The 54,852-nt window shown below is 72.9% G+C and carries 54 protein-coding genes, 1 tRNA gene and 1 riboswitch (2 of these 56 only partly in view); of the genes, 41 read left to right on the forward strand and 14 right to left on the reverse strand.

Features of this window, described 5'->3' with window-relative positions:
* On the forward strand, positions 1-540 hold the 3' portion of the coding sequence (locus tag BDZ31_RS20305; protein WP_183344553.1) for an alcohol dehydrogenase catalytic domain-containing protein. The gene continues 501 nt to the left of window position 1, outside the view; only the last 540 of its 1,041 coding nucleotides appear in the window; its start codon lies beyond the left edge, outside the window; it ends in the stop codon at positions 538-540.
* Positions 541-562: 22 nt separating this feature from the next.
* Here BDZ31_RS20305 and BDZ31_RS20310 read toward each other — a convergent pair whose 3' ends face one another.
* Both BDZ31_RS20310 and BDZ31_RS20315 read right to left on the reverse strand, forming a co-directional pair.
* Entirely contained in the window at positions 563-2,536 is a 1,974-nt protein-coding gene (locus BDZ31_RS20310; protein ID WP_183344555.1) for an SDR family oxidoreductase, read from the reverse strand.
* A 147-nt stretch (positions 2,537-2,683) separates the two neighbouring features.
* On the reverse strand, positions 2,684-2,980 hold the full coding sequence (locus BDZ31_RS20315) for a hypothetical protein (RefSeq protein WP_183344557.1): 297 nt from the start codon (positions 2,978-2,980) through the stop codon (positions 2,684-2,686).
* Between the two features lie 91 nt (positions 2,981-3,071).
* On the opposite strand from BDZ31_RS20315, the gene BDZ31_RS20320 reads away from it, so the two are divergent.
* From BDZ31_RS20320 to pdxH, 14 genes are all read left to right on the forward strand, one after another.
* Complete coding sequence (locus BDZ31_RS20320; RefSeq protein ID WP_183344559.1) at positions 3,072-5,009, forward strand: ABC-F family ATP-binding cassette domain-containing protein; 1,938 nt, start codon at positions 3,072-3,074, stop codon at positions 5,007-5,009.
* A 110-nt stretch (positions 5,010-5,119) separates the two neighbouring features.
* The gene (locus BDZ31_RS20325) at positions 5,120-6,079 is read left to right on the forward strand and encodes a sugar phosphate isomerase/epimerase family protein (RefSeq protein ID WP_183344561.1); all 960 of its coding nucleotides are present in this window, start codon (positions 5,120-5,122) and stop codon (positions 6,077-6,079) included.
* Between the two features lie 16 nt (positions 6,080-6,095).
* The gene (gene phoU, locus BDZ31_RS20330; RefSeq protein WP_183344563.1) at positions 6,096-6,803 is read left to right on the forward strand and encodes a phosphate signaling complex protein PhoU; all 708 of its coding nucleotides are present in this window, start codon (positions 6,096-6,098) and stop codon (positions 6,801-6,803) included.
* A 113-nt stretch (positions 6,804-6,916) separates the two neighbouring features.
* Complete coding sequence (locus BDZ31_RS20335) at positions 6,917-7,768, forward strand: response regulator transcription factor (RefSeq protein WP_183344565.1); 852 nt, start codon at positions 6,917-6,919, stop codon at positions 7,766-7,768.
* Positions 7,769-7,776: 8 nt separating this feature from the next.
* Complete coding sequence (locus BDZ31_RS20340) at positions 7,777-8,130, forward strand: hypothetical protein (protein WP_183344567.1); 354 nt, start codon at positions 7,777-7,779, stop codon at positions 8,128-8,130.
* A 55-nt stretch (positions 8,131-8,185) separates the two neighbouring features.
* Positions 8,186-8,947: a DUF6597 domain-containing transcriptional factor gene (locus tag BDZ31_RS26110; protein ID WP_221243211.1), complete on the forward strand. Its 762-nt coding sequence runs from the start codon at positions 8,186-8,188 to the stop codon at positions 8,945-8,947.
* A gap of 223 nt (positions 8,948-9,170) precedes the next feature.
* Positions 9,171-9,509: a pilus assembly protein gene (locus BDZ31_RS20350; protein WP_183344569.1), complete on the forward strand. Its 339-nt coding sequence runs from the start codon at positions 9,171-9,173 to the stop codon at positions 9,507-9,509.
* A complete protein-coding gene (locus tag BDZ31_RS20355) occupies positions 9,506-9,940 on the forward strand; it encodes a pilus assembly protein (RefSeq protein WP_183344570.1) in 435 nt (144 codons plus the stop codon). The genes BDZ31_RS20350 and BDZ31_RS20355 overlap by 4 nt, the downstream gene beginning before the upstream one ends.
* Complete coding sequence (locus tag BDZ31_RS20360; protein WP_183344573.1) at positions 9,937-10,860, forward strand: hypothetical protein; 924 nt, start codon at positions 9,937-9,939, stop codon at positions 10,858-10,860. Before BDZ31_RS20355 ends, BDZ31_RS20360 begins: the two co-directional genes overlap by 4 nt.
* A gap of 119 nt (positions 10,861-10,979) precedes the next feature.
* Entirely contained in the window at positions 10,980-11,873 is an 894-nt protein-coding gene (locus BDZ31_RS20365; RefSeq protein WP_183344575.1) for a hypothetical protein, read from the forward strand.
* Positions 11,874-11,999: 126 nt separating this feature from the next.
* Complete coding sequence (locus BDZ31_RS20370) at positions 12,000-13,433, forward strand: transglycosylase SLT domain-containing protein (protein ID WP_183344577.1); 1,434 nt, start codon at positions 12,000-12,002, stop codon at positions 13,431-13,433.
* A gap of 139 nt (positions 13,434-13,572) precedes the next feature.
* A complete protein-coding gene (gene uvrC, locus BDZ31_RS20375; protein ID WP_183344579.1) occupies positions 13,573-15,516 on the forward strand; it encodes an excinuclease ABC subunit UvrC in 1,944 nt (647 codons plus the stop codon).
* A gap of 69 nt (positions 15,517-15,585) precedes the next feature.
* Positions 15,586-16,554 carry an RNase adapter RapZ gene (gene rapZ, locus BDZ31_RS20380; RefSeq protein ID WP_183344581.1) on the forward strand — a complete coding sequence of 323 codons (969 nt, stop codon included), beginning with the start codon at positions 15,586-15,588 and terminating at the stop codon, positions 16,552-16,554.
* A 60-nt stretch (positions 16,555-16,614) separates the two neighbouring features.
* The gene (gene pdxH, locus BDZ31_RS20385; RefSeq protein ID WP_183344583.1) at positions 16,615-17,223 is read left to right on the forward strand and encodes a pyridoxamine 5'-phosphate oxidase; all 609 of its coding nucleotides are present in this window, start codon (positions 16,615-16,617) and stop codon (positions 17,221-17,223) included.
* Positions 17,224-17,329: 106 nt separating this feature from the next.
* Here pdxH and BDZ31_RS20390 read toward each other — a convergent pair whose 3' ends face one another.
* The gene (locus BDZ31_RS20390; protein WP_183344585.1) at positions 17,330-17,992 is read right to left on the reverse strand and encodes a pyridoxamine 5'-phosphate oxidase family protein; all 663 of its coding nucleotides are present in this window, start codon (positions 17,990-17,992) and stop codon (positions 17,330-17,332) included.
* A 67-nt stretch (positions 17,993-18,059) separates the two neighbouring features.
* Between BDZ31_RS20390 and BDZ31_RS20395 the strand changes: the two genes are divergently transcribed.
* From BDZ31_RS20395 to tgt, 9 genes are all read left to right on the forward strand, one after another.
* Positions 18,060-19,718, forward strand: coding sequence for an aminotransferase-like domain-containing protein (locus BDZ31_RS20395; protein WP_221243212.1), 1,659 nt, complete (start codon positions 18,060-18,062; stop codon positions 19,716-19,718).
* Between the two features lie 80 nt (positions 19,719-19,798).
* Positions 19,799-20,803 carry a type I glyceraldehyde-3-phosphate dehydrogenase gene (gap, locus tag BDZ31_RS20400; RefSeq protein WP_183344589.1) on the forward strand — a complete coding sequence of 335 codons (1,005 nt, stop codon included), beginning with the start codon at positions 19,799-19,801 and terminating at the stop codon, positions 20,801-20,803.
* Positions 20,800-21,969, forward strand: coding sequence for a phosphoglycerate kinase (locus BDZ31_RS20405; protein WP_183344591.1), 1,170 nt, complete (start codon positions 20,800-20,802; stop codon positions 21,967-21,969). Before gap ends, BDZ31_RS20405 begins: the two co-directional genes overlap by 4 nt.
* Positions 21,966-22,730: a triose-phosphate isomerase gene (tpiA, locus tag BDZ31_RS20410; RefSeq protein ID WP_183344593.1), complete on the forward strand. Its 765-nt coding sequence runs from the start codon at positions 21,966-21,968 to the stop codon at positions 22,728-22,730. Before BDZ31_RS20405 ends, tpiA begins: the two co-directional genes overlap by 4 nt.
* 23 nt (positions 22,731-22,753) lie before the next feature.
* Positions 22,754-24,346: a 2,3-bisphosphoglycerate-independent phosphoglycerate mutase gene (gpmI, locus tag BDZ31_RS20415; protein ID WP_425492748.1), complete on the forward strand. Its 1,593-nt coding sequence runs from the start codon at positions 22,754-22,756 to the stop codon at positions 24,344-24,346.
* A 2-nt stretch (positions 24,347-24,348) separates the two neighbouring features.
* A complete protein-coding gene (locus tag BDZ31_RS20420) occupies positions 24,349-26,025 on the forward strand; it encodes a DEAD/DEAH box helicase (RefSeq protein WP_183344597.1) in 1,677 nt (558 codons plus the stop codon).
* A 142-nt stretch (positions 26,026-26,167) separates the two neighbouring features.
* Positions 26,168-26,647, forward strand: a complete 480-nt coding sequence (locus tag BDZ31_RS20425; protein WP_343075647.1) for a MarR family winged helix-turn-helix transcriptional regulator — start codon at positions 26,168-26,170, stop codon at positions 26,645-26,647.
* 179 nt (positions 26,648-26,826) lie between these two features.
* Entirely contained in the window at positions 26,827-27,333 is a 507-nt protein-coding gene (locus tag BDZ31_RS20430) for an Hsp20/alpha crystallin family protein (protein ID WP_183344602.1), read from the forward strand.
* Positions 27,334-27,882: 549 nt separating this feature from the next.
* The gene (tgt, locus tag BDZ31_RS20435) at positions 27,883-29,106 is read left to right on the forward strand and encodes a tRNA guanosine(34) transglycosylase Tgt (protein ID WP_183344604.1); all 1,224 of its coding nucleotides are present in this window, start codon (positions 27,883-27,885) and stop codon (positions 29,104-29,106) included.
* A gap of 9 nt (positions 29,107-29,115) precedes the next feature.
* Here tgt and BDZ31_RS20440 read toward each other — a convergent pair whose 3' ends face one another.
* The 4 genes from BDZ31_RS20440 to BDZ31_RS20455 all read right to left on the reverse strand — a co-directional run bounded on the left by BDZ31_RS20440 (position 29,116) and on the right by BDZ31_RS20455 (position 32,177).
* Positions 29,116-30,405 (reverse strand): protein kinase domain-containing protein, encoded by a 1,290-nt coding sequence (locus BDZ31_RS20440; RefSeq protein WP_183344606.1) that lies wholly within the window; start codon positions 30,403-30,405, stop codon positions 29,116-29,118.
* Positions 30,402-31,034, reverse strand: a complete 633-nt coding sequence (locus tag BDZ31_RS20445) for a hypothetical protein (RefSeq protein WP_183344608.1) — start codon at positions 31,032-31,034, stop codon at positions 30,402-30,404. The genes BDZ31_RS20440 and BDZ31_RS20445 overlap by 4 nt, the downstream gene beginning before the upstream one ends.
* Before the next feature lie 12 nt (positions 31,035-31,046).
* Positions 31,047-31,778 carry a metallophosphoesterase family protein gene (locus BDZ31_RS20450; RefSeq protein WP_183344610.1) on the reverse strand — a complete coding sequence of 244 codons (732 nt, stop codon included), beginning with the start codon at positions 31,776-31,778 and terminating at the stop codon, positions 31,047-31,049.
* A gap of 90 nt (positions 31,779-31,868) precedes the next feature.
* Positions 31,869-32,177, reverse strand: a complete 309-nt coding sequence (locus BDZ31_RS20455; RefSeq protein WP_183344612.1) for a DUF3467 domain-containing protein — start codon at positions 32,175-32,177, stop codon at positions 31,869-31,871.
* A 19-nt stretch (positions 32,178-32,196) separates the two neighbouring features.
* On the opposite strand from BDZ31_RS20455, the gene BDZ31_RS20460 reads away from it, so the two are divergent.
* Positions 32,197-32,601, forward strand: coding sequence for a 23S rRNA (pseudouridine(1915)-N(3))-methyltransferase RlmH (locus BDZ31_RS20460; RefSeq protein ID WP_183344614.1), 405 nt, complete (start codon positions 32,197-32,199; stop codon positions 32,599-32,601).
* Between the two features lie 83 nt (positions 32,602-32,684).
* A complete protein-coding gene (gene argS / locus BDZ31_RS20465) occupies positions 32,685-34,346 on the forward strand; it encodes an arginine--tRNA ligase (RefSeq protein WP_183344616.1) in 1,662 nt (553 codons plus the stop codon).
* 75 nt (positions 34,347-34,421) lie between these two features.
* Here argS and BDZ31_RS20470 read toward each other — a convergent pair whose 3' ends face one another.
* Genes BDZ31_RS20470 through BDZ31_RS20480 form a run of 3 tightly spaced genes read right to left on the reverse strand, consistent with a single transcriptional unit; the run spans position 34,422 to position 35,905 of the window.
* On the reverse strand, positions 34,422-34,919 hold the full coding sequence (locus tag BDZ31_RS20470; protein WP_183344618.1) for a cytochrome c-type biogenesis protein: 498 nt from the start codon (positions 34,917-34,919) through the stop codon (positions 34,422-34,424).
* Positions 34,916-35,464, reverse strand: coding sequence for a TlpA family protein disulfide reductase (locus BDZ31_RS20475; RefSeq protein ID WP_183344620.1), 549 nt, complete (start codon positions 35,462-35,464; stop codon positions 34,916-34,918). Before BDZ31_RS20475 ends, BDZ31_RS20470 begins: the two co-directional genes overlap by 4 nt.
* Positions 35,465-35,494: 30 nt before the next feature.
* Complete coding sequence (locus BDZ31_RS20480; RefSeq protein WP_183344622.1) at positions 35,495-35,905, reverse strand: hypothetical protein; 411 nt, start codon at positions 35,903-35,905, stop codon at positions 35,495-35,497.
* Between the two features lie 218 nt (positions 35,906-36,123).
* Here BDZ31_RS20480 and BDZ31_RS20485 point away from each other — a divergent pair.
* The 4 genes from BDZ31_RS20485 to BDZ31_RS20500 all read left to right on the forward strand — a co-directional run bounded on the left by BDZ31_RS20485 (position 36,124) and on the right by BDZ31_RS20500 (position 41,515).
* Positions 36,124-36,196: transfer RNA gene (locus tag BDZ31_RS20485), tRNA-Gly, on the forward strand.
* A 213-nt stretch (positions 36,197-36,409) separates the two neighbouring features.
* A complete protein-coding gene (locus BDZ31_RS20490; RefSeq protein ID WP_183344624.1) occupies positions 36,410-40,318 on the forward strand; it encodes an SIR2 family protein in 3,909 nt (1,302 codons plus the stop codon).
* Between the two features lie 538 nt (positions 40,319-40,856).
* A complete protein-coding gene (locus tag BDZ31_RS20495; protein ID WP_183344626.1) occupies positions 40,857-41,078 on the forward strand; it encodes a hypothetical protein in 222 nt (73 codons plus the stop codon).
* The gene (locus tag BDZ31_RS20500; protein WP_183344628.1) at positions 41,078-41,515 is read left to right on the forward strand and encodes a putative toxin-antitoxin system toxin component, PIN family; all 438 of its coding nucleotides are present in this window, start codon (positions 41,078-41,080) and stop codon (positions 41,513-41,515) included. Before BDZ31_RS20495 ends, BDZ31_RS20500 begins: the two co-directional genes overlap by 1 nt.
* A 299-nt stretch (positions 41,516-41,814) precedes the next feature.
* Here the strand turns inward: BDZ31_RS20500 and BDZ31_RS20505 are convergent, their stop codons facing one another.
* A complete protein-coding gene (locus tag BDZ31_RS20505; RefSeq protein ID WP_183344630.1) occupies positions 41,815-42,210 on the reverse strand; it encodes a BlaI/MecI/CopY family transcriptional regulator in 396 nt (131 codons plus the stop codon).
* A 22-nt stretch (positions 42,211-42,232) separates the two neighbouring features.
* Here BDZ31_RS20505 and BDZ31_RS20510 point away from each other — a divergent pair, with 22 nt between their 5' ends.
* Positions 42,233-42,700, forward strand: a complete 468-nt coding sequence (locus BDZ31_RS20510; protein WP_183344632.1) for a hypothetical protein — start codon at positions 42,233-42,235, stop codon at positions 42,698-42,700.
* A gap of 30 nt (positions 42,701-42,730) precedes the next feature.
* A riboswitch (cyclic di-AMP (ydaO/yuaA leader) is annotated at positions 42,731-42,888 on the forward strand.
* A 38-nt stretch (positions 42,889-42,926) separates the two neighbouring features.
* Complete coding sequence (locus tag BDZ31_RS20515; protein WP_183344634.1) at positions 42,927-43,682, forward strand: C40 family peptidase; 756 nt, start codon at positions 42,927-42,929, stop codon at positions 43,680-43,682.
* Positions 43,683-43,714: 32 nt separating this feature from the next.
* On the opposite strand, the gene BDZ31_RS20520 is transcribed toward BDZ31_RS20515, so the two are convergent.
* Positions 43,715-44,296 (reverse strand): TlpA family protein disulfide reductase, encoded by a 582-nt coding sequence (locus tag BDZ31_RS20520; RefSeq protein WP_183344636.1) that lies wholly within the window; start codon positions 44,294-44,296, stop codon positions 43,715-43,717.
* A gap of 30 nt (positions 44,297-44,326) precedes the next feature.
* On the opposite strand from BDZ31_RS20520, the gene BDZ31_RS25615 reads away from it, so the two are divergent.
* From BDZ31_RS25615 to BDZ31_RS20555, 8 genes are all read left to right on the forward strand, one after another.
* Positions 44,327-44,458, forward strand: a complete 132-nt coding sequence (locus BDZ31_RS25615) for a hypothetical protein (protein ID WP_281381773.1) — start codon at positions 44,327-44,329, stop codon at positions 44,456-44,458.
* A gap of 37 nt (positions 44,459-44,495) precedes the next feature.
* Positions 44,496-45,410: a M48 family metalloprotease gene (locus tag BDZ31_RS20525; protein WP_183344637.1), complete on the forward strand. Its 915-nt coding sequence runs from the start codon at positions 44,496-44,498 to the stop codon at positions 45,408-45,410.
* A 69-nt stretch (positions 45,411-45,479) separates the two neighbouring features.
* The gene (locus BDZ31_RS20530; RefSeq protein ID WP_183344638.1) at positions 45,480-46,277 is read left to right on the forward strand and encodes a DsbA family protein; all 798 of its coding nucleotides are present in this window, start codon (positions 45,480-45,482) and stop codon (positions 46,275-46,277) included.
* An 11-nt stretch (positions 46,278-46,288) separates the two neighbouring features.
* Positions 46,289-47,119: a cytochrome c biogenesis CcdA family protein gene (locus BDZ31_RS20535; RefSeq protein ID WP_183344639.1), complete on the forward strand. Its 831-nt coding sequence runs from the start codon at positions 46,289-46,291 to the stop codon at positions 47,117-47,119.
* A gap of 90 nt (positions 47,120-47,209) precedes the next feature.
* Complete coding sequence (locus BDZ31_RS20540) at positions 47,210-48,340, forward strand: FAD-dependent oxidoreductase (protein ID WP_183344640.1); 1,131 nt, start codon at positions 47,210-47,212, stop codon at positions 48,338-48,340.
* 7 nt (positions 48,341-48,347) lie between these two features.
* On the forward strand, positions 48,348-49,214 hold the full coding sequence (locus BDZ31_RS20545) for a LysR substrate-binding domain-containing protein (protein ID WP_183344641.1): 867 nt from the start codon (positions 48,348-48,350) through the stop codon (positions 49,212-49,214).
* Between the two features lie 252 nt (positions 49,215-49,466).
* Positions 49,467-50,669 carry an MFS transporter gene (locus BDZ31_RS20550; RefSeq protein WP_183344729.1) on the forward strand — a complete coding sequence of 401 codons (1,203 nt, stop codon included), beginning with the start codon at positions 49,467-49,469 and terminating at the stop codon, positions 50,667-50,669.
* Between the two features lie 24 nt (positions 50,670-50,693).
* Positions 50,694-50,954, forward strand: coding sequence for a type II toxin-antitoxin system Phd/YefM family antitoxin (locus BDZ31_RS20555; RefSeq protein WP_183344642.1), 261 nt, complete (start codon positions 50,694-50,696; stop codon positions 50,952-50,954).
* Positions 50,955-51,129: 175 nt separating this feature from the next.
* On the opposite strand, the gene BDZ31_RS20560 is transcribed toward BDZ31_RS20555, so the two are convergent.
* Complete coding sequence (locus BDZ31_RS20560) at positions 51,130-51,900, reverse strand: DUF2382 domain-containing protein (RefSeq protein ID WP_183344644.1); 771 nt, start codon at positions 51,898-51,900, stop codon at positions 51,130-51,132.
* 170 nt (positions 51,901-52,070) lie between these two features.
* On the opposite strand from BDZ31_RS20560, the gene BDZ31_RS20565 reads away from it, so the two are divergent.
* Positions 52,071-53,546: a SpoIIE family protein phosphatase gene (locus BDZ31_RS20565; RefSeq protein ID WP_183344646.1), complete on the forward strand. Its 1,476-nt coding sequence runs from the start codon at positions 52,071-52,073 to the stop codon at positions 53,544-53,546.
* On the opposite strand, the gene BDZ31_RS20570 is transcribed toward BDZ31_RS20565, so the two are convergent.
* A protein-coding gene (locus tag BDZ31_RS20570; protein ID WP_183344647.1) for an MFS transporter crosses the window boundary here: on the reverse strand, positions 53,543-54,852 show its 3' portion. 283 nt of this gene lie beyond the right edge of the window; only the last 1,310 of its 1,593 coding nucleotides appear in the window; its start codon lies beyond the right edge, outside the window; its stop codon occupies positions 53,543-53,545. The genes BDZ31_RS20565 and BDZ31_RS20570 overlap by 4 nt on opposite strands.

Genomic DNA, 54,852 nt, shown 5'->3' on the forward strand with positions numbered 1-54,852 from the left:
CCCGGCTCGCACGTCGTCGTGATCGGCGCCGGCGGGCTCGGCCACATCGGGATCCAGTGCCTGCGCGCGATGACCCCGGCCGAGGTGATCGTGCTCGACCCCTCCGAGCGGGCGCTCGCGCTGGCCTCGGAGCTGGGCGCCGACCACGCCGTGCCCGTCGACGGCTCGCACGTCGAGCGGGTGCGCGAGCTGACCGACGGCCGCGGCGCCGAGGCGGTGATCGACTTCGTCGGCGAGCACGGGATCATCCCCGACGGCGTCGCGATGCTGCGCGACGCCGGCTCGTACTTCGTCGTCGGCTACGGCGAGAACGTCGACGTGCCGACGATCGACATCATCTCGCGCGAGATCAGCTTCATCGGGAACCTCGTCGGCTCCTGGGACGACCTCGCCGAGCTGATGACGCTCACGCGGCAGGGGAAGGTGACGCTCCACACGACCGCCTACCCGCTCGACGCGGTCAACGACGCGATGGCCGACCTCGACGACGGCCGCGTCCAGGGCCGCGCGATCCTCGTGCCGGCCGGCGCCGGCGGCTGAGCGCCGCCGCCGGTCGCGCCGCTCACCAGTGCACGCCCTTCATCAGGTGGGCGAGCGCGACCTGCTCGGTCGAGGCGTGCTCGGCCGGGTCGACGGCGCCCTTCGCCGCGGCCGAGTCGGGGAAGACCTTGTAGGCCATGTGCAGGATCTGGTCGACCGCCTTCGGCGCGAGCGCGTAGGCGACCTCCCCGAAGGTTCCCAGGCGGGTGTTGATCTGCTTCGGCTTGGAGCGGATCGCCTCGCAGATCAGGTCGGCCGCCTCGTCGGGCGAGATCGTCGGAAACGAGTCGTAGATTCTCGTCGGCGCGATCATCGCCGTGCGCACGAGCGGCATGTGGATCGTCGTGAAGGAGACGTTGTCGCCGATCGTCTCCGACCCGACGACGCGCGTGAAGGCGTCGAGCGCCGCCTTGGAGGCGACGTAGGCGGAGAAGCGCGGCGGGTTGGTCTGCACGCCGATCGAGGAGACGTTGACGATGTGGCCGCTTCTGCGCTCCCGCATGTGCGGCAGCAACTGGATGATCAGCTTGATCGTGCCGAGGTAGTTGAGCTGGATCGTCCGCTCGAAGTCGTGGAAGCGGTCGTAGCTGAGCGCGATCGAGCGGCGGATCGAGCGGCCGGCGTTGTTGACGAGGATGTCGACCGCCGGATGGTCGGCGAAGATCCGTTCGGTCAGCTGCTCGATCGAGGCGGTGTCGGAGAGGTCGGCGGTGTAGACGTAGGCGGTCCCGCCGAGCGCCTCGATCTCGCGCTTGGTCTCCTCGAGCTTGTCGGCGCTGCGCGCGACCAGCAGCGGGATCCCGCCGGCGCGGGCGATCTTCAGCGCGGCGGCGCGGCCGATGCCGCTGGAGGCGCCGGTGATGATCGCCGTCTTGCCGTTGACGGCGCCCTCGAACGAGTGGTCTCTGAAGAGATCGGGGTCGAGGTTGCGCTCCCAGTAGTCCCACAGCTTCGTCGCGTACGACGACAGCGGCGGCACCTCGATCCCGGTGCCCTCCAGCGCCCGCTCGGTGTCGCGCGTGTCGAACTGGGCGGCGAGCGCGATGTGGTCGACGATCTCGTCGGGGATGCCGTAGTCGGCGAGCAGGCTTCTGCGCACGCCCCGCGCCGCCGGCAGCTTCATCAGCATCGACAGCGTCCCCTTCGGCAGCGCGGCCGTCAGCCGACGGTCGATCCGCAGCGCGAGCTGCGGGGCGTGCGCGGCGCGCGCGAACTCGTTCATCGCCTCGCCGGAGCGCTGCGGGCGCGGGTCGGCGAGGTGGAAGGCCTGACCGTCGAGTCCGGGCTGGTGGGCGATGTGGTCCATCGCCGCGGCGACGTAGTCGACCGGCACGAGGTTCGTGTAGCCGAGCTCGGGGCCGATCAGCGGGAACCACTGCGGCAGCAGGCTGCGCAGCTTCTGAATCGCCTTGAAGAAGTAGTAGGGCCCGTCGATCTTGTCCATCACGCCCGTCTGCGAGTGGCCGACGACGATCGCGGGGCGGTAGACGCGCCACGGACCGCTGGTCTGCGTCCGCGCGATCCGCTCCGACTCGAACTTCGTGCGGTGGTAGGGGTGGTCGAGCTTCTGCCCCTCGTCGAACATGTCCTCGCGGAAGAGGCCCTTGTAGCTGCCGGCCGCCGCTATCGAGGAGACGTGGTGGAAGGTCCCGGCGCCGATCGCGTTGGAGAGCTCGACGGCATGGCGCGTGCCCTCGACGTTGGCGACCCGGTTGGCCTCCTCGTCGGCGGTCATGTCGTAGATCGCGGCGAGGTGGAAGAAGTGGTCGACCTGCTGCTCGCGCAGCGCCTCGACCTCGCGCTCGCCGAGGCCCAGCAGCGGCAGCATCAGGTCGCCGACGACCGGCTTGACGCGCGGCTCCGCGCCCCAGCGGGCGTTCAGCGCGTCGACCGATCCGGCCCGCACCAGCACGTACACGTCGCCGTCGCGTTCGAGCAGGCGCTCGACGAGATGGCGGCCGATGAAACCGGTCGCGCCGGTCACGAAGTAGGTCATTCCGCTCCTCCCACGGTCTCCGGCCAACCCTATACCCGCGAATCGGGCGAGGGGGACGGAACCCGGTGGAACGAGAAACGCCCCGGCGGACCGGGGCGTCGATGGCGCTGCTGGAGGGCTGCCCGCCGGAGCGGGAGGGGGCTGGGGCTACCAGCCGCCCTTCCACTCGCCGTTCTTGGCGCGGGCCTTGACGGCCGCCTTGCGCGCGTCTCTGCGCTTGTCGAGCTTCCACTGGAGCATGCTGAGGACGAAGATCAGCAGCGGGAAGAAGGCGATGACGGCGAAGCCGAAGTTCGTGACGACTCTGTCGGTCGTCTCGCCGTAGGTGCCCTCGCCGGAGACACCGCCGTGGTCGATCCCCGCGAGCGCAACCGGAGCGCTCAGCAGGAGGACGAGGCTCGTCGCGACGAGCGTGGTGAGCAGGCGTGTGGTCTTGTGCCGCATGAGGGGGCGAACAATAACGAAAGGCAGGACGAAGGCGCCCCGCCCCGACGGCGCCGCTCGTCCGCTCGCGGACACCTACCATGGGACCGGTATGGCCGTCGTGATCGCATCCGACGTCGGCAAGGACGTCGCCGGCTCGCCGCTCGTCCGCGGCGTCTCCTTCAAGCTCGAGCGCAGAGACCGGATGACCCTGTCCGGCCGCAACGGCGCGGGCAAGACGACGCTGCTGCGGATGATCGCCGGCCAGGCGTCGATCGACGTCGGCGAGATGAGCTACCAGAAGGGCGCGAAGATCGCGCTCCACGACCAGCGCCCGCCGCGCGAGCAGCACGTGTCGCTGCGCGAGTACGTCCTCTCCGGCGCGAGCGAGATCGTCGCCGTCGAGGAGGAGCTCAAGCGCCTCGAGCAGCGGATGGCCGACGGCGACTACGAGGAGGCGACGCTCAACGCCTACGCTCGCGCCCAGGCACGGCTGGAGCACTTCGGCGGCTACCGCTGGCGCGACCGGGCCTCCTCGATGCTGCACGGCCTCGGCTTCAAGGACGCCGACCTCGACCGCGAGCTGTCGACCTTCTCCGGCGGCCAGCTGACGCGCGGCTCGCTGGCGCGGGCGCTCGCCGGCGCCCCCGACCTGCTGCTGCTGGACGAGCCGACCAACCACCTCGACATCGAGTCGCTGGAGTGGCTGGAGCAGTACCTCGTCACGATGGACGCGGCGATCGTGCTGGTCGCCCACGACCGCTGGTTCCTCGAGTCGGTCGGCACCGCCGTGCTGGAGCTGGAGGGCGGCCGCTCGCGCTTCTTCGCCGGCCCGTGGCACAAGTGGCGCCAGGAGCAGGCGGCGCGCGAGCTGGCGCTCGGCCGCGCGATCGACAAGCAGCAGGCCGAGATCGCCCGCCTGGAGAAGTTCGTCGAGCGCTTCCGCGCGAAGGCGACGAAGGCGAGACAGGCGCAGTCGCGCGTGAAGCGGCTGGAGAGAATCGAGCGGATCGAGCGCGACCCGCGCGACAGAGAGGGCCTGTCGTTCCAGTTCCAGAGATCGGAGCGGGCCGGCCGCGTCATCTTCGAGCTGGAGGACGGCCGCATCGAGGTCCCCGGCAAGGTGCTGCTGGAGAAGGCCGAGCTGTGGCTGGAGCGCGGCGAGCACGTCGCGCTCGTCGGGCCCAACGGCACCGGCAAGACGACGCTGATCGACACGCTCGCGGGCGAGCGACCGCTGTCCGCCGGCAAGCTCCGCACCGGCCACAACATCAGACTCGGCTACCTCTCCCAGCACGCCGAGAACCTCGGCACGGGCGGGACGGTGCTGGAGGCGGCGCAGCGCGCGACCAGACTGACGCCGAACAAGGCGCGCGCGCTGCTCGGCCGCTTCCTCTTCTCCGGCGAGGAGGCGCAGAAGCCGCTCGACGGCCTCTCCGGCGGCGAGCGCCAGCGGCTGTCGCTGGCGATCCTCGTCAACTCGGGCGCGAACGTGCTGATCCTCGACGAGCCGACCAACCACCTCGACGTCGAGAGCCGCGAGGCGCTCGAGGACGCGCTGCGGGCGTTCGACGGCTCGCTCCTGCTCGTCTCCCACGATCGCGCGCTGCTCGACGCGGTCGGCACGCGCACGATCGCGATCGAGGACGGCAGACTGAACTCCTACGAGGGCGGCTGGGCCGACTACCTGCGCGTGCGCGAGGAGCGCAGAGCGGCCGAGCTGGCGGCGAAGAACGGCAGACCGGCGGCATCCGGGAAGAAGGCCGCGGCGTCGAGGGGCTCCGGCTCGGGGAAGGGCGCCGGCAAGGGCAAGCCGCCGAAGGCGCTGCCGCAGCAGCCGGCCCGCTCCAAGAACCAGCAGCGCGAGGCGCAGAAGCTCGAGAAGGAGATCGAGAAGGCCGAGGCGGCGCTGGCGGCGCTCGAGGACGAGCTGGCCGATCCGTCGGCGTGGGCCGACCCGGACGCCTCGGCGAGATCGAGCGAGCGCCACGCGGCCGCAAGACGGGCGGTCGAGGAGCTGTACGCGCGCTACGAGCGCGTCGCCGGCTGACCCGCTCCGGGCAGCGGACGGGCCTTCGGGGCAGGCTCGTTCACCTCGCCGTCACACGTTCGTCACATCCGCGACACACCGGCGCGTCCTCGCGCCCGTACCGTCGCGCCATGAGCGACGTCGCGATCCAGCGCCACCGCGAGCGGGCCTCCGAGCCGCTCGGCGGCGTCGCCCGGCTCGGCGGCCGCCTCGGCCTCGACGTGCCGCGCGAGGGGTGGCCGACCGCGCCCGGGCTGAAGCGGCTGGAGGCGTGCGGCTACGGCTGGGTCCAGCTGCACGCGCCGCCGGTCGAGATGCTCGCCGACCCGGTCAGCGTCCGCCGGCATGCCGACTGCCTGCGGGCCGTCCTCGCGCCGACGAGCCTCCGCGTCGTCCTGCACGCGCCCGACGACCTGCGGCTCGGCATGCCGCCGCACGACCGCGCCTTCGAGGGGCTGCTCGACTGCGCCGTCCGGGTCGCGGCGAACATCGTCGTCTGCCACGCCGGCTGCTTCCCGCTCGCCGAGGGCGTCGCCGCCGACCGCGTCGAGGACCGCCGGCTGGCCGAGGAGCGGTCGCTGCGCCGCGCCGCCGCGCGCGCCGAGCGCGTCGGGGTCGCGATCGCCGTCGAGAACCTCGCTCCCGCGTATCCGGTCCCGCCGGCGCGGCGCGAGCTGGCGCACTCCGTCACCTGGGTGCACGAGCTGGTGCGGCGGCTCGACTCGCCGGCGGTCGGGCTCGCGCTCGACCTCGGCCACGCCCACCTGACCGCCCAGCTCGACGCGGAAGCGCGCGACCGGCGCGACGGCGGCTCGCTGACGGAGGCGGTCGCGGCGGCGCTCGACGAGGTCGTCCTCTTCCACGTGCACGACAACCTCGGCGCGCGCAGGGGGCCGGGGACGCCGCCCGGGATCGTGCCGCTGCGGCTCGACCTCCATCTGCCGCCCGGCCGCGGCACGCTGCCCTGGCGTGCGCTGGCGCCGCTGCTGCGCACGCACGACGCTCCGCTGCTGATGGAGATCGCGACCTCGCACCGACCCGACCCGCTGCGGCTCGCGACCGTCAGCGCGGAGCTGCTGACGCGCAGCTGAGGCCGAAAGGAGGACCATGGCCGTGTACATGGTCCAGCCACGGCAGGAGTACCTCGAGCAGCTCGCGCAGATCGAGCGGCAGACGTTGACCGGCCTCGACCTCGTCGTCGACGCGCTCGACCGCGCGCTGGTCGCGCTGCGCGAGCACGACGTCGAGCTGGCGAGCGCCGTCGTCGCCGACGACGACAGCATCGACACCCGCTACGTGGAGACCCACCAGGCGATCCTGTCGCTGCTGGCGCTGCAGGCGCCGGTCGCCGGCGACCTGCGCGTCGTCGCGGCGCTGCTGCACGTGATCCGGCACGTCGAGCGGATGGGCGACCAGTGCGTCACGGTCGCCAAGCTCGTGCCGCTCGACGACGTCGCGCCGGCCCGCGACGCGCAGCTGCTCGACCGGATCGCGCGGATGGGCGCGCTCGTGCGCGGCCAGGTGCTGCAGGCGCAGCGCGCGTTCGGTGAGCGCGACCACGCACTCGCCCAGGAGCTGGTGACGCTCGATCGCGAGGTCAACGCGCTCAACCGCGAGATCTTCACGCGCGCGGTCGAGATCGGAGACGACCCGGAGCGGCGGGAGTGGGCGATGCACATGGCGCTCGTCGCCCGCTGCCTGGAGCGGATCGGCGACAACGCGGTCGACGTCGGCGAGCAGACCGCCTTCGTCGTGACCGGCCGCTTCCGCGAGTTCTCCGACGCCTCGCAGGCGCCCGCCCCGCGCCCCGAGTGACGGGCCGCTCCGCCGCGCTGGCCGCGGGGCCTCGCGGCAGTTGTGAACGACCTGTTAACGCAGCCGGCGGGACGCTCCCGCCGTCGGCGGAGGGCTTTAGACTTCGACCCACCATGACGACGGCACACACCGCGGGTGCGACCTCCAATCACGACGAGTCGCACGCCTCGGGGTCGCGGACGGCCCCGCTCCGGCTGGCCATCATCGATGGCGACAGCGGTTTCCTCCAAGTGGTCGAGAAGCGCGTGCGGGCGCGCGGCTGGCAGCAGACGGTGCTCGGCGGCGCCGTGCCGGTCGAAGAGCTCGTCTCGATGCGGCTCGGCGCGCTCGTGATCGACCTCGCCGTGCTCGGCGCTCCGGGGTGGGCGTACCTCGAGCAGGTCTGCGCCGCGCTGCCGGCGCTGCCGGTGATCGTCTGCACCGGCCCCTCGACCGTCGCGCAGCGGGTTCGCGCGCTGCGGACCGGCGCCGACGACTGGCTCGGCAAGCCGTGCCACCCGGAGGAGCTGGTCGCCCGCATCGAGGCGATCGTGCGCCGCGGGCGGCTCGCCGCCCCGCCGGTCGAGCGCCCGGTCGTCGAGGCCGGCGAGATCGCGATCCGGCCCGACCAGTTCCAGGCGTTCGTCGGCACCCGCAGCCTCGACCTGACGCGGCGCGAGTTCGAGCTGATCCGCCTGCTCGCCGGCAACGCCGGCCAGGTGCTGGAGCGCGAGACGATCTACCAGCGCGTGTGGGGCTACGCGATGGCCCACGGCGACCGCTCCGTCGACGTCTTCGTGCGCAAGCTGCGCCAGAAGCTGGAGCGCGCCTCGCCGCAGTGGCGCTACATCCACACGCACTTCGGCGTCGGCTACCGCTTCGCGCCTGAGCCGATCGAGCAGCCCGACGCGATCGGCTCGACCGACGCGCCGGAGGAGACCGCCGGCGACGCGCTCGGCGACCTGCGCGAACGTGTGCTGCAATAGACGGTGAGATGAACCAGACCGTCCGCAACGTCGTCATCATCCTCGCGCTCGCCGCGGCGGTGGCGGTGGTCCCGGGCGGCAGCAACGCGAGCGACGCGATCCTGCAGACGCTCGTCGTGGTGATGCTCGGCGCGCTCGCCTATCTGGCGGTCCGCCTCTACCGCGAGCGGAAGAGCGACCTCTACGGCCTCGGCGACCGCAACCGCGCGATCCTCTACGGCTCTGCCGGAATGGGCACGATCGCGCTCGTCGGCACCGATCGGATGTGGGACACCGGGGCCGGTTCGATCGCGTGGCTGGCGCTGATCGCACTCGCCTGCTTCGGGGTCTATCACGTCTACCGCAGAGCTCGCGAGTACTGACGCCGGCACCGCGCCCGCCGCGGATCGCCAGCCCCCTGGCGGCGCGACTTCGGGCGTGCCGGTCTCGACCTATCGCGAGCTGCCGCCGCGACCGCAGCTCGCCGGGCTGCTGGCATGCACGTGGAGCCAGCACGTCAGCCGGCCGCACCGCCAGCGGATCGTGCCCGACGGCTGCGTCGACCTGATCTGGCTCGCCGACCGCGAGCTGGTCGTCGCGGGACCCGCGACCGGACCGGCACGCTCCGACCTGCCGGCCGGCTCGACGACCGTCGGCGTGCGCTGGCGGCCGGGGACGGGCGCGCCGGCGCTCGGACTGCCGCTCGACGCCCTGCTCGACGTGACGGTCCCGCTCTCGGAGCTGTGGGGCCGCGATGCCGCCGACGCGCTCGCCGAGCGCGTCGCGGGCGCCCCGCCCGGCGCGCGCGCCGAGCTGCTGCAGGACGTCGTCGCGGTGCGCGCGGCCGCCGGCGGGCCGGTCGACCGGCTCGTCACGGCCGCGTGCCGGGCCGCTGCCTGGGATGCGCTGGCCGGCCGGACGCTCGGCGTGCGCGCGCTCGCCGACGGGCTCGGCGTCAGCGAGCGCCAGCTGCTGCGCCGCTTCCGCACGGCCGTCGGGTACGGCCCGCGCACGCTCGCGCGCGTCCTGCGCTTCCAGCGCTTCCTCGCCGGCATCTGGGAGCCGTCCGGCGCGACCGCGGAGGGCGTCGAGCTGGGGCGGCTCGCGGCCGACGCGGGCTACGCCGACCAGTCGCACCTCGTGCGCGACTGCCGCCGGCTCGCCGGCGCCACCCCGTCGCAGCTGCTCGCGGGCGGCTGAGCGCGGGTTGGCGCGCGGCTGTGCGCGGGTTCACGTCCGGCGCGCGTCCGTCCCGCGCGGCTTGCCCGTCGTCGTCCCAGACGAGCGGCGCCGGCGGTGGCGCGGCACGCGGGCGCGGCGCCGGATGCTGCGGCCGTCGGCGGCGGAGTCGCCGCCGCGGCTGCGCAGATTCGTCGCGAACGCGTCTCGATCCGCGACAGCGGTCGGAGCGAAGGTGAGCCGCATGTCCGCTCTCAGCTCCGACGACGGTCAGGCGACCGTCGAGCTCATCGCCCTCCTCCCGCTCCTCTGCCTGCTCGCCGCCGCGCTGTGGCAGATCACGCTCGCCGGCGGGGCCGTCTGGTTCGCGAACGGCGCCGCACGGGCGGCCGCGCGGGCCGAGGCCGTCGGCGGCGACGCGAGCGCCGCCGCCCGCGGCGCGCTGCCGGCGCGCTTCGAGCGCGGCCTGCGCGTTCGCGCGCGCGACGGCGGCGTCGCTCTCGACGTCGCGGTCCCGGCGCTGCTGGGCGGCGGCACGCTCACGACGGTGACCGCCCGCGCCCGCTTCGAGGCGCAGCGATGACCGCGCGCACACGCGCGAGCGCCGCCGCCCAGGATTCGCGCTGGCGTGCAGCGCGGGTCGGCACGGTCGCCGCGCCGACACGGCGGTGGGCGGGCCGCCTCCGCGGCGACGCCGGCCAGTCGGTCGTCGAGCTCGTCGCGCTGCTGCCGCTGTATGCCGCCGTCGCGATCGGCATCCTGCAGGCGCTCGCCGCCGGCGCGGCGGGGGAGCTCGCCGGCCACGCGGCGCAGTCGGCCGCGGTCGCGCTCGCACAGGGGAGAGACGGGGCCGCGGCGGCGCGCGGCGCGCTGCCCGGCTGGGCGCGCGACCGAATCGAGGTGCGGGTGGCGAGAACGCGGGTGACGGTCGTCGTGACCCCGCCGTCGCTGCTCCCCGGCCTCGGCAAGCGGCTGCGCACGACGGCGAGCGCAGACGCGGGACCGGCGACATGAGCGTCTCGCTGCCGAGCTCAGGCCGGCTCCTCGCCGGCGCGTCGCTGACGCTGCCGGAGGAGCCGGCCGCGACGGTCGCGACGGTCTTCGCACCGACGGTCGCGATCCTCTGCGAGCCGACGCGCGATCGCGCGCTCGCCTCGGCCGTCGCGCTCGCACTCGCCGACGCCTGCGGGAGCCCGTGCGCGCTCGCGGCGGCGGCGGGACGCGGGACGGTCGCGGCGCTGCCGCTGACGCCGGCGGCGCGTCGCGGCGCCGCGCTGCTGCGCCGGCGCGGCTACGACGCCGCGGGCGTGGGCCGGCTGGCGTGGGTCGCGGATCTGCGCGTGTCACGACGCGCGGGGTCGGCGGGCGCGGGGCCCGACGACTGTGTCGACCCATGTGCGTCGGCGCGAGCGGTCGGGTCGGCGGGCGCGGGGCCCGACGACCCGCGTACGTCGGCGCGAACAGCGCGGTCGTCGAGCGCGGAGCGCGCCGGCTCGGCAGAGCTGCGCGCGTCCCTGCGGGCGCGGGCCGGGGGATCGGCGGGCGCCGAGTCCGCCGACCGCCCCGCGGCCGATCCGGTCGACCCGCTCGGCGACGATCCGGTCGGCGCGGTCGCGGCGATCTCGCTGGAGCTGGCAGGGGCGGCGCGGGCGCTGTCGGTGCCGGCCGCGCTCGCGATCCCGCTGGCTCGCTCGTCGGCGCTCGACCGCGTGCTCGGCTGGCATGACGCGATCGTCGTGGTGGAGGACGGACGGTCGACGACGCCGGAGCTGAGCGAGCTCGTGCGCGAGAGCCTCGCCGCGCTCGACCGGCCGGTCGCCCCGATGGCGCCGCCGTCGCGCGCCCAGGCGCGCGCGGCCGCCGCCGGCATTCGCGCGCCGTCCGCGGCGGCACGGGCGATCGCGGAGCTGGAGCTGGCGCGCGCTCGGTCATGACGGCATCCGCGCGCCGTCCGCGGCGGCACGGGCGATCGCGGAGCTGGAGCTGGCGCGCGCTCGGCCATGACGTCCGAAACGTTCAAGTCACGCCGGACGCGATCCGCGAAGATCGGACGATGCCCTCGCCGATCGACCTCACCGCCGCCGCCGACTTCGTCTGGCGCAGCGCCCGGCTGCTCGACCGCCACCGCTTCGCCGCCCTGACGGGATCCGCCGGCGACGAGCCGGTCATTGCGGCGCTGCGTGCGTACCAGAACGCCGACGGCGGCTTCGGAAACGCGCTCGAGCCCGACCTGCGCGCGCCGGTCAGCCAGCCGCAGCCGGTCGAGCTGGCCTTCCACGTGCTCGACGAGCTCGGCGCCCTCGACGACCCGATCGCCGCGCGCGCCTGTGACTGGCTGCTTTCGGTCTCGACGGCGGAGGGCGGCGTCCCGTTCATGCTCCCGTCGGCGCGGGCGTGGCCGCGCGCGCCGTGGTGGGAGACGAGCGACGAGCCGGCGGCGTCGGTCAACCCGACCGCCGCGCTCGCCGGGCTGCTGCACCGCAACGGCGTCGAGCATCCGTGGCTGGAGCCGGCGACGGCGTTCGTCTGGAAGGCGCTCGACGGGCCGCTCGACGAGCTCGGCGGCTACGACGCGATCGCGCTGTTCGTCTTCCTCGACGGCGTCCCTGACCGCGCGCGGGCCGAGACCGCCGCCGCGCGCCTGAGCGAGCTGGTCGCGGACCGCGAGATCGTCGCGCTCGACCCGGCTGCCGAGGGCCACGTCTTCTCGCCGCTCCAGCTCGCGCCGAGACCGGACGCGCTCGGGCGGCGCGGCTTCTCGGACGAGACGATCGACCGCCACCTCGACGCGCTCGCGGCGAGCCAGCAGGAGGACGGCGGCTGGCCGGTCTCGTGGCCGACCCAGAGCGTCGCCGCCGAGCAGGAGTGGCGCGGCTGGCTGACCGTCTCCGTGCTGCGCACGCTCGCCGCCTACGGCCGCGTCTCGCTCGCCGCCGCCCGCGGCTGACCCGCGCGGCGACCACACCCTGCCGAGCGGCCGGGCATCTCCGACGCTCGGTCTGAGCAGTCGCTGCGCAGAGACGCAGCGAATGCGTCTGGTTTCGGCACAGCGGCCGCTGGGAGGGTGGAGCGCATGTCCGCCCGCCTCCTCGACCGCTCCGCGCCGGCACCGCCCGGCGTGCGGCGGCGCGGGCGCGCGGTGCGGCTGGGGGTGAACCGCGGGTGCGCGTTGCAGATCGCCGACGAGCGCGGGCGCGCGGTGCGGCTGGGGGACGAACGCGGGCAGGCGCTGCTGCTGCTCGTGGGCGCGATCGCGGCAGTGCTGATCGGGACGGTCGTGATCGGTGCGATCGCGCGCGGCATCGGCGAGCGCGGCAGCAACCAGCGCGCCGCCGACCTCGGCGCGCTCGGCGGCGCGCGGGCGATGCGGGCCGACTACGCGCGGCTGTTCGCGCCGCCGCTGCTCGGCGGCGCACCGAATCCGGCCCACCTCGATCGCGCCACCTACCTCGCGCGGGCGCGGGCACGGGCCGAGAAGACGGCCCGCATGAACGGCGCCGAGGCGATCGAGATCGCCTTCCCCGACGGCGGCTCGTTCGCGCCGACGCGCATCCGGGTCACGGTTCGCGACCCGGCCGTCGTCGAGGTCGGTCGGCAGCGGCGGACGGCCGCGGTCGACGCCACCGCGGAGGCCGAGCTGGCCGCCACCGCCGCGGCCGACGCGCTCGAGGCGGGACCGGGCGACTACGCCGGGCCGCTCGCTCATCGGCAAGGAAAGCCGATGCGACCCGACGTCGCCGCGGCCTTCGACCGGATGGCGGCAGCGGCGGCGCGTGACGGGATCCAGCTGATCGTCAACAGCGGCTGGCGCAGCACCGCGGAGCAGGCGCGGCTGTTCGCCGCCAACCCCGACCCGAGATGGGTCGCGCCGCCCGGCAAGTCGCTCCACCGCCTCGGGACCGAGCTCGACCTCGGCCCGCCGAGCGCCTACGCCTGGCTGGCGGCGAACGCTCCCACTTTCCATTTCGTGAAGCGCTACAGCTGGGAACCTTGGCATTTCGGCTTCACGCTCAACGCCGGCACGACCTCGGTCGGCTACGGCGGCGGGGGAGACGGGCGCTCGACGATGCCGTCGTTCGTGCCGGCCGCCTATGCGCCGGCGATCGCGAGAGCGGCGCAGCGGTGGAACGTCTCGGCGGCGCTGCTGGCGGCGCAGCTGTACGCCGAGAGCGGCTTCAACCCCTTCGCCGTCTCCTCGGCCGGCGCGCAGGGGATCGCGCAGTTCATGCCGGGGACGGCGCGGCAGTACGGCTTGAGCGACCCGTTCGACGCGCCGGCCGCGATCGACGCGCAGGGGCGGATGATGCGCGACCTGCTGCGGCAGTTCGGCACCGTCCCGCTCGCGCTCGCCGCGTACAACGCGGGACCCGGCGCGGTCTCCGGCTGCGGCTGCATCCCGCCGTACCCGGAGACGCAGGCGTACGTGGCGCGGATCCTCGGCCTGCTGCGGGGCGCGGGCGACACGGCCGGCCTCGCCGCCGGCCTGGAGGTGCGGCTCGTGAGATGAGGGCGGCCTTCCCGCCGCGATCCCACCCGGACGCGCCGCCGCGGCACGGGCCCGCCGCTTCGCACGGGCCCGCCGCTTCGCACGGCCCGCCGCGTCGCGCGAGCCGGCGGCCCGGCCTCACCTATCCTCGACGGGAGGCATGGCCGACGGCAGCAGCAACGGAAACGGATGGGACGACCCGCAGGCGCGGGAGAGCGCCGCGCAGGCGGCGAGAGCGCGTGACGAGCGGCTGAGAGAGCAGCGGCGGGCGCTGCCCGACCAGCCCGGCGTCTACCTCTTCCGCAACGCGAAGGGGACCGTCATCTACGTCGGCAAGGCGAAGTCGATCAAGAAGCGGGTCGCGTCGCACTTCTCCAACCCGAGCACGCAGGCCGGGCGCGACCTGCTGCCGATGATCGACCGGATCGAGTCGCTGGTCGTCGCGACCGAGGCGGAGGCGCTGCTGGCGGAGCAGAACTTCATCAAGCAGTACAAGCCGCGCTTCAACATCCGCCTGCGCGACGACAAGTCGTATCCGTACATCGGCATCTCGCTCGACGAGGACTACCCGCGCGTCTACTTCACGCGGGAGCGCCATCGCCGCGAGCGCGCCTACTTCGGGCCGTACTCGAACGCGAAGCGGGTGCGGGAGACACTCGACCTGCTCGGCAAGATCTTCATGTTCCGGACCTGCGACGGGCCGACCCCCGGCCGGCGCAGCGGCTCGCCCTGCCTCGACTACTACATCAAGCGCTGCGAGGCGCCCTGCGTCGGCTACGTCACCAGAGACGAGTACCGCGTCGCGATCGACGGCGTGATCGACTTCCTCTCCGGCCGCTACAACGCGATCGAGTCGGCGATCGAGGCGAACATGCGCGAGGCCGCCGCCGAGCAGCGGTTCGAGGACGCCGCGCGCGAGCGCAACCGCCTCAGAGCGATCCGCTCGCTGCTGGAGCGCCAGCGGGTCACCAACGCCTCGGTCGGGACGCTCGACGCGATCGCGATCGCCGTCGAGGGCCACGACGCCAACGCGCAGGTCTTCCAGGTCCGCGACGGCGTCCTCTCCGACCGCCAGGGCTTCTATCTCGAGAACGAGGCGGGCGACGACGTCGCCGCCGTCGCCGAGGCGTTCGTCCTCCAGTACTACGGCAGCGCGCTGATGATCCCGCCGCTGCTCGTCGTGCAGAGAGAGGTCGGCGAGTCCGCGTCCGCGATCGCCGCGGCGCTCGCCGAGCGGCGCGGCGGGCCGGTCGAGCTGCGCGCCGCCGAGCGCGGCGACAAGAAGCGGATACTCGAGCTGGCCGAGCGCAACGCGAAGCTCGCGCTCGACCAGGAGAGACTGCGCTCCGAGCGCAGACGCCAGCAGCGGGTCGACGCGCTCGAAGGGCTCCAGAAGGTGCTCGGCCTCGACACGATCCCGCTGCGGATCGAGTGCTTCGACATCTCGCACGTCGGCGGCACCCACACGGTCGCGTCGATGGTCGTCTTCGAGGCCGGCGCCGCCAAGAAGTCCGACTACCGCCGCTTCACCCTGCGCGAAGGGACCGAGGGCGTGCCGGACGACTTCGCCTCGATGGAGGAGGTGCTGACGCGCCGCCTCGGCCAGTACGAGCGCCAGCACGACCGCTCTCCGCACGACGAGGGCTACGACTCCAGCTTCGCGTCGCTGCCGAACGTCGTCGTGATCGACGGCGGCAAGGGGCAGCTGTCGGCCGGCATGCGCGCGCTCGAGGGCTTCCGCCGCCGCGGCGTCGCGATCGTCTCGCTGGCGAAGAGAATCGAGGAGGTCTTCCTGCCCGGCAGATCGACCCCGATCGTGCTGCCGCACGACACGCCCGAGCTGCAGCTGCTCCAGCGGATCCGCGACGAGGCCCACCGCTTCGCGATCACACATCACCGCGTCCGCCGCGACAGAGCGATGACGGTCTCGGTGCTCGACACGCTGCCCGGCGTCGGGCCGGCGCGCAAGCGGGCGCTGCTGAAGCACTTCGGCTCGCCGGAGGCCTTCCTCGCCGCCACGCGAGAGGAGCTCGAGGCGGTCCCCGGGCTGCCCGGCAAGGTCGCCCGCGACCTCTACCTGCAGATCAACAAGACCGGCCACTGACATGGGGTTCGGAGACGACATCAACGGGACGTTCACGCCCCCGTCGGCCGGAACAGGCATCATGGGGTCATGAGCGCCTCCCGGCCGAACCGGCTCGGGGATCGTCTGCGTCGGGGCGGACGTCGCCTGGCGGCCGCGCCCGAGCATGCGGATTCCCGCAGCCCCGCGCTGAACGACCTCGTCGTCATCACCGGCTTCTCCGGTGCCGGCAAGTCGACCGCCATGGCGGCCTTCGAGGACGAGGGCTACTTCTGCGTCGACAACCTGCCGCCGGAGATGATCCGCTCGCTCGCCGAGCTGTTCATGCACGAGGGCTCGAAGGTCGAGCGCGCCGCCGTCGTCTCCGACGCCCGCGGCGGCAGCTACTTCGCCGGCCTCGTCGCGGTGCTCGGCGAGCTGGAGCGGGCCGGCGTCGCCTACAGACTGCTGTTCCTCGAAGCCGACGAGCAGACGCTGCTGACCCGCTACCAGGAGACGCGCCGCCGCCATCCGCTCGCGCCGGGCGGCAGCGTCGCCGACGGCATCGCGCGCGAGCGCGAGCTGCTGGAGCCGGTGAAGGAGCGGGCCGACGTCGTGATCGAGACGACCGGGCTCAACGCGGGGATGCTGCGGCGCAAGCTCGCCGACGCGCTGCTGCCGACGCGCACGCCGGGGCGGCTCGCCGTCACGGTCCAGAGCTTCGGCTTCAAGCACGGGCCGGCGCGCGACGCCGACCTGATGTTCGACGTCCGCTTCCTGCCCAACCCGCACTACGAGGCCGACCTGCGCCCGCTGACCGGTCGCGACCCGGACGTCGCCGCCTACGTCAACCGCGACGGCGCGCTCGACGCCTTCTACGAGCACCTCTTCCCGCTGCTCGACTACCTGCTGCCGCAGTACGTCGCCGAGGGCAAGTCCCACCTCACCGTCGCGATCGGCTGCACCGGCGGCCGCCATCGCTCGGTCGCGATCGCCGAGCAGCTCGCGAGACGGTACCGCGAGGAGGGCGACTACCTCGTCGAGCTGACCCACCGCGACGTCGAGCGGCCGACGCGCTGAGCCGCTGACGGCTGGGGCGCCGGCTCGGCGCCCGCGGACGGCCTCTGCGACGATGCGCCGATGACGCGCGCGCTCGACGACTCCGATCTGCTCGACGACCCGATCGAGCTGTTCCGCCGCTGGTTCGACGAGGCGGCGCGGACCGGCATGCCGCAGGTCAACGCGATGACGCTCGCGACCGTCGACGCCGCCGGCCGTCCCTCCGCCCGCACCGTGCTGCTGAAGGGCGTCGACGACCGCGGCTTCCAGTTCTTCACCAACTACGAGAGCCGCAAGGCCGGCGAGCTGGCCGCCAACCCGCACGCCGCGCTCGTCTTCCTGTGGATACCGCTGGAGCGGCAGGTGCGGATCGCCGGCGACGTCGTGAGACTGCCCGCCGAGGAGTCCGACGCCTACTTCGCGACCCGTCCGCGCGGCAGCCAGGTCGGCGCCTGGGCGTCGGAGCAGAGCCGGCCGATAGCGGAGCGCGACGAGCTCGAACGGCGTTGGCAGGAGCTGGAGGAGCGCTACGGGCACGGCCGCGTGCCGCGCCCGGAGCACTGGGGCGGCTACCTCGTCGTGCCGCGCGAGATCGAGTTCTGGCAGGGCCGCGAGAACCGCCTCCACGACCGCTTCGCCTACACGCCCGCGATCGGCGGCGGCTGGCAGCGGACGCGGCTGCAGCCGTAGCGGCGGCGGCCGGCTCACGGCGGCGGCGACTCGCAGCGGACGCGGCTGCAGCCGTGGCGGAGCGGCGCCCGCGCCGGCGGCCGGCTCCGCGCCCGACCGCGCGTGCCTAGAGGCCCCGCTCGGCCGCCCAGCCGGCGACGGCGGGGGAGGGGGCGATCCCGTCGGCGAGCCGCTCGTCGGGCACGGGCGGTCCGGCCCGCAGCGCCAGCGGGACGACGCCGGCCCATGTGTCGAGCGCGTAGTCCTCCTCGTCATCGACCGGGCCGCCGCTGCGGACCTTCGCCGTCGCCTCGTGCAGTTCCATCGCGAGCACGCGCGTCGCCTTCAGCTCCTGCGCGCTCGGTGTGCGGATCTCCGCCCAGCGGCCGGGGATCAGCTTCTCCGTGAACGCCTCCAGCGCGGCGGCGCGCTCGTCGGGGCCCTCGACGAGCACCGCGTCGCCGAGCACGACGACCGAGCGGTAGTTCATCGAGTGGTGCATCGCCGAGCGGGCGAGCACGAGCCCGTCGACGAGCGTCGTCGTCAGGCAGGCCGGGACGCCGGCGGCCAGCGTGCGCACGAGGCGGCTCGCCGTCGACCCGTGCAGGTAGACGCGGTCGCCGAGGCGCGCGTGGAGCATCGGGATCACGAACGGCTGGCCGTCGACGGCGAAGCCGACGTGGGAGACGAGCGACTCGTCGAGGATCGCGTCGATCGTCTCGCGGTCGTGGCGGCCCCGCTTCGGGATGCGTCTGACGCGTGAGCGGGCGGTCGGTTGCGCTGCGGGCATGACGACCACGGTAGGCCGACTTGGCCCGCTGAACCAGGGCCAAAGATGCGCGAGAATGTGGGGCCAAATGGATCTGCTGCTCGATCTCGACGGCGCGCCCGGCGGCACGCTCCGCCGCCGCGCCGAGCACGCGCTGCGCGAGGCGGTCCGCTCGGGACGCCTGCCCGCCGGCACGCGCCTGCCGGCGACGCGCACGCTCGCCGCCCAGCTCGGCGTCTCGCGCGGCGTCGTCGTCGACGCCTACGCGCAGCTCGCCGCCGAGGGGTACCTCGTGACGCGGCGCGGCGGCGGGACGACGGTCGCGGAAGGGGCGGCGGCGGGCGGTGCGGCGATCGGCGGTGCGGTGGCGGGCGGTCGCGCGGCGGCGGCCGGCCGCGCGGCGGCAGGCGGCGCAGCGATCGGCGGCGCGGTGGCGGGCGGCGCGGCGGCGGGCGGCGGCGCGGCCGTGGACGGCGCGGCGCGGGCTGTGCCGGCTCCGATCCCCGCGACCGACGACGACCCGCCGCTGCGCCACGACCTGCGGCCGGCGCTGCCGGCGCTCGCCGGCTTCCCGCGGCGGGCATGGCTGGCGGCGCTCGGACGGGCGGTGCGGACGCTCCCGGACGCGCGGCTCGGCTATCCGCATCCGGCCGGCGCGCCGGAGCTGCGCACGACGCTCGCCGCCTACCTCGGCCGCGTCCGCGGCGTCCGCGCCGAGCCCGAGCGGATCGTCGTCACCGGCGGCTTCCGCCAGGGGCTCGGCCTGCTGTGGGAGGCGCTCGCCGAGCAGGGCGCGCGGCGGGTCGCGCTCGAGCGGCCCGGCTGGCGCGGCTGGCACCAGACGGCCGCCGCCGCCGGTTTGGAGACCGTCCCGCTGCTGGTCGACGACGACGGCGCGGTCGTCGACGCGCTGGTCGGGCGCGGCGCGGGTGGCGGTGGTCGAATCGGCGACCGCCGCGACGCGGGCGCCGGCGGCGGAGGCGGCGACCGACGTGCCGCGTGCGCCGGCGGCCGAGTCGGCGACCGACGTGCCGCGGGCGCCGGGGCGCTCGACGCGCTCGCGCTCGACGCGGTCGGACTGTCGCCTGCGCACCAGTACCCGACGGGCGCCGTGCTGTCGCCCGAGCGGCGCAGCGCGGTGGTCGCGTGGGCGCAGCGCACCGGCGGGCTGATCGTCGAGGACGACTACGACGCCGAGTTCCGCTACGACCGCCAGCCGATCGGCTCGCTGCAGGGGCTGGCGCCCGACGTCGTCGTCTACGGCGGCACCGCCAGCAAGACGCTCGCGCCGGCCGTCCGGCTCGGCTGGCTGGTGCTGCCGCCGGCGCTGGTCGAGCCGGTCACGCGGATCCAGCGGCGGGTCGGCGGCGCGCCGGCGCCGCTCGACCAGCTCGCGCTCGCCGACCTGATCGCGCGCGGCGAGCTCGACCGCCATCTGCGGCGCGAGCGGCGCCGCTACCGCCGCCAGCGCGCCGCGCTGCTGGCCGCGCTCGCGCGCGAGCTGCCGGAGGTCGAGGTGCGCGGCGCCGCGGCCGGCCTCCACGCGGTTCTGCGGCTGCCGCCGGGGCTCGACGAGCGCGCGGTGGTCGCGGCGGCGCGCGAGCGCGGCGTCGGGCTGCAGGGGCTCGGCCATGGGCCGCCGGCGCTGCTGGTCGGCTACGCCAACGTCGGCGAGCACGCGATCGACGCCGCCGTCGCGGCGCTGGCCGACGCCGTCGGGAGGACCGGTCGCGGCGGGGTCCGCTGATACCCTTCGCGCCCCGTCGGGTAGCTATCGCCCCGGCCTCCTCTCTGCAATTTCTGTTGCCAACGGAAGGACTCGCACGCATGCCGCTTCGGGTTGGGATCAACGGCTTCGGCCGGATCGGCCGGAACGTCTTCCGGGCTGCCCAGGAGCAGGGCGCCGACATCGAGTTCGTTGCGGTCAACGACCTCACGGACACCAAGACGCTCGCCCACCTCCTCAAGTACGACTCGATCCTCGGCCCGTTCCCGGGCACGGTCAAGGAGGTCGAGGGCGGCATCGAGGTCGACGGCAAGGTCGTCAAGGTGCTCGCCGAGCGCGACCCGGGCGCCCTCCCGTGGGGCGAGCTCGGTGTCGACGTCGTGATCGAGTCGACCGGCCTCTTCACCAAGAGAGCCGACGCCGCCAAGCACCTCGCCGGCGGCGCGAAGAAGGTCCTGATCTCCGCGCCGGCGACCGAGCCCGACGCGACCGTCGCCCTCGGCGTCAACTTCGACGAGGTCTACGACAAGGACAAGCACGACGTCGTCTCCAACGCGTCCTGCACGACGAACTGCCTCGCGCCGGTCGCCAAGGTGCTCCACGACGCGATCGGCATCGAGCACGGCCTGATGACGACGATCCACGCCTACACGGCCGATCAGCGCCTCCAGGACCTGCCGCACAAGGATCTCCGCCGCGCTCGCGCCGCCGCCGTCAACCTGATCCCGGCCTCGACCGGCGCCGCCAAGGCGATCGGCCTCGTGATCCCGGAGCTGAACGGCAAGCTGAACGGCTTCGCGGTGCGCGCCCCCGTCCCGACCGGCTCGGTCGTCGACCTGACCGTCGTGACGAAGCGCGAGACGACGCCGGAGGAGGCCAACGCGGCCCTCAAGGCGGCGGCCGAGAGCGGCCCGCTGAAGGGCATCCTCGCCTACACCGAGGATCCGATCGTCTCGAGCGACATCGTCAAGGACCCGCACTCGTCGATCGTCGACGGGCAGCTGACCTCGGTGCTCGACGGCACGCTGCTGAAGGTCGTCGCCTGGTACGACAACGAGTGGGGCTACTCCAACCGCGTGGTCGACGTCGTCCAGCGCCTGCTGTGAAGACCCTCGACGACCTGAGCGTCGACGGCAAGCGGGTCCTCGTCCGGGTCGACTTCAACGTCCCGCTGAAGGACGGCGAGGTCGCCGACGACACCCGCATCCGCGCCGCCCTGCCGACGCTCACCGAGCTGCTCGGGCAGGGCGCGTCGCTGGTGCTCGTCTCGCACCTGGGCCGTCCGCAGGACCGCGAGCCGGAGTTCTCGCTCCGGCCGGTCGCCGGTCGCCTGTCGGAGCTGCTGGGCCGTGAGGTCCAGCTCGCTCCGGGGGTCGTCGGCGACCAGGTGACGGCGCTCGCGAACAGACTCCAGCCGGGCGACGTGCTGCTGCTGGAGAACGTCCGCTACGAGCCGGGCGAGACGAAGAACGACCCGGATCTCGCCGGTCAGCTCGCCGCGCTCGCCGACGCGTACGTCAACGACGCCTTCGGCGCCGCCCACCGCGCGCATGCCTCGACCGAGGGCGTCGCGCACAAGCTCCCGCACGCCGCCGGGCGGCTGCTGGAGCGCGAGGTGAAGACGCTCACGGCGATCATCGAGGACCCGGCGAAGCCGCTCGTCGCCGTCGTCGGCGGCGCGAAGGTGACCGACAAGATCGCCGTCATCGACCGCTTCCTGCAGGTCGCCGACACGATCCTGATCGGCGGCGCGATGTGCTTCCCGTTCTTCAAGGCCCAGGGCCACGGGGTCGGCTCCTCGCTGTGCGAGGAGGAGGGGATCGCGCCGGCGCGCGACGCGCTCGCGCAGGCGGGCACGGACGGCCGCGCGCAGCTGGAGCTGCCGAGCGACCTCGTCGTCGCCGACCGCTTCGCGGCCGAGGCCGAGCGCAGAACGCTCGACGGGATCGACGTCCCCGACGGCTGGATGGGGCTCGACGTCGGGCCGAAGACCGCGCAGCGCTACGCCGAGGCGATCGCCGGCGCGGGCACCGTCTTCTGGAACGGGCCGATGGGCGCCTTCGAGCTGGAGCCGTTCGCGGCTGGGACGCGCGCGGTCGCCGAGGCGGTCGCCGACGCCCCGGGGACGACGGTCGTCGGCGGCGGGGACTCCGCCGCGGCGATCCAGCAGTTCGGGCTGGCCGAAGGCGTGACGCACCTCTCAACGGGCGGGGGCGCGTCGCTGGAGCTGCTCGAAGGCAAGAAGCTGCCCGGAGTGGAGGCGCTCTCTTGACCGGTTCGCGGACCCCGCTGATCGCGGGCAACTGGAAGATGCACAAGACGATCGCGGAGGCCGAGGAGTTCATCCAGGCGCTGCTGCCGCGCGTCTTCTCCGCCGATGGGATCGACATCGGGATCTGTCCGCCGTTCACCTCGCTGCAGGCGATGGTCGACTCGGCGCGCGGCTCGGCGGTGCGCGTCTACGCGCAGAACATGCACCACGCCGACCAGGGCGCCTTCACCGGCGAGGTCTCGGCGGCGATGCTGAGCGAGCTCGAGGTCCAGGGCACGATCCTCGGCCACTCGGAGCGGCGCGAGCTGTTCGGCGAGACCGACAAGTCGCTGGCGCTGGCCGTGCCGCAGGCGCTGGAGGCCGGCCTGGAGCCGATCCTCTGCGTCGGCGAGACCGAGGCCGAGCGCGAGAGAGGCGACACCGAGCGCAAGCTCCGCCACCAGATCCAGGAGGGGCTCGCGAAGGTCGCCGACGACCGGCTCGCCGACGTCGTGATCGCCTACGAGCCGATCTGGGCGATCGGCACCGGTCTGACCGCCACGCCCGAGCAGGCGCAGGAGGCGTGCGCCTTCGTGCGCGCGCTCGTGGGGCAGCGCTCGCAGGAGGCGGCCGACCGCGTCCGCATCCTCTACGGCGGCTCGATGAAGCCTGAGAACGCCGCCGAGCTGCTCGCGCTGCCCGACGTCGACGGCGGCCTCGTCGGCGGCGCCAGCCTCGACCCGGAGGCGTTCGCCGCGATCGTGGAGGCCGCGTCGGCATGACGCTCCCGCGCGGCGCCCGGAGACTGCCCGCCCCGCGGGCGGCGCTCGTCGTGCTCGACGGGTGGGGGATCGCCCCGCCCGGTCCGGGCAACGCCGTCTCGCTCGCCGAGACGCCGGTCTTCGACGAGCTGTGGGCCGACTACCCGACGACCCAGCTGACCGCGAAGGGCAAGGCCGTCGGCCTCCCCGAGGGGCAGATGGGGAACTCCGAGGTCGGCCACCTCAACCTGGGCGCCGGCACGATCGTGAAGCAGGACCTGACCCGCATCGACGAGGCGGCCGAGGAGGGCACGCTCGCCCAGAGCGAGGTGCTGCGCGCCGCCTTCGAGGCTGGCGCCGCGGAGGGGAGACGGGTCCACCTGATCGGGCTCGTCTCCGAGGGCGGCGTCCACTCGTCGATGAGACACCTGAAGGCGCTGATCGAGCTGGGGGCGTCGCTCGGCGTCTCCGACCTCGTCGTCCACGCCTTCACCGACGGCCGCGACACGCTGCCGAAGGCCGGCGCCGGGTACCTCAGAGAGGTCGAGGGGTGGATGGCGGCCGCCGGCGCGGGCCGGATCGGCTCCGTCATCGGCCGCTACTTCGCGATGGACCGCGACAAGCGCTGGGACCGCGTCCAGCAGGCGTACGACCTGCTCGTCCACGGGATCGGCCAGCACCACGCCGACAGCGGCCCGGCCGCGGTCGAGGCCGCCTACGCGCGCGAGGAGACCGACGAGTTCGTGACCGCCACGACCGTCGGCGGAGAGGCGCGGATCCGCCCCGAGCAGGACTCGGTGATCGGGATCAACTTCCGTCCCGACCGCATGCGCGAGATCACGCTCGCCCTCGCCGACCCGGCGTTCGGCGACGTCGACCGCAGAGGCGCCGCGCCGGTCGCGCGCTACACCTGCATGACCGAGTACAACGAGGACTGGTCCTACCCGGTCGCCTTCCCGCCGGCCCGCCCGACGGTCACGCTGGCGAGCACGCTCGCGCAGGCCGGCGCGACCCAGCTGCACGTCGCGGAGACGGAGAAGTACCCGCACGTCACCTACTTCTTCAACGGCGGCGAGGAGCACCCGTACGACGGCGAGCGGCGCGAGCTGGCGCCCTCGCCGCGCGACGTGCCGACCTACGACCACAAGCCCGAGATGAGCGCGCGCGAGGCGGCGAGGCTGTTCGTCGACGCCTGGCGGGAGGACGAGCCGCGCTTCGGGATCATCAACTTCGCCAACGCCGACATGGTCGGCCACACCGGCGACATCCCGGCCGCGACGAAGGCGGTCGAGACGGTCGACGAATGCCTCGGCGAGGTCGTGCGCGCCGTCCACGAGAGCGGCGGCGTCGTGCTGATCACCGCCGACCACGGCAACGCCGACCACATGCTCGAGCCCGACGGCAGCCCGAACACCGCCCACTCGCTCAACCCGGTCCCGGTGATCGTCACGGTCCCCGGCGTCGACCTGCGCGACGGCGGGATCCTCGCGGACGTCGCGCCGACCCTGCTGAACCTGCTCGGCGTCGAGAAGCCCGAGCAGATGACGGGCACCTCGCTGATCGCGGGATCCTCGCCTGGAGGCTCGGATCCCGTCGGGAGAACTCGCCCTGGGGGCTCGTTCTCCCAGCCGACGTGACGATGGCGTTCAAGCGTCGCCGACCGCTCCCGCCCTGGCCGGAGGCCCGGCCCCTGCGCGATTGGCAGCAGAAGGCGATCGAGGCGCTCGCGACCCACGACGGGGAGGCCTTCCTCGCCTCCGCGACGCCGGCCGCCGGCAAGACGACCTTCGGGCTGCGCGTCGCGTACGAGATGCTCGATCGCGGCGAGGTGCAGCGGGTCGCGATCCTCGCGCCGACCGCGCACATCTGCCGCCAGTGGGCCTCCGACGCCGCCCGCTACGGGATCGACCTCGAGCCCAACCGCCCCAACAGCGAGGGCCCTGAGCCGAGCGACCGCGACGGCGTCGTCGTCACCTACCAGGCGGTCGCGGCCGGCGCGAGGCCGCACCGGCAGGCGTGCAACGCCCGCCGCACGCTGCTGATCGCCGACGAGCCCCACCACATGGGCGAGCACGCCGCCTGGGGCGCGACCGCGATGGACGCCTTCGCGAAGGCCCACAAGCGGCTGCTGCTGTCGGGCACGCCGTTCCGCTCCGACAACTCGCCGATCCCCTGGGTCGAGTACGACGCCGACGGCGTCTCCAGCGCCAGCTACGCCTACTCGTACACGCAGGCGCTGATGGACGGCGTCTGCCGGCCGATCACCTTCCTGCCCTACGACGGCGACATGGAGTGGCAGAGCGACGGCCGCCGTCGGCGCGCCGACTTCTCGATCGTGCTGCCGCGCAACGAGGACGCGCGGCGGCTGCGGACGGCGCTCGACGGCGAGGGCGACTGGATCCGGCGCGTGCTCGTCGACGCCGACGCGAAGCTCGGCGAGATCCGCGCCGGCGACCATCCCGACGCCGGCGGCCTCGTGATCGCGATCGACAAGCAGCACGCGATCCAGCTCGCGGGCCAGCTGGAGAAGATCTCCGGCGAGGCGCCGATGATCGTCACCTCCGACGAGGCCGACGCCTCCCAGCGGATCGCCCGCTACGCCGCCGGCACGAGCCGCTGGATCGTCTCCGTGCTGATGGTCTCCGAGGGCGTCGACATCCCGCGCCTGCGCGTCGGGGTCTACGCGACGACCGCCCGCACCGAGCTGTTCTTCCGCCAGGTCGTCGGCCGCTTCATCCGCCGCTCGCCGAGACCGACGAGACAGATGAGCTACCTGTTCCTGCCGTCGGACATATTGCTCAAGACGCTCGCCTCGCGGATCGAGGAGGAGCGCAACCACGCGATCGAGTTCAAGCCGGGCCTGGAGGAGGGCCAGCTCGACGAGCCGCCCGAGCGGCGTAGAAGCGAGCCCGGCGTCTACGAGGCGCTCTACTCGGACGCCCGCCCGGACGAGCAGATCGCGATCGGCGAGAACATGATGCTGTTCGCCGATCCCGAGCCGGCGAAGGCGAGACCGTCGGCGGCGTTCATGGCCTTCGGCGGCGGGATCGCCGAGACGGTCAAGGCGCAGCCGACCGAGGTCGAGCTGCCGAGCGCGGCCGACGACCCGGAGTCGGCCTACCAGCGGCGCGAGCGGCTGCGCGAGGAGCGCAGCAAGCTGGTCGCGACGCTGGCCCGGCGGGGGAGAGAGGACCATCGCGAGATCAACGCGCGCATCAACCGGTTGGTCGGTGCCCCGTCGGTCGGCAAGTCGACGCTCGACCAGTTGGAGAAGGCCAACGAGCGGCTGCGCAGGGAGGTCGAGCGGGGACGCTAGCCGCCGCGGCGCGGGCCTGCGGCGGCCGGTGCGCCAGGGCGCCTCGCGGCGCTCGAGCACTGACCCGACGTGTCGCCTGACGCTGCTATCGTCGCGAACGAGCGGCGAGTTTCACCGTTTGGAGACAATGGCGACGACCGACGTGACATCGACCGAGCCGGAGGCGGCGCCTCCGCTCTGTCCCGACGAGCTGGCCGCCTGGAAGGGCCTGCTGCGCGTCCACGCGTCGCTGATGAAGGCGCTCGACGCGGAGCTGGAGTCGGCCCACCGCCTGCCGCTCACCTCCTACGAGGTGCTGATCCAGCTCGCCGACGCGCCCGAGCGCAGGATGCGGATGTGCGACCTCGCCGACTCGGTGCTGCTGTCGCGCAGCGGCATGAGCCGCCTCGTCGACCGCCTGGAGCGCGACGGACTGCTGGAACGCGCCGCCTGCGCCAACGACGCGCGCGGCTCGTTCGCCGTCATCACGCCTGCAGGGCTGGAGCTTCTGGACGAGGCTCGCCCGACCCATCACGAGGGCATCCGCAGGCGCTTCCTCGCGCATTTCAGCGAGCAGGAGCTGGAGCAGCTCGGCAGCCTCTGGACGCGCGTGCTCGCGGCCCAGCCCACCTCCTCGCGGTAGTCCGCCGCGCCGACGCGCGCATCACCTCCCGCCGACGCAGCGGTTCGGCCGGGCGCCTTCACCCGCGCGGACGGGGCGAGAGGTCGGCGTGCGCGAACAGGGGTTGAAATCTGATGTTGATAGGCTTAGATTTGCTACGAGGACAACATCAGATCCCCGATGCGGGAAGGAGGAACGACATGGCACTTGTCCGCTGGGAGCCGATCCGTGAGATCAACTCCATCCAGAACGAGGTCAACCGCCTCTTCGACAGCTTCTTCGACGCTCCGGCGCGCGGCGAGCGCGCGCCGCGCCGCTGGATCCCGGCGATGGACCTGGTCGAGACCGGCGACCACTACGTGCTGCGGGCCGACCTTCCGGGGGTCCATGAGGAGGACCTCAAGATCGAGCTCGACGACCGCACGCTGACCCTCTCGGGCGAGCGCAAGAGCGCGGTCGAGACCGAGCGTGGGGGGTACCACCGCATCGAGCGCTCCTACGGCGCCTTCTCGCGCTCGCTGACGCTGCCGGAGGGCGTCGACGCCGACGCGATCAGCGCCAGCTTCGACCGCGGCGTCCTCGAGGTGCGGGTGCCCAAGCCGGTCGCCAGCCAGCCGCGCCGCATCTCGATCGCCACGGGCGCCCAGCCCGCGATCGAGGGCAAGGAGACGACGGGCGGGCAGTCGGCCGCCGGCGACGCTGCGTAGTCGCGACATCGGGCGGGAGGCGTGCGGGTGCGTTTCCAGCCCGCGCGCCGCCCGCGCCCGAGCGGCTCGGCGTTCGCCGAGGCGCTGTGCGCTCCCGGGCGCGTCGTCCCGTGCAGAACGGCACGGGGGGTTGCAATGGCTGCCGTTCGTGTGGTGACATGAGACACGGATGTCTCGTCCGACCGGCCAGTCAATGGGCGAACCTGTCGTCTCGTGACTGGTTAAACGCTTTTGTTCTGATCGAGGGTTGTAGTAGGCTGGTTTTCGTTCCAACGTGGCACCGCTGGGCAGTTCTGGTGCCGCGTCGATCGTCGGCCGGGCCGGCCGACGGCCGGGCGCGTCCGGGTCAGAGCAGAGCGACCGGATCGCGCCCGTTCTGTCAAAGGCCACCTACCGCAAACGAGCCCGTGGTCCCCGCCACGGGCTCGTTCGCGTTCGGCGCGAGGAAGAGCGGTGGCGCGGTGGGCGCGGCGCGGGGCTGCGGGGATCGCGCGATCGCCGGGCGCGGCTCGGGTCGGCGGGGCGGGCGATCCTCTAGGGTCCAGCGGGATGGCTCCGCTTCTCGAGATCCAGCATCGCGACCCCGGCTCGCGCGCGCGCACGGGCGTCCTCAACCTCGCGCACGGACAGGTGCGCACGCCGGCCTTCGTCCCGCTCGCGACGAAGGGCACGATCAAGGGCCTCGAGCCGCGCGAGGTGCGCGCGCTCGGCTACGACATGGTGCTCGGCAACACCTTCCACCTCTTCCTCGCGCCCGGCCACGAGCTCGTCAAGGACCAGGGCGGCCTCCACGAGTTCATGCGCTGGGAGGAGCCGATCATCACCGACTCCGGCGGCTTCCAGGTCTTCTCGATGGGCCACGGGACGGTCGCCGACGAGATCAAGGGCCGCGCGCCGAGCGGCTCCGATCGCGCCGGGGCGATCCTTGGGATCGAGGAGGAGGGGGTCCGCTTCCGCTCCTACATCGACGGCGGCGAGCGGTTCATGGCGCCGGAGACCTCGATGGAGGTGCAGGCGGCGCTCGGCTCCGACATCGCGCTCGCGTTCGACGAGTGCACGCCCTTCCACGTCACGCGCGAGTACACCGAGCGCTCGACCGAGCGGACCCATCGCTGGCTCGACCGCTGCATCGCGTGGCACGACGAGCACCAGCCCGTCGGCCAGGCGCTGTACTCGATCTCGCAGGGCGGCGTCTACGAGGACCTGCGCCGCGCCGCGACCCGCCACGTCGCGCAGACGCGCGCGCCCGGCGTCGCGATCGGCGGCTCGCTCGGCGCCGACAAGCCGCAGATGTACGAGGTCGTCGACTGGGCGACTGACGAGCTGGAGCGGGTCGCGCCCGACAAGCCCCGCCACCTGCTCGGCATCGGCGAGGTCGACGACCTCGTCCGCGGCGTCGAGCTCGGTATCGACACCTTCGACTGCGCGATGCCGACGCGGATCGGCCGCCACGGGATGGCGCTCGTCCCCGACCCCTCCAGACGGTGGCGGATCGACCTGACGAAGGGCCGCATGAAGCAGGCGAAGGAGCCGATCATGGAGGACTGCCCGTGCCCGGCGTGCAGCCAGGGCTTCACGCGCGCCTACCTCCACTACCTGTTCGGCGCCCACGAGCTGACGGCGCTGCGGCTCGTCACGCTCCACAACCTCGCGTTCATCGCCCGGCTGATGGCCGACCTGCGCGGCGCGATCGCGACCGGGACGCTGCCGCAGGTCGCCGCGGCGATCCGCGCCGGCGCCGCGCCGGGCGCGCTCGCCACGGCCGCGGCGTAGGCGCTCCGCCTACTTGCTGTTGTCGTTGACGAGGTCCTTGACCTGCTGGATCGCGTCTCTCGCGTTGTCGGAGACGACTCTGCGCAGCTGGACGGCCTGATCGCGGTTGCCGGTGGCGACGATCGCGACGGCGGTGCCGGCGCCGATGAGCAGGAAGACGAGCAGCAGCGCGAGGAAGCGGCGGGCGGCGCGGCCGCCGCTCTTGGCGGCCTTCGCCGGCGCGCCGCCGCGGCCTTGACGGGCGGAGGCGCCCGGGGCCGCCGGGGCAGGCGCCGCTCTGCGGCGGGCCGGGACCTGCTGCGGCGGCTGGCGGCGCGGCAGCGCGCGCGTCGCGCCGGTCGGCTCGCGCTCGGCGGCGCGCGCCGCCGCGGCGCCGGCCGCGCCCGCGGCCGCAGCGGCCGCGCTCCCGCGCAGGATGCGGGTGGCGGCCGTCCCGGCCGGGAGGTGTGCCGTCTGGTCGGTGTCGGCGACCGGCGGGATCCCGCGGGCGCCGTCGCGCAGCGTCCGCTCGAAGGTCGCCGCGTCGGCCGGGCGGCCGCCCGGCTCGAGCGCCAGCGCCATCGCGACCGCCTGCGCCAGCGTCGGCGGGACGGCCGGGTCGAGCTCGTCCAGTCGCATCGGCAGCTCGCGCTGCTGCTTCAGCGCCAGCTCCGACAGCGACGTCGCCTCGTAGGGGAGACGGCCCGACAGCAGCTGGTAGGCGACGACGCCGAGCGAGTAGATGTCGGCGCGCGGGCCGGCCTCCTCGCCGCGCGCCTGCTCGGGCGCGAGATAGGCGGCGGTGCCGAGCACCGAGCCGACCTGCGTGATGCTCGACTGCTCGGTCGCCTTCGCGATGCCGAAGTCGGCGAGCTTGACGACGCCGTCGTCGGAGCGCAGCAGGTTGCCGGGCTTGACGTCGCGGTGGACGACGCCGTTGCGGTGGGCGTAGTCGAGGCCGCGGCAGGCCTGCACGAGGACGTCGACGGCCTCCTGGACGTCGAGGTGGCCGCGGTCCCTCAGCAGCTCGGCGCACGAGCGCCCGGCGACGTACTCCATCACGATGAAGTGCTGGTGGGCCGCCTCGTCGAAGCCGAAGTCGAAGACCTGCACGACGTTCGGGTGGACGAGCCGCGCGGCGGCGAGCGCCTCGCGGCGGAAGCGCGAGACGAAGGCAGGGTCGTCGGCGAGATGCTCGGCGAGCAGCTTGACGGCGACGTGGCGCTCCAGGCGGCGGTCGAGCGCCAGCTGGACGGTCGACATGCCGCCGATGCCGAGGCGGCGCTCCAGCTCGTAGCGGCCGGCGATCACGGTGCTCATGGCGTGGTGCCTCCCTGGCCCGGGGCGAGCGCGCCGCCGGGGGTGCCCTGGTTGACGTCGGGCACGTCGCTGCCGGGCGCGGTGCCGCCGCCGCTGTCCGGCGGGGTCGCGCCGCCGCCGCTGTCGGGCGGGGTCGTGCCGCCGCCGGTGTCGGGCGGCGTCGTCGTGCCGCCGCCCGTGTCGGGCGGGGTGGTCGTCGTTCCGCCGCCGTCGCTCGGCGTCGTCGACGTCGTCTGCGGGGGCGTCTCCTGCTGCGGCGTCGTGTCGACCGGCGGAGTGACGACCTCGGTCTGGGTCTCGACCGTCGTGGAGACCTCCTCGCAGGAGTCGGGGATCAGCTCCTCGATCGTCCCGACGCCGTCGCGGAGGTTGCGGATCAGTCTCGGGTCGACGTCTTCGGATGAGAGGCCGTCGACCTGGCGCTGGACTCTCGCGACGGCCGCCTCGGCGTCGTCGACGGAACCGCGCGCGCACGCCGCGGAGACGCCATCGAGGGCGCTGTCGAGGCTGCTCGCGCGATCGCCGGGCAGGAGACCGTTGCTGTCTCCGCACGCGACGAGGATTGCGGCGGCGCAGCCCAACACGCCGATCACGATGGCTTTGGAGAACCTGCTGAGGGCAAAGCGCATCGGCCCTCCATCCTACTGACCGTGCGGCAGACGCTCCGCGAGGGAGTCGGGGAGGCGCGCCGCGCGGATCGCCGCCGCGGCGCCCGCGACGTCGTACTCGGTCCGGTGCCAGACGGCCGTCCAGGCGTCGGTGTCGAGCATCAGCCACGCCGCGCGCGGGTCGCCGTCGCGCGGTTGGCCGACGCTGCCGGGGTTGAGCAGCCATTGGCCGTGCGAGACGTCGAGCTCGGTGCCGCCAGGACGCTTCTCGCCGGTCGCCGGGACGCCGAGCGAGCGCGTGTACGCCAAGGCGACGTGCGAGTGCCCGACGAGCGCGACGCGCTGGGCCATCACGTCGAAGCAGAGCTCGGCCTGCAGCGGGGAGAGGACGTACTCCCACACGGGGTCGCGCGGGCTGGCGTGGTAGAGCGCGGCCGCCTCGTCGAGCTTCTGCGGCTCGAGCGTCGCGAGGTAGTCGAGGTTCTCCGGCGTGATCGCCTGCTGGGTCCAGCGGGCGGCCAGCTCGGCACCGCGCGAGAACTCGTCGAGCGGGATCGCGCCGCGCACCGCGAGGTCGTGGTTGCCGACGAGCGAGACGGTCGCGAAGCGGCGGATCAGCTCGACGCAGGCGTTCGGGTCGGCGCCGTAGCCGACGAGGTCGCCGAGGCACCACAGCTCGTCGGCGACCGCGGCCTCCACCGCGTCGAGCACGGCTTCGAGCGCCTGGCGGTTGCCGTGGATGTCTGAGACGACGGCGACGCGCATGGGGGGAAGGGCAAGTCTCTCGCAGCGCGCCGGTCGGGCGCGCTGGTGCTATCCGGAGAAAGCTGGTGCGGGGGACCGTGCGCGCGGCGCTCAGCGCTCGCCGCGCGGGTCGTCCGGCCCGCCGAACTCGGGCAGGTTCTTGATGCCCTCGCTCGTCTGCCACTTCGAGTAGTTGTCCTCCATCGCGTCGATCAGCTCGCGCATGAAACGGGGGGAGAGGTTGACGCGCGAGACGACCACGCCGGGGATCTCGTCCTCGTCGACCTCGTGGTCGACGCGCGCGAACGTGATCGTGAACTCGTACTCGGAGTGGCTCACATTCGCGAAGTTGGAATACACCCCCGCCATGATCTCCGGCGAGAAGTGGATGTTGATGTGGCGCTCTCGGTCGTCGTCCATGGGGCCTAGTATCGCAGTCGTGCGGATCACCGTTCTGGCCGTCGGCAAATTGCGGCCCCCCTTCGCCGACGACGTCCAGCACTACCAGAAGCTGCTCGCGCGCCATGCGCGCGTGGAGCTGGTGGAGGTGCGCGAGGACGAGCAGGTCGCAAGACGCATCCCGGAGCGGGCGTACGTCTCGCTGCTCGACATCGGCGGCAGGGCCTACGACTCCGTCTCCTTCAGCCGCTTCCTGGAGGAGCGGCGCCAGAGCGGCAGGGACCTCTGCTTCGTCGTCGGCGGCCCGTACGGGCTCCAGATCGACGCCGACCACAGACTGTCGCTCGGCGCGCTGACGCTCCCGCATCAGCTCGCGCGCGTCGTCCTGCTGGAGCAGATCTACCGCGGGCACAAGATCCTCGCGAACGAGCCGTACCACTACTGAGGGCGCCTGAGGCCGCACCCGTGCGCGCGTGCGCGCCGGCGCCGGCGCGCCGTGCGCCCAGCCGCGCCGATACCCTCCGAACGGTGACCCCGCTCCAGCATCTGAGAGCCGCCGTCGAGGACGCCTCCGCCGCCCTGCGCGGCGACGGGGCCGCGGCGGGTGGCGCCCCGACCGTCGAGCGCCCGAGACGGGACGGCTTCGGCGACTACTCGACCAATGCCGCGATGCTGCTCGCGCCGGCCGTCGGCAGACCGCCGCGCGAGATCGCCGAGCGCCTCGGCGACGCGCTGCGCGAGTCGCTCGGCGGCGCGCTGGAGCGCTACGAGGTCGCCGGGCCGGGCTTCCTCAACCTCTTCCTCGCCGACGGCTGGTTCGCCGACGCGCTGGCGCACGTCCTCGCCGCCGGTGACGCGTTCGGCTCCGGCGGCGCGTCCGCGCCGGAGCGGATCCTCGTCGAGTTCGTCTCCGCCAACCCGACCGGCCCGGTCGTCGCGGCGAGCGGCCGCCACGCCGCCTACGGCGACGCGCTCGCGCGGATCCTTGGCTTCCACGGCCATGAGGTCGCGCGCGAGTACTACCTCAACGACGCCGGCTCGCAGGTCCGCAAGCTCGGCGAGTCGGTCCGCGCGCGGGCGCGCGGCGAGGAGGTGCCGGAGGGCGGGTACGAGGGCGACTACGTGATCGAGCTGGCGCGGGAGATCCCCGACGCCGCCGACGGCGACCCCGACGAGCTGGCCTCGATCGCGGTCGGGCTGATGTACGAGCGGATCAAGGCGACGCTGGAGCGCTACGGCGTCACGTACGACCGCTTCTTCAGCGAGAGATCGCTCTACGACGGCGAGCCGAGCCCGGTGCAGCGGGCGCAGGCGCAGCTCGACCGGCTCGGCCACACCTACCGCCACGACGGCGCGCTGTGGCTGCGGACGACGACGTTCGGCGACGACAAGGACCGCGTCCTGGAGCGCTCCAACGGCGAGCCGACCTACTTCGCCTCCGACGTCGCGTATCTGGAGAGCAAGCGCGACCGCGGCTTCACGCGCCAGCTGAACGTGTTCGGGGCCGACCACCACGGCTACGTGGCGCGGCTGAAGGCGGCGATGGAGGCGCTCGGCGGCGATCCCGAGACGCTCGAGATCCTGATCATGCGGCTGGTCCATTTCGTCGAGGGCGGCGAGCGGGAGAAGATGTCCAAGCGCCGCGGCGTCTTCACGACGCTCGACGAGCTGATCGACGAGCTGGGCGTCGACGCGACCCGCTTCTTCATGCTGCAGCGGTCGCACGACACCTCGCTCGATCTCGACCTCGACCTCGCGCGCAAGCAGTCGAGCGAGAACCCCGTCTACTACGTCCAGTACGCGCACGCGCGGATCGCGTCGATGCTGGAGAGAGCCGGCGAGCAGGTCGTCGCCGACGCGCTCGCGGCCGCGGAGGCCGGCACGACCGGGCGCCGCGAGCCGCTCGACCCGGCCGAGCGGACGCTGACGAAGAAGCTGCTCGCCTTCCCTGCCGAGGTCGGCGAGGCGGCCGACAAGCGCGCGCCGCACCGGCTGACCGCGTACGCGCTCGAGCTGGCGCAGGACTTCACCGCCTTCTACCGCGACTGCCGCGTGCTCGGCGCGGAGGGCGAGGGCGTCGAGGCCCACCGGATCGCGCTGTCGGTGGCGACGAAGCGGACGATCGCGCGGGCGCTCGGCCTGCTCGGCGTCAGCGCGCCCGACGAGATGGCGCGCGAGCACGACGCCTGAGGGTGCACGTGGGCTCGCGGGTGGCTACGGCGCCCGCGAGCCGGCCGGGCGAGGCCCGCCCGCTCGTCCGCCGCGTCAGTCGTAGCGCTTGAGGTCCTCGTCGAGCCGGCGCGCGTCCTCGTCGCTCAGCTCGGGGCCGAGCGCCGTCGGCTCGGCGCCGGCGAAGGCGCGGGCGCGGCGGCGCCAGCGCGGGAGGAAGATCGCGGCGAGCGCGAGCGCGACGGCCACGACCGCGACCGGGACGACGTAGACGGCGACGTTGAAGCCGTCCTCCTCGGGGAGGGCGAGCACCGCCTTCCCGTACTCGTCGACGAGCGCGCTCTTGATCTCGTCGGTCGTCATCCCCGCGGCGATCATCCCTCTGATCAGCTCGCGCTGTCTCTCGGCCTGCGGGCCGCCGGCGACGGCGAGCGAGGTTCTGCAGGTGACGCACATCACCTGGCTCTCGATCTCGTAGAGCGTCGTCTTCGGCGTCGTGTCGGCACGCTGGGCGAGCGCGCCGGCCGGCGCGAGCGCGAGGATCGTCAGCAGCGCGGCGAGCAGGGAGCTGGCGATGGCGAGGCGGCGGCTCATTGCTGCTCGGCGAGGAGCGGGGCGAGATGGTCGTCGACCCATCTCTGCGTGATCTGCTGGCGCTGGAGGGCGGTGATCCGGCCCTGCTCGTCGATCACGAACGTCTCGGGCAGGCCCTTGACCTCGAACGACTTCGAGAACGATCTGTCCACGTCGCGCAGGACGGGGAACCTGACGCCGTGGTCGTCGACGAACCGCTGCGTGTCGCCTCTGGCGTCATCGACGGCGACCCCGATCACCGTGCCGCCCCTGGCCTCCAGCTGGCGCTGGACTCTGTTGAGCAGCGGCGCCTCCTCCTCGCACGGCGGGCACCAGGAGGCGAAGAAGTTGACGACGACGACTCTGCCTCTGTGGTTGGCGAGCGCGTCGGTGCCGCCGCCGTCGAGCCGGTTGAGCGTGACGCTCTGCGCCGCGGGCTTCTCGCCGCGCGCGATCGCCTGGTCGAGCGACGAGTCGTCCGTCGTCTGCAGCACGCCGAAGATCAGCAGGGCGACGAGCGCGACCGCGAGGGCGGCGACGAGACCAGGGACGGCGATGCGGCGCATGAGGGCCTCCAAGAGTAGTGGTCGGGCGGCTCAGCCGCTGGGCTCGTCGGTCGGCGCGTGGACGAGTGCCCGGTCGCCGAGCGGCCCGTCGAGCACGATCGTCGCCTGGTGCGCCTCGGCATAGCCGAACCACCCGCCCTCCGGCGGGTCGAAGCGCGCCAGCACCGTCACGAACACCTGCGAGGCGGTCTCGCGCACGTCGATGCGGGCGAGCGTCTCGTATCTGCCGACCAGCGAGAAGCCGATCCGCAGCTCGGTCGCGTCCGGCTCGGGCTCGCCGTCGAGCAGCTCCCACGCGACGGAGCGGAAGGGCGAGCCGGGTGTGGCGGCCTCGGCGTTATGGACCGCCTCCTTTGGCTCCGGCGTTGCGTTGGTCGTGGTCTCACCCTCGACCTGAGGGTGAGGTGTGGGGTCAGGATCGCCGCTGCGGTCGGCGATCACGACATCGTCCCTCGCTTCCGCCGGTGTGAGGGCCGATGTTGCTGGCTGGGAGACATAACGCGGCGGCGCCGGCGGCATCCGACGCCGCGACCGGCGCACGAGCGCGACCACGGCGGCCGCTGCCGTCAGCAGGAGGGGGAGGGCGCGACGACGCATGCGCGAAGCCTACGACCCCGACGCCCCTCGCCCCGTCGCTCCCGATACACTCCGGGTCCCACGCGGACGTAGCTCAGTTGGTAGAGCGTCGGCTTCCCAAGCCGAAGGTCGCGGGTTCGAGGCCCGTCGTCCGCTCTCATTGAAAGCCCCGGTGATTCGGGGCTTTCGGCGTTTCGGGGTGGTGTTGGGGCGCTTCGCGGGGCGAGGGAGTACCAGCAGGGAGTACCAAACGGCGTTTCTGGCGGCTTCGGCCGGTACGTTCCTCGTCTCGACGCGGTGGCAGATATTGATCTGACATCTCCTTGGCCGGGCTTGCCGATATCGCGCCTTCTGCGATCGCCGAGCGTCGTGCCGCTGCTCGGCGCCGGCATGAGCGTGGAGGCAGGTCTTCCTTTGGGCAAGGAACTCGCCGCTTGGATTCGCTGCCACGAGCTTGCCCGCGGGCTCGACTTCTCGTTACTCGGTGCCGCTTCGGAGGATCCGACCGCCGTCCTTGATGTCGTCGATGACCACCGCGCCGAGTCGGTCCCCGCCATCCTGGACGATCTGCGGGCCTGGCTGGCGAGTCTGTGCAGACAAGCCGAGGTGCCGGAGCCCCTCCGTCACCTGGCACATGTCCCCGGACGGCTTGTGCTGACGCTGAACTACGACGACCTGCTGGAGCGCGCGGCTGAGGAGGAAGGGCGACCCGTGCGCAGCGTGACCCGTGAGCAGCTGCCGCGCCTGATTGGGGCTGGAGCGCCGCTCGCCGAGGACCCCCTGCACGTTGTCCACCTTCATGGCTCTGTTCGATCTCCGGAACGGTTCGTGCTCGATGGAATCAGCTACGCGAAGGTCTCAGCTGACGAGGACCTTGCAGTGCTGTTCGGCGGACTCGCGTTTCAGCGACGGAGCGTCTGCATCCTTGGAACTCCTCTGGCCGAGCTGCACTTGGCAAGCCTGTTCCGGCGTTATCGCGGACCGCAGCGCCACGTGATCGTGTGCGAGGAGCAAGAGGCCGAGCAGATTCGAAACAACAGCGCGCCTTCGCTTCTGCGCCAGATCGACGGGATCGTTCCTTGCAGCTTTCCCGTAGGTCGTTTCGGAGTGCTGGCGCCTTTCTGTGCAGAGCTTGTGGAACAGGGCCGGCAAGCGGAGTCGGAGACGGCGCAGGCAACGCGACCAGTTGCGCCGCCGGTGGATCGACTCTACGTCGCCCGGAAGCTGTTGCCGCTCGGGGACTCGGAGGACCCTCGAATCGACCTCGCTCTCGGACGCATCTCAGTGGTGGACGAAGATGAAGTGGCGGCAGCCTCGCGGGCCTTGATCATCGACTCGCCGGGCGCAGGTAAGACGGAGTTGCTCCGACGGTATGCGGCGCGATCTGGCACCGATGAGGACACCGTGTACGTGCGCCTTCGCGGCGTCCGAGCGCTCACCGGCTCGACGGAAGCTCTCCTGACCGAGTGGCTGAACGCCGCCGACAGGGAATTCGGACTGGTGGAGCCGAGCGCCGTTGTGTCCGGGGCGGCCGCGGTGCATTTGCTGCTCGACGCGTTGGACGAACAGCCTCCGAGCGTGCGCCGAGCGGCCGCTCTCGCGATCGACCGGGTCGCCAGAGCGTTCCCGAACGTGCGGATCACCGTTACGAGCCGTCCTACGAGCGCGCTGGACGCCTTCGGCGGGGAATGGCTGCGTTTCAAGCTCGTCTTCGACGACGAATGGGCTCAGACGTTCTTCAGCAGGGCCGGCCGTGACCGAGCAGCGTTCGACGCCGTTATGGCGTCAGCGCGCTCGACCGTCGCGCCGCTGCTCTCGAGCCCCTTCTTCCTTCGACGGCTTGCCGACATGCCAGAGCCAGAGCTCAAAGTGGCTGTGGCGAGGAACAACGCGCTCGACCTCGTGCTCTCGCTCCTCGACAAAACCATTGTGGAAGACCCGAACCTCGCGAACGTCTCTACCGCGGTTGCTGCATGGATGACCGATGTGGCGCTGCTCATGCAGCTGGGCGGGCGGCGGACGATGCCACGGCAGGCACTGGAGCGGATCACCAGACGCTTCGATCTCGGCGAGGTCTCGGTGCTCACCGATCAACTCGTGGGACGCGCGCTCCTTGAGGAGAGCTCGGACGAGTGGTCCTTCGGGCACCGCCTGTTTGCGGACGCACTTGTCGCCCAGAGCCTCGTTGACAGAATGCCGAGCGATTGGCTCGACATCATCGCTCCGGTAGTCCATAGCCGCTCGGCTGTCCGCGAGGACTGGGATGCCGCGATCGCGTTCCTTTGCAGTGCCTCGGCAGACTGGCGAGCAGCGATTGCGCCGCGCGATCCTGCCGTGTCGGCGCGGACGACACCTGTGGAGGCGGACCAGTCTGAGCGACGAGCGGCGGTACAGACACTGTGGAGTCGCGCGCACGAGCGCCAGATCTGGCTGAACGAGCGTGACAACGCCCCCGATGATGCTGAGATTGTGGCCAAACTCGTGGGCGCCGGCGGGCTCGACGACGAACGTGGCGCAATACACGCGGCCTTCCACTCCAGCAGTCGCTACGACCGGCTCAACGCGCTCGACGTTCTCGTCCGCATCGCGCCGTCGGAGCGGATCGAGCTGATCTCGCATGTGCTGCGGGACGAGACGGACTCGACCTTGCGCCGCAACGGTGCAGCTTGGGCCGAACGCTTTGGCCTGACGGAACTCGCGGACCTGGTCATCGCTCGCGCCTCGGCGCCAGCGGACGAGTCGGAAGAGGCCGACATGACGTCGATCGGCTTGCGCCTGACGGCGAAGGCGGACCGGCTTGCCGTCGGTCGCGAACTGCTCGCGCGCGGCAACACGCATATTCGCGACTACCTGATCTTCGAGGATCTGCCTGCAATCGAACACGTTCGGTGGATCCGCGACATCCGGACAATGCGAGAAGACCACACGATCTATGGCGACAGAGAGAAGCTGCTCGAACTGCTGGAATCGCTTCGAGACCTCTCCGAGGACGACGTGCTGCTCGTTGCGGAGGCGCTGGCTCTGACCCACGCATCCGCGCCGGAGGCCGTCACGTGGATCGGTAGTCATAGGTCTGTGGCCGCTCGAGCACTGGTCGAGGTGCTCGTCGGCGGGCACCGATGGATATCGATTCGCGAACTGCTCGTAGCAGCCGGGAGCGAGGCGCTCGAACAAGCGGGATGCAGCGAAGAAGCGCTCAGCTGGGTTCGCCGGCAGGAGGCATCTCTACCGACTCGAGGACGTCGCGTCACTCCGCCGAATTGGGGCGAGCCGGTAGCCGACGCTCCAACCCTCGCAGACGTCCTGGAGATGGATGATCCTGAGCGAATGGAGGTGCTCGTCGATCAGAGTCAGCGTCTCACGAGAGAACTCTCCAAGACCTCGCCGGCAGTACGTCGCCAGCTTGACGCAGCGATTGAGGAGCTGTGGGGACGACACGACATCCGTGACGCAGTTGTCGTCAATGACAGCGGCGCTTCCATATCGTTCTGGGCCAGCGTCGTCCTGACGTATGGGCACGCGCTGGAGCTCCAACTGACAGCGGAGCGCTGGGTCCAAGTTGCGTCGTGCGGGTGGCTGCTTCGCACGCAGATCGGCTGGCTCGCAACGCAGGCGGATCAGGGCCGGTTCGACACCGCAGTCGACGGAGCGACCACCGCGCGGACGTTCGCAGATCTGTTCGCGATCGCGGCCGAGGCCGACGTCGATGCTGATCATCTCGTGGCGCGTGCGTCAGATGTCGCAAGCCTCGACGGGATTGAGGGTACGCGGCTCCTGCAGGCGTTGGCTGACGCTCGAAGACCCGAGGCACTTCGGACGCTCCAAGCGAGGTTCCCTGATCGAGTGGATGAGGTGACTCCGCTGCTGGCAGCGGCCGGCGACATCGCCGCGCAGCGAGCGGCCTTGCGGGCGTTGATCGCTCGCTTCGAAAGAGGGGAGCAAGTCGATTCGCATGATGCGCTCTGGTTGGAAGCCGTCCGAGATCCCAGCCTGGTCGATGTCCTTACCGAGACGGTGATCGCGGGCCATCAGCGGGTCGCGCGGAACCATCCCTTCGATGCCGAGGCTACGGCGCTCGCGGCGCTCGAGCGCATTGGCGGTGGCGAAGCACTCGACTCGCTCGACCAGATCGTCGAGACCCGGCCATGGCCTGGCGCGCAGTGGCTCTATCACAACCGCGACCGTGTCCTGCAGCGAGAATTGACCGCGGCGGCAGCTGCGCCGGCGACTGATCGGCTTCACAGACTCGATCTCGCTACGGCGACGACAGACCGCTGAACCCACCCCAGATGCGCGACCTGCGTAAGCGCTGATGGACCATGCTTTGCCACGCTCGGCCGTGCGTCTTCTCACCGAGCTCCCACAGCTTCATGGAGTCGCCTCGCGCGACTAACGAAGCAAATGGACGGTTTCCAGCCCTATGACCGGCATGTGCTTCGCATTGGCCGACACTCGGTGAGCGGATCGCTCAACGCCTGTTCAGGGGGCGAGCAAATCCCTAGAGATCCGCGGCAGCAATAGACGTAGCAGCGCCGAGGCGTTGCCTCAGACAGCAATGCAGGCGCTTCTGGTGGCTCGTCCGTGATCATGCGATGCAGTCAGGGCGTTGACCAGAGGTGCGGGAGGTCGTGATGCCGGCGGCAGAGGTCGGCGACCTGCTCGGCATCCCGAGGTCGACGGTCTATCGACTCGCCCGCCGGCACCCTGCCGAGCGCACGGCTCGGCCGGACGGTGCGGTTCCTGCGCGACGACGTCGAGGGCGTGCTGCGCGGAGCGTGATGGTGGCGGCGTTGCGGTCGGGTGCGATACTGGGTGCATGGCACGCCGACCGACGACGCTCTATTTGGACGACGAGATCCTGCAGGCGGCTCAGGTCGTCGCTTCGCGGAGCCAGCGTGACGAGTCGCAGGTCGTCGAGGACGCGCTGCGGAGCTATCTCGGGCTGGACGTCGTAGAAGAGGTCTGGCGGACCAGCGACCTGAGCGAAGCTGAGGCGCTGGCGCTGGCCGACGAAGAGAAGCACGCCGCGCGCGAGTAGTGGCGCGCGTCGTCGTCGATCCCAACGTTCTCGTCGCGGCGCTGATCTCGCCGCGAGGCGCGCCCGCGGCGCTGTACGGCGCGCTCGCCGGCGGCCGGTTCGAGCTGATCGCCTCACCGCAGCTGCTCGCCGAGCTCGAGCGCGTGCTCTCGCGGGGGAAGTTCCGCCGCTACGCGTCGCTCGACCAGGTGCACCGCTACGTGCGCGCGATTGCGCGGCTCGCGATCCTCGTCGAGGACCCGCCGGCGCTGCCGGGCGTGACCGCGGACCCGGCTGACGACTACCTCGTGGCGCTCGCGCGCGCCGAGCGAGCCGACGCGATCGTCTCGGGCGACAAGCACCTGCTCGAACTCGAACGACCGAGGCCGCCAGTCGTCACGGCGCGAGCGTTCGTAAATGAGACCGTCGCGGTCGACGCGGCCTCCGGCGGCGAATAGCCTCTGCTCTGTCGCGCAGTCTCGGCGTTGCGCCGTCCCGTCGGTCTATGCCCGGACCAGCGGGCACCACAACCAGCCATTCATCCGGCTGCATGGCGAACAGGCGAGAGCTTTGGCGGCGGCTCGAACTCCCCTTGCGGGTGCGTCGAACGCGCGGGGGCCGACGAACGAGAACCGCGGCGGTTCCCTTGCAACGTCGCACTCGACGGCCTCCGTGAGCTCGCCAAACAGCGTCGCGCCATACGCCTGGATCGTGCGCACAGACTGCGCGGTTTCCGATCGAAAGGAGGGGCGAGCGGTCACTCGTCGAGCAGCCTGCGCAGCTCGGCGCGGCGTGCGTCGTCGAGCCGCTCGACCTGCTCGGCGAAGTGCGCGAGCGCGACGTCGCCGTAGGCGTCGAGCAGGCGGTCGACGTCACCGGATGCGCGCCCGCGCATCCAGGTGTCGCGCTCGACCGCCGCGGCGTAGACGTCGCGGCGGCCCTCACGCTCGCGCGTGACGAAGCCCTTCTCCTCGAGCCGCCCAAGGACGGTCAGCACGGTGGTGTACGCGCGCTCGCGCTCGGCGGTCGCGTTGATCCCGTCGAGGATCTCGCGCACCGGCGCCGGGCCAGCACGCCACACCTGTTCCATGATCTCGCGCTCCAGCTCGTGGAGCGGCGGCGGGGGCTGGTTTCGTCGCGCTCGCTTCGCCATCTTCTACGCGTATAGTAGACCGATGCCCGCTGTTGTCGTCGTGGCGTCGCGAGCGCTCGCCGCCTGGTCACCCCGTCGTTGGCTCGCGGCTGCCCTGGCCGCGACGCTCGTCCTCCTCGCCCTGGCCGTGCCGACCGCGCTGATCGCCACGCCGTGGTTCGGGCGTGAGATCCCGCCGACGTGGTGGGCGTGGCCGGTGGCCGTGGCGACGGCGGCGATGTCCGGGCTGCTGCTGGCGACCTACGTCGACGTCGATCGCCGGATCGCTACTGCCGGTGTAGATGCCAAGCGCGCTGGGGTCGGCGGGCTGCTGTCGTTCTTCGCGGTGGGCTGCCCGGTCTGCAACAAGCTCGTGCTGGCCGCACTCGGCACCACCGGCGCACTGAACTGGTTCGCGCCGGTGCAGCCGCTGCTGGCGGTGGCCGCGTTGGCGCTCGTCTCGTGGGCGCTCGCGCGGCGACTCGCCGGCGAGGTGCGCTGCCGCCTCTGACCTATCTACTACGCATGTAGGAGAAGTGCTACGGTTCGCGTGCCGAATCGCGACGCCGCATGGAAGGCGCGCGAGCGGGGGAACCGCCGGACCGCCTTGAGCGGTCCCGGGGCGAATTGCCGCGATCCGCGGCATAGCGCGATGGCGCGAGCCCGTCAGCTCACCTCGCAGGCGTACATGACGTTCGAGTCAGAGGAGTCTCTCGATGGTCCCTGAGAGCCCATCCATGCCGTTGCGCCGCGTCGCGCTGGTCGCCGGCATCGCCGCCGTGGCGCTCGCCCCGAACGCGCAGGCCGCGGGGCAGCGTCTCGTCGGCGGCGCGACGCCGAGTGTGGACGCACCTGCCGCGACCGGCGAGGGCGGCGATACGGCGGTCCCCGTGACGCGACTGCGGGGCGTCGTCTCCGGTCGCGCCGAGGTGCGCGAGCTGCAGCGCGCGCTGGGAGTCCGCGCCGACGGCCGCATCGGACCCAAGACCCGCGCGGCGCTGCGGCGCGCACAGCGCAAGGCCGGATTGCGGGCCGACGGCGTGCCGCGCCGTGCGACGCTCGCCAAGCTCGGGATCGTGACTCGCACCGTCCCGTCGGCGAGCGGGACGACGGCCGCGCCGGCCATCGGCGAGGAGCCGCCGCTCGTCACGGCCGCCCGCAGCCGCATCGGCAGCCCGTACGAATGGGGCTCCACCGGGCCCGACACGTTCGACTGCTCCGGCCTCGTGACCTGGTCGGCCGCGCAGAGCGGCATCGACGTCCCCCGCGTCAGCTTCGACCAGTACAAGGTCGGCCGACCGGTCGCTCGCAACAGGATTCAGGCGGGCGACCTCGTCTTCTTCGACACCGCCGGACCGGGCGCCTCCGACGTCGGGATCGCGACCGGCCCGCGGACCGTCATCTCGGCCACGACCAGTCGCGGCGTGGTCGAGCACGCGACCTTCGACCGCTACTGGGGCTCGCACTTCGTCGGCGCCCGCCGGCTCGGCTGAGGGTCAACCGGCGCGCGCATGGGACGGGCGGCTCATCTCGGCGACCGGTCGAGCGGTCGCCCGACCGCGTGCTGCTCGATCGCCTCGAGCAGCTTCTCCTGTGTCGGGTAGGCGCCCTGCATGACGAAGATGCGGCGGCCGGTCGCATCGTAGAAGGCGGTCGTCGGCCACGAGCGCCCGCCGCCGATCGCCCGTGCCGCGTCGGCGTCGCGGTCGTAGACGTGGGCGAACGGCGTCGGCTGCGACCGCAGGAACGACGCGGCCGCGCCGACGCCGTCGCGCGCGTTGACGCCGAGGAACGCGACCCTGCCCTCCAGGTGCTTCGCGAGCCGGCGCAGGAACGGGAACTCGTAGCGGCAGGGCGGGCACCACGACGCCCACTGGTTGACGACGACCGGCAGTCCGCGCAGCGTCTTCAGCCGCCGCTTCAGCTCATCCTCGCCGCCGTCGACGAGGCGGCCCGCATGCTCGCTCGCGGCGGCGCGGGCCGCCGCGAGCTCGGCCGGCGACGCGGTGGAGGGTGAGGGCGAAGGGGTCTCGCCGCATGCCGCGAGCGTGAGCGCGGTCGCCGCGGAGACGGCGGCACAGGCGAGGCGAGGAGAGGAGATCGTCATGACGGCCCGAATCTACTACGCTTGTAGGAGATGTCGGTTCTGAACCCCACTCGGCCTCGTCGACGCGACCGCGGCGCCTGGCTGCTCGATGCGGTCGCCGGTCTGGTCGGGGCGCTGCTGGCGCTCGTCGCGCTCGTGCTGATCGTGCAGTGGTGCTGCTGACCGCGCCGCTCCCGCGGATCGACTATACGTGTAGGAGATGGCAGTCAAACGGTCGACACGTCCCGTCGCCGACGGCCACCTGATCGTTCGCCTCCAGTGGGCGATCGCCGCTGCCGGCGGCGGCGCGTTCGTGCTCGCGGCCCTCGCGCCGCTGCTGCCGGCCTACTCGCAGCTGACGGCGCCGAACGAACTGCTCCACGCCTGCAGACGGCTGGCCGGCCACCCGAGCGCCACTCGGCTGCTGATGGTCGCCGCCACGACGATCGCCATGCTGGCCGTGATTCGGGGCGGAGCCGCACTGATGGCGACGCTGCGCGCGACCTGTCGGACGCGCGCGCTTCGTGGCGGCGCCGCGACGCTCCACGGCCTGCCCGTGACGATCGTGCCGACCGCCCGGGTCGTCGCCTTCACCGCCGGCTGGCTGCGGCCGCGCGTCTTCGTCTCCGAGGGCGCCATCGGCTGTCTCGCCCCCGCGCAGCTGGCGGCCGTGCTCGCGCACGAGGAGCACCATCGAGCGCGCCGGGACCCGCTGCGGCTGGCGCTGCGGCGGGTGCTCGCCGACGCGCTCTTCTTCGTCCCGCGGGTGCGCGACCTGCGCCGCCGCCACGACGACCTCGCCGAGATCGCCGCCGACTCGGCTGCCGCCCGTTCCGCGGGCGGCGACGTGCGACCCCTGGCCGGCGCGCTGCTCGCTTTCGACGGAGCTGCGCCCGCCGGCGCAGGGATCTCGCCGGCGCGTGTCGACCGCCTCCTCTCCTCGATGTCGCTCCCGCTCCCGCGGCTGAGCGACCTGTTCGCGTCTGCCGTCGTCGCCGCCGCGCTGCTGGCGTTGGCGCTCGTGGTGGCGGTCGGTCCGGGCGCCTCGGAGCCTGCGCTGCGCCCCTGTGCGGCGCTGCTCGCCGCGACCGCGGTCGCGGCGTGGGTCGGCTGGCGCGTACCGCGGCGCGGCTGAGGCGCACCGCACCGATGCGCAGCGGCGTGGGTTGCCTGTTCACAGAACTACTACGGACGTAGGAGAAGCATGTCGAGGAAGCCCGCCCCCAGATCCGATGACCGCTCCGAGCGCGACGCCGCCGCGGCCGGTCTCGCCGATCGGCGCTCGATCGCGCTGGTGGCCGTGGTCGCGGCGATCGTCGTCGTGCTCGGGATCGTCGCGCTCACCCGCGACACCGGCGACGACGCGGCTGTCGTCGGGGCCGGTCAGACCGCGACCGACACCGCCGACGACAGCTCGACGGCCAGTGCCGCATACGGCCCGGTCACCGGCACCGAGCGGCGCATCGACGGCGACCCGCTCGCGCTCGGCAGGGTCGACGCGCCGGTGGTGATGGTCGAGTACGCCGACTACCGCTGCCCCTTCTGCGCCAAGTTCGCCACCGACACCCTGCCGGAGCTGACGAGACGCTACGTCGACACGGGCCTGCTGCGGATCGAGTGGCGCGACTTCCCGATCTTCGGCGAGGACTCCGAGCGGGCCTCGCGGGCCGGCCGCGCCGCGGCGGCGCAGGGGCGCTTCTGGCCGTTCTACAGGGAGCTGTTCGGTGCCGCGCCGCCATCCGGGCATCCGCCGATGCCGCTCGAGAAGCTCGAACGGCTCGCCCGCAGAGCCGGCGTGAAGGACCTCGCGCGCTTCCGTCGCGACGTCGCCGCAGACGAGACGCATGGCGCCGTCGAGAGCGACCTCGAACACGGACTGGCGCTCGGCGTCAACAGCACGCCCGCGTTCGTCATCAACGGCTTCCCGCTGCTCGGCGCCCAGCCGCTGGAGGCGTTCGTCGAGGTCATCGAACAGGCTCGCGGCGGCGCGCCCGGCAACTGAACGCGGCGCGGATGCCTGCGGAGATCGGCTACGTCGGCGCCTTCCTCGGCGGACTGCTCGCACTCGTCAGCCCCTGCTCGGCGATGCTGCTGCCCGCCTTCTTCGCCTACGCCTTCGAGCGCCCGGCGAAGCTGCTCGCGACGACCGGCGTCTTCTACCTCGGCCTGGCCGCGACGCTCGTCCCGATGGGCGCCGCCGCCTCGACCGTCGGCGCCGCGCTGACGACCCACCGCGACACCGTCGTGACGATCGGAGGCGCGACGCTGATCGCCTTCGGCGCAATGCAGATCGCCGGCATCGGCTTCGGCTCCCGACTCGCCCAACGCACCGCCGGCCGCCTCAGCCCGCAATCGGCGCTCTCGGTGCTGGCGCTCGGAGCCGTCTACGGACTCGCGGGCTTCTGCGCGGGCCCCATCCTCGGCAGCGTTCTCGCCGTCGCCGCGATCGGCGGCGACCCGGTCTACGGCGGCGCGCTCCTGCTCGCCTACGCGCTCGGCATGGTCGTCCCGCTCGCCCTGCTCGCCCTGCTCTGGGACCGGCTGCAGCTCGGCCGGCGCCGCTGGCTGCGCGGCCGCGTGCTGCGGCTCGGCCCGCTGCGCACGCACACGACCTCGCTCGTCTCCGGCACCCTGTTCATCGGCATCGGGCTGCTCTTCCTGCTCACCGACGGCACCGGCACCATCGCCGGTCCCGTCGGCGTCGACGCCCAATTCGACGCACAGGTGTGGGCCCAGCGCGCCGGCGAACGCGCCGGCGACCTCACCGTCGTCGCGATCCTCGGCGCGCTTTTGCTCGCCGCGCTCGGGTTGAAGCGACTGCGACGAGCAAGACGAACCGACTGAGCCGAACCAAGCCGCCATAGCCGGCCGTTATGGCAGGCATTCACGAGGTCGGTCTACTCGTGGCGCGCGAGCCGGCCTACGCTCGCGGACGTGGATTGTTCGTCGAGGCGTGAGGCAGGTCCGACGCCGAGAGGGTCCGCTCGTCGGCCTCGATGGCGGCAGGCGCGACCCGCCCATGACGCGATCGTCGTCGGCGCCGGCGTCTCGGGCCTGACGGCGGCGGCGGAGCTGCACGCCGCCGGCGCGAAGGTCGCGGTGGTCGAGGCGCGCGATCGGGTCGGCGGCCGGACGTTCAGCCGCGACGGGTGGGTCGACCTCGGCGCGACGTGGTTCTGGGACGGCGAGGCCGCGACCCGCGACCTGCTCGCCGAGCTCGGGATCGGCACCTTCGCGCAGGCGATCGACGGCGACGCGCTGTTCGCGCAGGCCGGCGGCGTCATGCGGCTGGAGGGCAACCCGATCGTCGGCCCCGCGCATCGCTTCCGCGGCGGGGCGCAGGCGCTCGCACACGCACTCGCCCGCCGCCTGCCGCCCGAGGCCGTGCGGACCGGGACGGCGGTGCGCTCGATCGCGTTCTCGTCAGACGGCGAGGCGCACGTGGAGACGACCGACGAGACGATCGCGGGCGCGGCCGTCGCGGTCGCCGTGCCGCCGGCGGTCGCGGCCGCGTCGCTCGCGTTCGCGCCGGCGCTGGACCCGAGCCTCATGCACGCGCTCGCGGGCGCGCGCACGTGGATGGGCGACGCCGTCAAGGCGGTCGCCCGCTTCGAGCAGCCGTTCTGGCGCGCGGCGGGTCTGGCGGGGACGGCGATCAGCCACGTCGGCCCGTTCCGCGAGATCCACGACCACAGCGGCGCCGACGCGGGAGAGTTCGCGCTGTTCGGCTTCGCCGCCTCCGAGCAGTTCGCGGGGCTGGCGCCGGAGCGGATCGCCGAGCGCTTCGGGCAGCAGCTGACGGAGCTGTTCGGCGCCGATGCAGCCGCGCCGACCGCGATCGAGGCGGTCGACTGGCGGCGCGATCCGTTCACCGCGCCGGAGCGCTGGGCCGACCACGCAGGCACGCACTACCATGGCCTTCCGGTGCTTTGGGAACCTCACCTGGACGGTCGGCTCGTCTTCTGCGCGACCGAGACGGCGCAGGCGTACGCCGGCCACCTGGAGGGCGCGATCCTCGCCGGCCATCGCGCCGCTGCGCAGCTGCTGACGACGCTCGGGCGCTGAGCCGGCCGTGAACGTCGAGAACCTGCGCTACGCGGTCGCGGTCGCCAGGACCGGCTCCTTCAGCGCCGCCGCGCGCGACTACGGCGTCAGCCAGCCCGCGCTCTCCAACGGGATCGCGCGGCTGGAGGAGACGCTGGGCGAGCGCCTCTTCGACCGCTCGCCGCGCGGGGTGGCTCCGACCGCGTTCGGACAGCGGATGCTGCCGCTGATCGAGCGCGCCGTCTCCGACCTCGACGCGATCGCCGGCGAGGCGCGCGCGGCGGCCTCCGAGACGGCGCGCACGATCAGGCTCGGCGTCTCGCCTCTGATCGACCGCGCGATCGTCTCGGCCGCGATCGCCGCGGTGCGTGAGCTGCCGGGCGAGCGTGAGCTGCTGCTGCGCGAGGGCAACATGGACGAGCTGCGCGAGGATCTCGTCGCGGGCGCGCTGGACGCGATCGTGATCCCGGCGGCGGCGCCGATGCCGCACTACCGCCACGCCCGCGTCGGCGTCGAGGAGCTGGTCGTCGTCAGCTCGACCGCCGACACCGAGCCGCTCGAGGTCGCCGCCGTCGGCGGCACGCCGCTGATCCTGCTGCCCGACAGCTGCGGCCTGACCCGCTTCACCGAGACGCTGCTGCAGGCGCAAGAGCTGCCGGTGGCCCGCTATCCGGGCGAGGCGAGCAGCTACCGGGTGCTCGAGGACTGGGCACGGCTGGGGCTCGGCACCGCGATTCTGCCGGCCTCCAAGCTCGCCGAGCGGTCGGCGCCGCACCGGCCGCTGCTGGTCGACGGCAGACCCGCCTCGATCACCTACGAGGCGGTCTGGAGCGCCGACTCCGAGCATGACGGGACGATCGCCGACGTGGTCGCGCAGCTCGCCCGCAGGCCATAGCGTCCGCTTATGGCTCCATCACCCGTCGTGGTCTACTGATACGGCAATTCAGTACCTAGCATCGCCGTGCATTCACTGTACGACGAAGCGAGTCATCGACATGGCCCATCTCCAGATCACGCTCGAGGCGAGCGGCACCGCGCTGGTGCCGCTGCTGGCCGCGGATCCCGAGATCCGCGTCTACGACGTCGCGTGAGCGCGACGGTCCGACTGCTGCCCGGCGGCGACCTGCATGCCGCGCAGCGGCGCACGATGCGGGTCCTGCTGCTGTCGCAGGTCCTCGCCGGCGCCGGCCTGGCGGCCGGCGTCTCGGTTGGCGCGCTGCTGGCGCAGGAGATGCTGGGCAGCACCGGCTCGGCGGGGCTGCCGGCCGCGCTGCTGACGCTCGGCTCGGCCGTCGCCGCGCTGCTGGTCGGACGCCTCTCGCAGGCGTCCGGCCGCCGGCCCGGCCTCGCCGCCGGCTACGTCGTCGGCGCGATCGGCGCGGTCGGCGTCGTGCTGGCGGCGGCGATCGACAGCATCCCGCTGCTGTTCGGAACCCTGCTGCTCTACGGCTCCGGCACGGCGACCAACCTGCAGGCCCGCTACGCCGGCGGCGACCTCGCCGACGCCAGCTCGCGCGGCCGGGCGATGAGCACGGTGCTGGTCGCGACGACGCTCGGCGCCGTCGTCGGCCCCAATCTCGTCGAGCCGAGCGGGACGCTCGCGACCTCGCTCGGCATCCGCGCCCTGGCCGGGCCGTTCATGCTCGCCGCCATCGCCTACGCGGTCGCGGGCGTCGCCGTCTGGCTGCTGCTGCGACCCGACCCGCTGCTGCTCGCACGCGAGCAGGCTGGGGAGGAGGCGACGGCGCCGGCCGCCGCCGACGAAGACGACGACCCGGTCGCGCTCTCGCCGACGGTGCTGCTCGGCGGCGCCGGAATGGTCGTCACCCAGCTCGTGATGGTCGCGATCATGACGATGACCCCGGTCCACATGCACGACCACGGCCACGGCCTCGGCGCTTCCGGGCTCGTCATCTCGATCCACATCGCGGCGATGTACCTGCCCTCGCCGTTGTCGGGCTGGCTCGCCGACCGCGTCGGCCGTCGACCGATGCTCGCCGTCGCCGCGCTGACGCTGCTGGCGGCCGGCGTCTGCGCCGCGATCGTGCCGCCCGACTCGACGCTGCTGCTCGCGTTCGCGCTCGCCCTGCTCGGCCTCGGCTGGAGCTTCGGGCTCGCCGCCGGGACCGCGCTCGTCACCGACGGCGCGCCGCTGGCGCAGCGCGCTCGCATCCAGGGCGGTGCCGACCTCTGCGTCGCACTCGCCGGCGCGACCGGCGGCCTCGGCAGCGGCTACGTCGTCGCGGCGACCAGCTACCACACGCTCTCGCTGCTCGGCGGCCTGATCGGCCTCGCCCTGCTGCCGCTGTTGCTGCTGCTGGCGAGCGGACGCCGAGCCGGCGCACCGTGATGCAGGGCTACGCTGTGCCACACGATGGACGTCGCAGTTCGAGAGCTGCGCAATCACACGAGCCGCGTGGTCTCGGCGATCGAGGCGGGGGAGCCGGTGGTTCTCACCGTCCACGGGCGTCCGGCGGCGGACATCATCCCGCGGCGGGTTGCGAGCGAGCGGCGGCCGGGCGACCTTCTGCTGGCCGATCTGAACGCGATCAGCGCGCGGGCGGCAGAGCTGGGCGCCGAGTCGGACGCTGCCGACTTCGACGTCGGGTGGACGACCGACGATCTGCTCTCTTGAGCGGGTACGTCGCCGACACGAGCATCTTCGTGGCCGAGCTCGAGCCGGCGCTCCAGGTTCACCGCGACGGCTGACAGACGGATCTGCCCCGCAAGCCGCGGGCGCTCGCGAGCTTCTTCCCCTCGAGCTCCGAGCGCCCGCGCCGCACGCGGCCGCAAGCGGCCGCTCCCTCTCGTCAGGGTGTCCTCTCGTCGGTCTCGATGCGCTCCTTGCGGACCTCCTCGGAGATCTCGCGTTCCTCCGTCACGCTCTCGGTTTGGAGGCGGACGCGCTCCTTCGGGACGGCCCGCTTCTCGACGACCGGCTCCTCCGCGTGCAGCACGACCTCGTGCTCCTCCTCGGAGATCTCCGGTCCGGCCATCGCGCGATCGACGTTCTCCTCGGTGATCGGCTCGCGTTCGATGCGCACCTCCTCGTGCCGCACCGGCACCGTCGTCTGCACGTGCTCGGTCACGACGACCTTGCGCAGGCGCACGCGCCCACGCTCGACGGGCCGCGTGCCGACGCGCAGCTCCTCCTCCGATCGCGTCATCGCGTCGTCGGTCGTCGGGCCGGAGACGTCGTGTCCGACCGCGCCGGCCGGACGCTCGGGGGCCGGCTCCCCGCCGACGGCGGTCGTCGTGCCTGCGGTGGTGTACGGGATCTCGTAGTGGGTGAACAGCCGCTGCTCCTCGGCCTCGGTCAGCTCCGTGTCGGGGTCGATGTGCGGCGCATCCTTCAGCTTCGCCTTCTCGATCGGAAGGCGAAGATCCTCGCCGGCGGGCTGGGCGCCGTGCAGCGGCACGAACGTCCTCTTCAGCCCGAACAGGCCGGAGTGGACGAGCGCCCACTCCGGACGTCCGCTCGAGAGGTCTCGGTACAGCGCCTCGACCTTGCCGATCTTCTCGCCGTCGCGATCGATCAGGGTGCGGTTCTCGAAGCCATAGGCGTGTGTGGGCTCAGTCATGTTCTCTCCTGTGTGGAAGTGGGACGGATGTCCGACCGGCCGTCGTGTTCCGCCCCAGCTACCCGCCCGATCGCCCCCGATTCACGGATAAGCGGTGCAAATGCGCCAAGTCATGGGACAAAGCCGGGTGCCGTGTGGCTCGCGCTGTCCCACCCGGGTAGCGAAGGGGCATGCGCGATTCGCCGCCACGTGACGAGGCATCGGCGCAGACGCTGGAGGGATCGTCCGCGTCGACGCGTGCTCGTGCCGACGCGATCGCCAGCCGCGAGCGGATCCTCGACGCGGCCGCGGTGCTGTTCGCGGACCGTCGGGCGAGCATGACGCAGGTAGCCGCGTCGGCCAGCGTCGGTCGATCGACGCTCTACCGGCACTTCCCCGGGCGGGAGGCGCTCGCCGCGGCGCTCGCCGAGCGCCGGGCGCAGGTCGCCGACGACGAACCGGAGCCGCGCCCGAAGGGCCGCGCCGGGCGCCTGGCGCAGCGGCCGCCGCGCCGGCTCGGACGCCTGGCGGCGCTGCCGCTGGAGGTCACGCACGTCCTCGACGAGGTGCCGCCGCACCTGATCGCCGACCAGCTCGTCGCCGAGGCGCGGCGCGCCGCGGGATCCGCGGTGGCGCTGTACGTCGTCGACATCGACGGGTCAGCGCTCGTCCGGCTCGCCGGCAGCGACGACTTCCCCGCGCGGCTCCACGCGCCACCCGCGCTCGGGCCGGAGATCGTGCCGGAGGGGCTGGCGTCGTTCGAGGCCCGCCTTGCGCGCGAGCTGCCGCGCTGCACGGTCGCGCCGCTGTGGTTGCGCGGCCGCGTGCTCGGGCTGCTGCTGTGCGTCGGCACGCCGCTGATGCCGCTCGACGACATCGCCAAGCAGGGCGCCGCGGCGCTCGAGCTGGCCGACGGCTACACCGATCTGATCGAGGCCGCGCGCCGCCGCAAGCCGACGACGGCGGCCGCCGAGGTTCAGCATCACCTCCTGCCGCCGCGGATCGCGCGCGTCACCGGCGCGCAGATCGCGGGCGGGCTGCTGCCGACCTACGAGGTCGGCGGCGACTGGTTCGACCTCGTCGAGAACCTCGACGGCGCGTGGCTCGCGATCGCCGAGGCTCCGGGCAGCGGCCCGACCGCCGCCGGCTTCAGCGCCGCGGTGCTCGGCGCGCTGCGCGCGGCGCGCCGCATCGGCCGCGATCTCGTCGGCGCGGTCAGGACGATGGACGAGGTCGTGCGCCAGCTCGGCAACCCCGCCTTCGAGGTCACGGCGGTCGTCGCCCGCTGGCACGCTCCGAGCTCGACGCTGGAGTCGATCAGATGCGGTCGTCTGGCGGCGTGGGTCGTGGCGGCCGACGGTCGCATCTCAGAGCTCGAGGCGCCGGAGCATCCGCCGCTCGGCAGCGGATCCGCCGCCCCGCCGTTCGAGGCGAGCCGGCGACGCATGGACCGCGGCGAACGGCTCGTGCTGACCACGGACGGCGTCACGGGCCGAGCGGCCGCGGGCGGCAGAACGCTCGGCACGAAGGGCCTGCGGGACGCGATCGCCGCCGCGGACGCTCCCACTGCCGCTGGCACGGCGATGGCGATCCAGCGAGCCGTCGCGACGAGCTCCGACGAGCCGATGGAGGCCGACGCCACGTTCGTCGTGCTCGCCGTCGACTAGAGCGGCACGTTCGCAGAAGCGCCCGTCTCGGCCGTCTCGCCCGGCTCGACCACCGGCAGCTCCTCGACCCGCCCGGCCGGCATCCGCGTCACGGCCAGCAGGAACGCGAGCGCCATCAGCGCCGCCATCAGGTAGACGACCGTCCGCGTCGACTCCGCGACGTCGACCTGGACCGCCGAGTAGATCGCTCTCGCGGCCTCGCCGGCAGCGGTCCCGGCGCCGCCGAGCGCCTCGCCGCCGCCGGAGCCGGCGCCCGAGGTCGAGGTCATCGCATGCGCGATCCGGTCGGCCTGGTCGGCCGGCAGTCCTCTCGACGTCAGCGTCTCGTCGACGCGGCGGACGTTCTCGGTCACCAGCAGCGAGCCGAGCACGGCGAGGCCGAGGCTGGCGCCGAAGTTGCGGACCGTCTGCGTGATCCCGGTCACCTCGCCGTAGCTGGCGCGCGGCGCGCGGTTGACGGCGTCGGTGCTGACCGGGCCGAGCACCATCCCCATCCCCGCGCCGGCGAGCGCCAGCCAGTACCACTGGTTGCCGAAGTCGAGGTCGGGCAGCTGCGAGCCCCACAGCCAGAAGCCGACCGCCGCCATCGCGCAGCCGAGCACGACCGCCGGCCGCGCCCCTCTCGCGTCGAGGATCCGGCCGCCCCACTGCGCCGCGGTCGCGAAGCCGCCGAAGAAGACGAGCAGGAACAGCCCGGCCTCGCTGGCCGAGTAGCCGAGCGACGCCTGCGCGTAGACGCTCGCGAAGAAGAACAGCGGCACGAACGCCGCCGATATGAGGAACAGCACCGCGTTGTCGGCGGCGAAGGCGCGCTGGGCGAAGATCCGCACGTCGATCAGCGGGTCGCTCGTGCGCAGCTGGTCGACGACGAACCACGCCAGCAGCGCCAGGCCGGCGACGATGCAGGCCCACGTGCGGAGGTCGTCCCAGCCCCAGACGCCGGCCTGCTGGAGGCCGAGCACCGCAAGGCCCATGCCGGCCGAGACGATCACCGCGCCGCGCCAGTCGATCGGCACGACGCGCTTGGCCTCCGGCGGGTTCGCCCGCAGCGTCAGCACGATCGCGACGATCGCGACCGGGATGTTGATCCAGAAGATCGCCCGCCACGTCCACTCGGTCAGGTAGCCGCCGGCGAGCGGGCCGACCGCGGTCAGGCCGCCGGAGGCGGCGAAGAAGATCGCCAGCGCCTTGCCGCGCTCGCGCAGCGGGTAGGCGGAGACGACGATCGCCAGCGCGGCCGGGAACAGCAGCGCCGCCGAGGCGCCCTGGAGGACGCGGAAGACGATCATCCACGCCTCGCCGATCG

The sequence above is a fragment of the Conexibacter arvalis genome, assembly GCF_014199525.1.
GTDB lineage: Bacteria > Actinomycetota > Thermoleophilia > Solirubrobacterales > Solirubrobacteraceae > Conexibacter > Conexibacter arvalis.

Excerpts from the sequence above, each read along its gene's own strand:
- BDZ31_RS20310 (WP_183344555.1), bottom strand. The coding sequence starts at position 2,536 with ATGACCTACTTCGTGACCGGCGCGACCGGTTTCATCGGCCGCCATCTC.
- BDZ31_RS20315 (WP_183344557.1), bottom strand. The coding sequence starts at position 2,980 with ATGCGGCACAAGACCACACGCCTGCTCACCACGCTCGTCGCGACGAGC.
- BDZ31_RS20320 (WP_183344559.1), top strand. The coding sequence starts at position 3,072 with ATGGCCGTCGTGATCGCATCCGACGTCGGCAAGGACGTCGCCGGCTCG.
- BDZ31_RS20325 (WP_183344561.1), top strand. The coding sequence starts at position 5,120 with ATGAGCGACGTCGCGATCCAGCGCCACCGCGAGCGGGCCTCCGAGCCG.
- phoU (WP_183344563.1), top strand. The coding sequence starts at position 6,096 with ATGGCCGTGTACATGGTCCAGCCACGGCAGGAGTACCTCGAGCAGCTC.
- BDZ31_RS20335 (WP_183344565.1), top strand. The coding sequence starts at position 6,917 with ATGACGACGGCACACACCGCGGGTGCGACCTCCAATCACGACGAGTCG.
- BDZ31_RS20340 (WP_183344567.1), top strand. The coding sequence starts at position 7,777 with ATGAACCAGACCGTCCGCAACGTCGTCATCATCCTCGCGCTCGCCGCG.
- BDZ31_RS20350 (WP_183344569.1), top strand. The coding sequence starts at position 9,171 with ATGTCCGCTCTCAGCTCCGACGACGGTCAGGCGACCGTCGAGCTCATC.
- BDZ31_RS20355 (WP_183344570.1), top strand. The coding sequence starts at position 9,506 with ATGACCGCGCGCACACGCGCGAGCGCCGCCGCCCAGGATTCGCGCTGG.
- BDZ31_RS20360 (WP_183344573.1), top strand. The coding sequence starts at position 9,937 with ATGAGCGTCTCGCTGCCGAGCTCAGGCCGGCTCCTCGCCGGCGCGTCG.
- BDZ31_RS20365 (WP_183344575.1), top strand. The coding sequence starts at position 10,980 with ATGCCCTCGCCGATCGACCTCACCGCCGCCGCCGACTTCGTCTGGCGC.
- BDZ31_RS20370 (WP_183344577.1), top strand. The coding sequence starts at position 12,000 with ATGTCCGCCCGCCTCCTCGACCGCTCCGCGCCGGCACCGCCCGGCGTG.
- uvrC (WP_183344579.1), top strand. The coding sequence starts at position 13,573 with ATGGCCGACGGCAGCAGCAACGGAAACGGATGGGACGACCCGCAGGCG.
- rapZ (WP_183344581.1), top strand. The coding sequence starts at position 15,586 with ATGAGCGCCTCCCGGCCGAACCGGCTCGGGGATCGTCTGCGTCGGGGC.
- pdxH (WP_183344583.1), top strand. The coding sequence starts at position 16,615 with ATGACGCGCGCGCTCGACGACTCCGATCTGCTCGACGACCCGATCGAG.
- BDZ31_RS20390 (WP_183344585.1), bottom strand. The coding sequence starts at position 17,992 with ATGCCCGCAGCGCAACCGACCGCCCGCTCACGCGTCAGACGCATCCCG.
- BDZ31_RS20395 (WP_221243212.1), top strand. The coding sequence starts at position 18,060 with ATGGATCTGCTGCTCGATCTCGACGGCGCGCCCGGCGGCACGCTCCGC.
- gap (WP_183344589.1), top strand. The coding sequence starts at position 19,799 with ATGCCGCTTCGGGTTGGGATCAACGGCTTCGGCCGGATCGGCCGGAAC.
- BDZ31_RS20420 (WP_183344597.1), top strand. The coding sequence starts at position 24,349 with ATGGCGTTCAAGCGTCGCCGACCGCTCCCGCCCTGGCCGGAGGCCCGG.
- BDZ31_RS20430 (WP_183344602.1), top strand. The coding sequence starts at position 26,827 with ATGGCACTTGTCCGCTGGGAGCCGATCCGTGAGATCAACTCCATCCAG.
- tgt (WP_183344604.1), top strand. The coding sequence starts at position 27,883 with ATGGCTCCGCTTCTCGAGATCCAGCATCGCGACCCCGGCTCGCGCGCG.
- BDZ31_RS20440 (WP_183344606.1), bottom strand. The coding sequence starts at position 30,405 with ATGAGCACCGTGATCGCCGGCCGCTACGAGCTGGAGCGCCGCCTCGGC.
- BDZ31_RS20445 (WP_183344608.1), bottom strand. The coding sequence starts at position 31,034 with ATGCGCTTTGCCCTCAGCAGGTTCTCCAAAGCCATCGTGATCGGCGTG.
- BDZ31_RS20450 (WP_183344610.1), bottom strand. The coding sequence starts at position 31,778 with ATGCGCGTCGCCGTCGTCTCAGACATCCACGGCAACCGCCAGGCGCTC.
- BDZ31_RS20455 (WP_183344612.1), bottom strand. The coding sequence starts at position 32,177 with ATGGACGACGACCGAGAGCGCCACATCAACATCCACTTCTCGCCGGAG.
- BDZ31_RS20470 (WP_183344618.1), bottom strand. The coding sequence starts at position 34,919 with ATGAGCCGCCGCCTCGCCATCGCCAGCTCCCTGCTCGCCGCGCTGCTG.
- BDZ31_RS20475 (WP_183344620.1), bottom strand. The coding sequence starts at position 35,464 with ATGCGCCGCATCGCCGTCCCTGGTCTCGTCGCCGCCCTCGCGGTCGCG.
- BDZ31_RS20495 (WP_183344626.1), top strand. The coding sequence starts at position 40,857 with ATGGCACGCCGACCGACGACGCTCTATTTGGACGACGAGATCCTGCAG.
- BDZ31_RS20505 (WP_183344630.1), bottom strand. The coding sequence starts at position 42,210 with ATGGCGAAGCGAGCGCGACGAAACCAGCCCCCGCCGCCGCTCCACGAG.
- BDZ31_RS20510 (WP_183344632.1), top strand. The coding sequence starts at position 42,233 with ATGCCCGCTGTTGTCGTCGTGGCGTCGCGAGCGCTCGCCGCCTGGTCA.
- BDZ31_RS20515 (WP_183344634.1), top strand. The coding sequence starts at position 42,927 with ATGCCGTTGCGCCGCGTCGCGCTGGTCGCCGGCATCGCCGCCGTGGCG.
- BDZ31_RS20520 (WP_183344636.1), bottom strand. The coding sequence starts at position 44,296 with ATGACGATCTCCTCTCCTCGCCTCGCCTGTGCCGCCGTCTCCGCGGCG.
- BDZ31_RS25615 (WP_281381773.1), top strand. The coding sequence starts at position 44,327 with ATGTCGGTTCTGAACCCCACTCGGCCTCGTCGACGCGACCGCGGCGCC.
- BDZ31_RS20525 (WP_183344637.1), top strand. The coding sequence starts at position 44,496 with ATGGCAGTCAAACGGTCGACACGTCCCGTCGCCGACGGCCACCTGATC.
- BDZ31_RS20530 (WP_183344638.1), top strand. The coding sequence starts at position 45,480 with ATGTCGAGGAAGCCCGCCCCCAGATCCGATGACCGCTCCGAGCGCGAC.
- BDZ31_RS20535 (WP_183344639.1), top strand. The coding sequence starts at position 46,289 with ATGCCTGCGGAGATCGGCTACGTCGGCGCCTTCCTCGGCGGACTGCTC.
- BDZ31_RS20550 (WP_183344729.1), top strand. The coding sequence starts at position 49,467 with ATGCGGGTCCTGCTGCTGTCGCAGGTCCTCGCCGGCGCCGGCCTGGCG.
- BDZ31_RS20555 (WP_183344642.1), top strand. The coding sequence starts at position 50,694 with ATGGACGTCGCAGTTCGAGAGCTGCGCAATCACACGAGCCGCGTGGTC.
- BDZ31_RS20560 (WP_183344644.1), bottom strand. The coding sequence starts at position 51,900 with ATGACTGAGCCCACACACGCCTATGGCTTCGAGAACCGCACCCTGATC.
- BDZ31_RS20565 (WP_183344646.1), top strand. The coding sequence starts at position 52,071 with ATGCGCGATTCGCCGCCACGTGACGAGGCATCGGCGCAGACGCTGGAG.